Annotated in this window: 48 protein-coding genes, 1 tRNA gene, 1 pseudogene and 1 riboswitch (2 of these 51 only partly in view); of the genes and pseudogenes, 25 read left to right on the top strand and 25 right to left on the bottom strand. The window is 58.5% G+C overall.

Annotation, left to right across the window (positions count from 1 at the left end; genetic code table 11):
* From AVCG78_RS00785 to AVCG78_RS00775, 3 genes are all read left to right on the top strand, one after another.
* Positions 1 to 332 carry the 3' portion of an FKBP-type peptidyl-prolyl cis-trans isomerase gene (locus AVCG78_RS00785; RefSeq protein ID WP_041696160.1) on the top strand. It extends 106 nt beyond the left edge of the window, so the window shows 332 of its 438 coding nt (coding positions 107-438); the start codon falls outside the window, past its left edge; the stop codon is at positions 330 to 332.
* Positions 333 to 480: 148 nt separating this feature from the next.
* Positions 481 to 1,251, top strand: a complete 771-nt coding sequence (locus tag AVCG78_RS00780) for a metallophosphoesterase family protein (protein ID WP_071202704.1) — start codon at positions 481 to 483, stop codon at positions 1,249 to 1,251.
* 1 nt (position 1,252) lies between these two features.
* Positions 1,253 to 2,665, top strand: coding sequence for a bifunctional serine/threonine-protein kinase/universal stress protein (locus AVCG78_RS00775; protein ID WP_071202703.1), 1,413 nt, complete (start codon positions 1,253 to 1,255; stop codon positions 2,663 to 2,665).
* A gap of 17 nt (positions 2,666 to 2,682) precedes the next feature.
* Here the strand turns inward: AVCG78_RS00775 and pdeM are convergent, their stop codons facing one another.
* The 4 genes from pdeM to AVCG78_RS00755 form a co-directional block, all read right to left on the bottom strand.
* Complete coding sequence (pdeM, locus tag AVCG78_RS00770) at positions 2,683 to 3,384, bottom strand: ligase-associated DNA damage response endonuclease PdeM (RefSeq protein ID WP_071202838.1); 702 nt, start codon at positions 3,382 to 3,384, stop codon at positions 2,683 to 2,685.
* Positions 3,385 to 3,442: 58 nt separating this feature from the next.
* On the bottom strand, positions 3,443 to 5,950 hold the full coding sequence (locus tag AVCG78_RS00765; protein WP_071202701.1) for a ligase-associated DNA damage response DEXH box helicase: 2,508 nt from the start codon (positions 5,948 to 5,950) through the stop codon (positions 3,443 to 3,445).
* A gap of 70 nt (positions 5,951 to 6,020) precedes the next feature.
* Positions 6,021 to 6,791, bottom strand: coding sequence for a transporter substrate-binding domain-containing protein (locus AVCG78_RS00760; protein WP_071202699.1), 771 nt, complete (start codon positions 6,789 to 6,791; stop codon positions 6,021 to 6,023).
* Between the two features lie 99 nt (positions 6,792 to 6,890).
* Entirely contained in the window at positions 6,891 to 7,538 is a 648-nt protein-coding gene (locus tag AVCG78_RS00755; protein ID WP_071202697.1) for a YitT family protein, read from the bottom strand.
* Positions 7,539 to 7,800: 262 nt separating this feature from the next.
* On the opposite strand from AVCG78_RS00755, the gene AVCG78_RS00750 reads away from it, so the two are divergent.
* A complete protein-coding gene (locus AVCG78_RS00750; protein WP_174089629.1) occupies positions 7,801 to 9,750 on the top strand; it encodes a sensor domain-containing diguanylate cyclase in 1,950 nt (649 codons plus the stop codon).
* A gap of 86 nt (positions 9,751 to 9,836) precedes the next feature.
* On the opposite strand, the gene AVCG78_RS00745 is transcribed toward AVCG78_RS00750, so the two are convergent.
* The 8 genes from AVCG78_RS00745 to AVCG78_RS00710 form a co-directional block, all read right to left on the bottom strand.
* Entirely contained in the window at positions 9,837 to 11,243 is a 1,407-nt protein-coding gene (locus AVCG78_RS00745) for a histidine-type phosphatase (RefSeq protein ID WP_071202693.1), read from the bottom strand.
* Positions 11,244 to 11,363: 120 nt separating this feature from the next.
* The gene (locus AVCG78_RS00740) at positions 11,364 to 12,641 is read right to left on the bottom strand and encodes an ABC transporter permease (RefSeq protein WP_071202692.1); all 1,278 of its coding nucleotides are present in this window, start codon (positions 12,639 to 12,641) and stop codon (positions 11,364 to 11,366) included.
* On the bottom strand, positions 12,638 to 13,351 hold the full coding sequence (locus tag AVCG78_RS00735; RefSeq protein ID WP_071202690.1) for an ABC transporter ATP-binding protein: 714 nt from the start codon (positions 13,349 to 13,351) through the stop codon (positions 12,638 to 12,640). Before AVCG78_RS00735 ends, AVCG78_RS00740 begins: the two co-directional genes overlap by 4 nt.
* A 6-nt stretch (positions 13,352 to 13,357) precedes the next feature.
* Positions 13,358 to 13,825: a hypothetical protein gene (locus AVCG78_RS00730; protein ID WP_015914859.1), complete on the bottom strand. Its 468-nt coding sequence runs from the start codon at positions 13,823 to 13,825 to the stop codon at positions 13,358 to 13,360.
* Between the two features lie 155 nt (positions 13,826 to 13,980).
* Entirely contained in the window at positions 13,981 to 15,735 is a 1,755-nt protein-coding gene (locus AVCG78_RS00725; RefSeq protein WP_060716358.1) for an alkaline phosphatase, read from the bottom strand.
* Between the two features lie 105 nt (positions 15,736 to 15,840).
* Positions 15,841 to 16,635, bottom strand: coding sequence for a TIGR02186 family protein (locus AVCG78_RS00720; RefSeq protein ID WP_071202835.1), 795 nt, complete (start codon positions 16,633 to 16,635; stop codon positions 15,841 to 15,843).
* Between the two features lie 20 nt (positions 16,636 to 16,655).
* Positions 16,656 to 17,579 (bottom strand): sulfite exporter TauE/SafE family protein, encoded by a 924-nt coding sequence (locus AVCG78_RS00715; protein ID WP_015914856.1) that lies wholly within the window; start codon positions 17,577 to 17,579, stop codon positions 16,656 to 16,658.
* A 268-nt stretch (positions 17,580 to 17,847) separates the two neighbouring features.
* Positions 17,848 to 21,630, bottom strand: a complete 3,783-nt coding sequence (locus tag AVCG78_RS00710) for a peptidoglycan-binding protein (protein ID WP_071202688.1) — start codon at positions 21,628 to 21,630, stop codon at positions 17,848 to 17,850.
* A 453-nt stretch (positions 21,631 to 22,083) separates the two neighbouring features.
* On the opposite strand from AVCG78_RS00710, the gene AVCG78_RS00705 reads away from it, so the two are divergent.
* The 3 genes from AVCG78_RS00705 to AVCG78_RS00695 all read left to right on the top strand — a co-directional run bounded on the left by AVCG78_RS00705 (position 22,084) and on the right by AVCG78_RS00695 (position 27,390).
* A complete protein-coding gene (locus tag AVCG78_RS00705; protein ID WP_071202686.1) occupies positions 22,084 to 23,877 on the top strand; it encodes an acyl-CoA dehydrogenase C-terminal domain-containing protein in 1,794 nt (597 codons plus the stop codon).
* A gap of 75 nt (positions 23,878 to 23,952) precedes the next feature.
* On the top strand, positions 23,953 to 25,161 hold the full coding sequence (locus AVCG78_RS00700; RefSeq protein ID WP_071202684.1) for an acetyl-CoA C-acetyltransferase: 1,209 nt from the start codon (positions 23,953 to 23,955) through the stop codon (positions 25,159 to 25,161).
* Between the two features lie 15 nt (positions 25,162 to 25,176).
* The gene (locus AVCG78_RS00695; RefSeq protein ID WP_015914852.1) at positions 25,177 to 27,390 is read left to right on the top strand and encodes an FAD-dependent oxidoreductase; all 2,214 of its coding nucleotides are present in this window, start codon (positions 25,177 to 25,179) and stop codon (positions 27,388 to 27,390) included.
* Positions 27,391 to 27,452: 62 nt separating this feature from the next.
* Here AVCG78_RS00695 and AVCG78_RS00690 read toward each other — a convergent pair whose 3' ends face one another.
* From AVCG78_RS00690 to AVCG78_RS00675, 4 genes are all read right to left on the bottom strand, one after another.
* Entirely contained in the window at positions 27,453 to 28,004 is a 552-nt protein-coding gene (locus AVCG78_RS00690) for a YagU family protein (RefSeq protein WP_015914851.1), read from the bottom strand.
* A gap of 464 nt (positions 28,005 to 28,468) precedes the next feature.
* Positions 28,469 to 29,431, bottom strand: a complete 963-nt coding sequence (locus tag AVCG78_RS00685; RefSeq protein ID WP_015914850.1) for an alpha/beta hydrolase family protein — start codon at positions 29,429 to 29,431, stop codon at positions 28,469 to 28,471.
* A 99-nt stretch (positions 29,432 to 29,530) separates the two neighbouring features.
* On the bottom strand, positions 29,531 to 30,169 hold the full coding sequence (locus AVCG78_RS00680; protein WP_071202833.1) for a YitT family protein: 639 nt from the start codon (positions 30,167 to 30,169) through the stop codon (positions 29,531 to 29,533).
* A gap of 128 nt (positions 30,170 to 30,297) precedes the next feature.
* A complete protein-coding gene (locus AVCG78_RS00675; protein WP_156582659.1) occupies positions 30,298 to 31,278 on the bottom strand; it encodes a methyltransferase domain-containing protein in 981 nt (326 codons plus the stop codon).
* A gap of 169 nt (positions 31,279 to 31,447) precedes the next feature.
* Here AVCG78_RS00675 and AVCG78_RS00670 point away from each other — a divergent pair, with 169 nt between their 5' ends.
* The 3 genes from AVCG78_RS00670 to AVCG78_RS00660 are packed head-to-tail and all read left to right on the top strand — an operon-like array spanning position 31,448 to position 33,693.
* Positions 31,448 to 31,714 (top strand): DUF6460 domain-containing protein, encoded by a 267-nt coding sequence (locus AVCG78_RS00670; RefSeq protein WP_015914847.1) that lies wholly within the window; start codon positions 31,448 to 31,450, stop codon positions 31,712 to 31,714.
* Between the two features lies 1 nt (position 31,715).
* Positions 31,716 to 32,306 carry a CAP domain-containing protein gene (locus tag AVCG78_RS00665; RefSeq protein WP_234617985.1) on the top strand — a complete coding sequence of 197 codons (591 nt, stop codon included), beginning with the start codon at positions 31,716 to 31,718 and terminating at the stop codon, positions 32,304 to 32,306.
* Positions 32,307 to 32,349: 43 nt separating this feature from the next.
* Complete coding sequence (locus AVCG78_RS00660) at positions 32,350 to 33,693, top strand: MATE family efflux transporter (protein WP_071203040.1); 1,344 nt, start codon at positions 32,350 to 32,352, stop codon at positions 33,691 to 33,693.
* Here the strand turns inward: AVCG78_RS00660 and AVCG78_RS00655 are convergent.
* Entirely contained in the window at positions 33,669 to 34,760 is a 1,092-nt protein-coding gene (locus tag AVCG78_RS00655) for a quinone-dependent dihydroorotate dehydrogenase (protein ID WP_071203042.1), read from the bottom strand. The genes AVCG78_RS00660 and AVCG78_RS00655 overlap by 25 nt on opposite strands.
* Positions 34,757 to 35,104, bottom strand: coding sequence for a DUF952 domain-containing protein (locus tag AVCG78_RS00650; protein WP_071202828.1), 348 nt, complete (start codon positions 35,102 to 35,104; stop codon positions 34,757 to 34,759). The genes AVCG78_RS00655 and AVCG78_RS00650 overlap by 4 nt, the downstream gene beginning before the upstream one ends.
* Positions 35,105 to 35,551: 447 nt before the next feature.
* Here AVCG78_RS00650 and AVCG78_RS00645 point away from each other — a divergent pair, with 447 nt between their 5' ends.
* From AVCG78_RS00645 to AVCG78_RS00635, 3 genes are all read left to right on the top strand, one after another.
* Positions 35,552 to 36,199, top strand: a complete 648-nt coding sequence (locus AVCG78_RS00645) for a response regulator transcription factor (RefSeq protein WP_015914842.1) — start codon at positions 35,552 to 35,554, stop codon at positions 36,197 to 36,199.
* Positions 36,200 to 36,423: 224 nt separating this feature from the next.
* Positions 36,424 to 37,098, top strand: a complete 675-nt coding sequence (locus AVCG78_RS00640) for a S24 family peptidase (RefSeq protein WP_015914841.1) — start codon at positions 36,424 to 36,426, stop codon at positions 37,096 to 37,098.
* A gap of 174 nt (positions 37,099 to 37,272) precedes the next feature.
* Positions 37,273 to 37,686, top strand: coding sequence for a tellurite resistance TerB family protein (locus AVCG78_RS00635; protein WP_015914840.1), 414 nt, complete (start codon positions 37,273 to 37,275; stop codon positions 37,684 to 37,686).
* A gap of 19 nt (positions 37,687 to 37,705) precedes the next feature.
* Here AVCG78_RS00635 and AVCG78_RS00630 read toward each other — a convergent pair whose 3' ends face one another.
* Positions 37,706 to 38,620, bottom strand: a complete 915-nt coding sequence (locus AVCG78_RS00630; protein WP_041696156.1) for a transporter substrate-binding domain-containing protein — start codon at positions 38,618 to 38,620, stop codon at positions 37,706 to 37,708.
* A 188-nt stretch (positions 38,621 to 38,808) separates the two neighbouring features.
* Here AVCG78_RS00630 and AVCG78_RS00625 point away from each other — a divergent pair, with 188 nt between their 5' ends.
* A complete protein-coding gene (locus tag AVCG78_RS00625) occupies positions 38,809 to 40,638 on the top strand; it encodes a glycosyltransferase family 2 protein (protein WP_234665121.1) in 1,830 nt (609 codons plus the stop codon).
* 417 nt (positions 40,639 to 41,055) lie between these two features.
* On the opposite strand, the gene AVCG78_RS00620 is transcribed toward AVCG78_RS00625, so the two are convergent.
* Positions 41,056 to 42,174, bottom strand: coding sequence for a heme-binding protein (locus AVCG78_RS00620; RefSeq protein WP_081355225.1), 1,119 nt, complete (start codon positions 42,172 to 42,174; stop codon positions 41,056 to 41,058).
* 480 nt (positions 42,175 to 42,654) lie between these two features.
* On the opposite strand from AVCG78_RS00620, the gene AVCG78_RS00615 reads away from it, so the two are divergent.
* Together AVCG78_RS00615 and AVCG78_RS27280 are read left to right on the top strand one after the other, a co-directional pair.
* Positions 42,655 to 42,894, top strand: coding sequence for a hypothetical protein (locus tag AVCG78_RS00615; protein WP_015914836.1), 240 nt, complete (start codon positions 42,655 to 42,657; stop codon positions 42,892 to 42,894).
* 20 nt (positions 42,895 to 42,914) lie between these two features.
* Positions 42,915 to 43,222: pseudogene (locus tag AVCG78_RS27280) on the top strand (IS481 family transposase); the annotation flags it as partial.
* Between the two features lie 351 nt (positions 43,223 to 43,573).
* On the opposite strand, the gene AVCG78_RS00610 reads toward AVCG78_RS27280, so the two are convergent.
* Positions 43,574 to 43,647: transfer RNA gene (locus AVCG78_RS00610), tRNA-Gly, on the bottom strand.
* A 55-nt stretch (positions 43,648 to 43,702) separates the two neighbouring features.
* Complete coding sequence (locus AVCG78_RS00605) at positions 43,703 to 44,800, bottom strand: 2'-deoxycytidine 5'-triphosphate deaminase (RefSeq protein ID WP_071202675.1); 1,098 nt, start codon at positions 44,798 to 44,800, stop codon at positions 43,703 to 43,705.
* Between the two features lie 130 nt (positions 44,801 to 44,930).
* Positions 44,931 to 45,009, top strand: a riboswitch (SAM riboswitch).
* Positions 45,010 to 45,059: 50 nt separating this feature from the next.
* Here AVCG78_RS00605 and AVCG78_RS00600 point away from each other — a divergent pair.
* The 5 genes from AVCG78_RS00600 (at position 45,060) to truA (ending at position 49,504) form a co-directional block, all read left to right on the top strand.
* Positions 45,060 to 46,244 (top strand): O-succinylhomoserine sulfhydrylase, encoded by a 1,185-nt coding sequence (locus AVCG78_RS00600; RefSeq protein ID WP_071202673.1) that lies wholly within the window; start codon positions 45,060 to 45,062, stop codon positions 46,242 to 46,244.
* A 403-nt stretch (positions 46,245 to 46,647) separates the two neighbouring features.
* Entirely contained in the window at positions 46,648 to 47,040 is a 393-nt protein-coding gene (apaG, locus tag AVCG78_RS00595) for a Co2+/Mg2+ efflux protein ApaG (protein ID WP_015914814.1), read from the top strand.
* A gap of 85 nt (positions 47,041 to 47,125) precedes the next feature.
* The gene (gene def / locus AVCG78_RS00590; protein ID WP_071202671.1) at positions 47,126 to 47,644 is read left to right on the top strand and encodes a peptide deformylase; all 519 of its coding nucleotides are present in this window, start codon (positions 47,126 to 47,128) and stop codon (positions 47,642 to 47,644) included.
* 118 nt (positions 47,645 to 47,762) lie between these two features.
* Positions 47,763 to 48,725: a methionyl-tRNA formyltransferase gene (gene fmt / locus AVCG78_RS00585; protein ID WP_071202669.1), complete on the top strand. Its 963-nt coding sequence runs from the start codon at positions 47,763 to 47,765 to the stop codon at positions 48,723 to 48,725.
* Positions 48,725 to 49,504: a tRNA pseudouridine(38-40) synthase TruA gene (gene truA / locus AVCG78_RS00580; RefSeq protein ID WP_071202667.1), complete on the top strand. Its 780-nt coding sequence runs from the start codon at positions 48,725 to 48,727 to the stop codon at positions 49,502 to 49,504. Before fmt ends, truA begins: the two co-directional genes overlap by 1 nt.
* A 29-nt stretch (positions 49,505 to 49,533) precedes the next feature.
* On the opposite strand, the gene AVCG78_RS00575 is transcribed toward truA, so the two are convergent.
* Together AVCG78_RS00575 and AVCG78_RS00570 are read right to left on the bottom strand one after the other, a co-directional pair.
* A complete protein-coding gene (locus AVCG78_RS00575; RefSeq protein WP_015914810.1) occupies positions 49,534 to 49,917 on the bottom strand; it encodes a response regulator in 384 nt (127 codons plus the stop codon).
* Positions 49,918 to 50,096: 179 nt separating this feature from the next.
* On the bottom strand, positions 50,097 to 50,879 hold the full coding sequence (locus tag AVCG78_RS00570; RefSeq protein WP_071202665.1) for an SDR family oxidoreductase: 783 nt from the start codon (positions 50,877 to 50,879) through the stop codon (positions 50,097 to 50,099).
* A 210-nt stretch (positions 50,880 to 51,089) separates the two neighbouring features.
* On the opposite strand from AVCG78_RS00570, the gene glgX reads away from it, so the two are divergent.
* Positions 51,090 to 53,177, top strand: a complete 2,088-nt coding sequence (glgX, locus tag AVCG78_RS00565) for a glycogen debranching protein GlgX (protein ID WP_015914808.1) — start codon at positions 51,090 to 51,092, stop codon at positions 53,175 to 53,177.
* Between the two features lie 100 nt (positions 53,178 to 53,277).
* On the opposite strand, the gene AVCG78_RS00560 is transcribed toward glgX, so the two are convergent.
* Positions 53,278 to 53,559, bottom strand: coding sequence for a BON domain-containing protein (locus AVCG78_RS00560; RefSeq protein ID WP_015914807.1), 282 nt, complete (start codon positions 53,557 to 53,559; stop codon positions 53,278 to 53,280).
* Between the two features lie 307 nt (positions 53,560 to 53,866).
* Between AVCG78_RS00560 and AVCG78_RS00555 the strand changes: the two genes are divergently transcribed.
* From AVCG78_RS00555 to AVCG78_RS00545, 3 genes are all read left to right on the top strand, one after another.
* Positions 53,867 to 55,567: a long-chain fatty acid--CoA ligase gene (locus tag AVCG78_RS00555; RefSeq protein ID WP_071202664.1), complete on the top strand. Its 1,701-nt coding sequence runs from the start codon at positions 53,867 to 53,869 to the stop codon at positions 55,565 to 55,567.
* A gap of 179 nt (positions 55,568 to 55,746) precedes the next feature.
* Positions 55,747 to 57,372, top strand: a complete 1,626-nt coding sequence (gene pgi / locus AVCG78_RS00550; protein WP_071202661.1) for a glucose-6-phosphate isomerase — start codon at positions 55,747 to 55,749, stop codon at positions 57,370 to 57,372.
* A gap of 7 nt (positions 57,373 to 57,379) precedes the next feature.
* Positions 57,380 to 57,671: the beginning of an SDR family oxidoreductase gene (locus AVCG78_RS00545; protein ID WP_071202659.1), read on the top strand. The gene runs 440 nt beyond the window's last position; 292 of the gene's 732 nt are visible here — the first part of the coding sequence; the start codon lies at positions 57,380 to 57,382; the stop codon falls past the right edge of the window.

Below are 57,671 nucleotides of genomic sequence, written 5' to 3'. Positions count from 1 at the left end.
AAATTGGCTCTGGCCAGATCATTTCGGGGCTTGAACGGCAGGTGGATGGCATGGAGGTCGGGCGTAGCCAGCGGGTGACGGTGCCTGCGGAAGAGGCCTATGGCGCGCATGATCCGCAGAAAATTCAGCAGGTGGCGCGCGACCTGATCCCCGCCAATGTCAATGTGGCGCCCGGCACAAGGCTTCAAGCCCAGAGTGGCAATGGCACGCCGCTGATTGTCACCGTGACCGATGTGGCTGGCGATGTGGTGACAATCGATGCCAACCACCCACTGGCCGGGCAGGATCTGATTTTCGAGGTCGAATTAATCGATATCGTTCGCGCTGCCTAACCGACTTGCGCACAGCCTCACCAGATCACCCCTCCGCGCATCGCGCTGGAGGGGTTTTTCATGTTCCCCCACCTTCAGTCCAATGGTGCAGCCTCAACAAACTGCTTATGGTTGGCCGTACTGATGATGCGATGCCAGGGGAGGGTCGATGCGCATTGCTCTTTTGTCCGACATCCACGGCAATGCCCAGGCCTTTGACGCGGTCTTGCAGGCGACGGCGCAGGCCGGTGCCGAACGCATCGTCATTCTCGGCGATATCGTCGGCTATGGTGGCGATCCCGTTCGCTGCGTCGACAAGGTCCGCGCTTTGCAGCAGCAAGGTGCCCTGGTGGTGCGGGGCAATCACGACCAGGCGGTAAGCGATCCCGCAATTTCCCTCAATGACACGGCCCGCGCCGCCATTCACTGGACGCGGCAGGTCCTGAGCGAAGAACAGCGGACCTTTCTGGCCAATCTACCGATGATGCTGCGGGATGAAGACCGGCTCTATGTCCATGCCGAAGCCACCTCTCCCTCGGCCTTTCATTATGTAACCGACAGCGACACGGCGGCGCAGCATTTTGCCGCCTGCACGGCGCGGCTCAGTTTTTGCGGCCATGTCCATCGACCGACGCTTTATGCGCTCGCTTCCTATGGTCAGACCACCGATGGCCCTCCACCTCAAGGCAAGATCACCACCTTTGTTCCCCATTCGCAAACGGACATTCCGCTTCTGGCGCAGCGACGCTGGCTCGGCGTGATCGGCTCGGTCGGCCAGCCGCGTGATGGCGATCCGGCGGCGGCCTTTGGCCTGCTCGACACGATAAAGAACACGCTGACCTTCATCAGGGTCAACTATGACATCGACGGCGCGGCAGCGGCCATCCGTGCGGCGGGCTTGACTGAGACGCTTGCCACACGGCTCTATAGGGGACGATGACATGGCCCGCAACCGCCTTGAACCGGGCAGCGTGATCGATGGTTTCACCGTGGTGGAGCAAGCGCATAAGGGCGGCATGGCCCGGCTTTATGCCGTGACCCACCCGGATTATTTTTTCCCGCTGCTGATGAAAGTACCGGAAATGGGCGGCGGCATCGACCCGGCGATGATTGTCGGCTTTGAAATGGAGCAGATGATCCTGCCGCGCATTTCCGGCCCGCATGTGCCTCGTTTTGTTGCCAATGGCGATTTCACCCATCTGCCTTACATGGTGTTTGAACGATTGCCGGGCAAATCGCTTTATCCATTGCTGGACAGCCTGCCGCTCAGCGCAGAAGAAGTGGTAAGGATGGGTGAGCGGATCGCCACGGCGCTTGCCGACCTGCATCGCCAGCATGTGGTTCATCTCGACATCAAGCCCTCGAATATCCTGTTTCGTGACAGTGGCGAGGCAGTGCTGGTGGATTTCGGCCTGGCGCGCCATCTGGATCTGCCGGATCTGGTGAACGAGGAATTTCGCCTGCCCTATGGCACCGCACCCTATATGGCGCCCGAACAGATCCTGGGCATTCGCTCGGATTTTCGCTCCGACCTGTTTGCACTGGGCGTGCTGATGTATTTCTTTTCCACCGGAAAACGCCCCTTTGGCGATCCGCAGCGGCTGAAGGGATTGAAGCGTCGGCTGTGGCGCGATCCGGTGCCGCCAAGAGCGCTTAACCCTTCAATATCTCCCGCATTCCAGGAAGTTATCCTGCGCTGCCTGGAGGTGAACCCGGCAAGGAGGACGCCGACCGCAGCCCAACTGGCGCTGGACCTGAAGGACCTGCCTGCCGTTGCCCTGACGGCGCGGGCTGACAAGCTGAAGCAGGACGGACTGGCGGCGGTTTTGAAACGCCGCTTCAACCCCGACCCGATCGAATTGCTCAAGCCGCAAACCGCCACGGCGGCCCTGGCCAATGCACCGATCATCGTCGTTGCCCTCGATCTTGGCGAAACCTCGACGGAACTGACGGAAGCCATGCGGCTGACGGTGTCGCGCATCATGGCGCGCTCGCCCGGCACGCGGCTTGCTTGCCTGAATATTTTGAAAATCGCCCGGCTCAACCTCGACAACGACCTGGACGACGAGGGCAATAACAAGCATGTCGCCCGCCTTGGCAAGCTGCGGCAATGGGCAGCGCCGTTGAAGGACCAGCCGCAAATTACCTGCCATGTGCTGGAAAGCACCTCACCCGCCAATGCCATCCTGGATTATGCCCGCGACAACAGTGTCGACCATATCGTCATGGGCGCCCGCGCCAATTCACCAAAGCGCGCTCTGCTCGGCAGCGTATCGGCGGAAGTTGCCTCGAAAGCGCCGTGCACGGTCACGGTGGTGCGCGTGCGGGAGATGGCGCATCAAAGTAACCAATAACTTACATTTATAGGTTTTCAGGCGAACAGGCCGTTGAAGCGCACCGAATAGATCCGCTCCCGGCCCAGAAGATGCGCGACCAGCGCCTCCCTTGCGAAAAGCCCTGTGAACGCCTTGTGCTTTAAATCCAGCCCGCCCGTCGTCACCCCGAAAGCCGGCATGATCAGCCGGTCGCCATCGGCGGCAAAACAGGCGCGACGCACGGATTTCTCCCGCCGGCGCACGGTGGCTGATGGATGAAGATGGCCGGCAATCTCGCCTCTGGCGCTTTCACCGATTTGCGGTTCATGGCGAAACACCAATCCGCCATAGGAAATTTCATCGGCCACCATGCCCGCCAGGTTTTCGACCCCATCAGGATCATGGTTGCCGGTAATCCAGATCCATTCGCGGCCTCGTGACATCTGCTCAAGTGTCTGCCGGAAGGGTTCCGGCATCAGGGCAGACCCCAGCCGGTCATGAAACGTATCACCCAGGCTGACGACGATGGCCGGATCGAAACGGGCAATCACCGCTTGCAGTTTTTTCAATGTCGCAACGGTATCGTAGGGCGGCAGAAGCTGGCCACGCCGCGCAAAGGCCGCGCCCTTTTCCAAATGCAGGTCGGAGACGACGAGCAATCGCAATGCTGGCAGATACAGCGTGCCGGACAGGTCACAGATGGCCTCAACACCGCAGATCTCGATCTCGGCGCTGAGGTCCGTCTTCTCCGGGCGCATTATAGAAGCCGTCGTCAATCCAATCATATCTGGCCCGTCATGTCCTGACCATTCCATCTTATCCCATCGCTTCGGCAATGAGATCTTCCGCCGCTTCCGCCAGCACATCTTCCTGGGCTTCGCCGACCACCGTTTCCCGACCGATCTCCAGCATGACCGGCACGGCCAGCGGCGAGACATGGTCCAGTGCCTTGTGAAGAATATGGCCGTTGATTCGCTTTAGCATATCGCCAAGCCGGGCAATGTCCAAAAGACCGTTTGCCGCATCGGCGCGGGTTGCCTGCAACAGGATATGATCAGGCTCATGGGCGCGCAGCACATCATAGATCAGGTCCGCGGAAACCGTCACCTGCCTGCCGGATTTTTCCTTGCCGGGATGGCGCTTTTCAATCAGCCCGGCAATCACCGCGCAGGTGCGGAAGGTTCGCTTCAGCATATAAGAGGAGTCCAACCAGGCCTCCAGATCGTCGCCCAGCATGTCTTCCTCAAACAGGTCAGCTAGCGAAAGCTTGCCCGTGGACACCATCCAGCTGAGATCCTCCAGCCCCCAGATCGCCAGGGCGTAATCTGTCGCCACAAAGCCAAGCGGCTTGGCCCGCCACCGTTCCAGCCGCCGCGTCAGCAGCATGCCCAGCGTCTGATGGGCCAGCCGTCCCTCGAACGGATAAAGCACCATGTAGAAGCGCTTGCCGCGTGGGAAAGTCTCGACCAGCAGGTCGCCTCGCTTCGGCAGCACGGATTTGGCTTTCTGGATGTCCAGCCAGTCACGCACCTGATCCGGCAGGCTGGCGCGGCGGGCAGGATCGTCCAGCATGGCCCGCACCTGATCGGCAAGATAGGTGGAGAGCGGAAATTTTCCGCCCGCATAGGCCGGAATTTTCGGGTCCTGCGAAAAAGCATTGGACACCAGGCATTCGCTTTCGCGCAGACCTTCAAACCGCAAGACCTTGCCGGAAAACAGGAATGTGTCGCCTTGCGCCAATTGCTCGACGAAATACTCCTCCACCTTGCCAAGGGTCATGCCGCCTCGCCCGATGGAGCCGAGATGATTGCGCTTGACGAGCCGGACATTCAGCATCGGCTCTTCGACAATCGTGCCGAGATTGAGCCGATATTGCTGCGCCACCGCCGGATTGGAAATCCGCCAGCGCCCTTCTGACGTCTTGCGAATGCGGGCATAGCGGTCATAGGTCTTCAATGCATAGCCGCCGGTGGCGACGAAATCGACAATCCGCCCGAACGTGTCTCGCGGCAGTGATGCGTAAGGCATGGCCGACGTTACTTCATTGTAAAGTGCCTCCGTGTCGAAGGGTGCGGCACAGGCCATGCCCAACACATGCTGGGCCAGCACATCCAGAGGGCCTTCACCCACCGACTGGGTGTCCTGCGCACCGAGGTAGTTGGCATCCAGCGCCGCCTGGCATTCCATCACCTCGAAGCGGTTGGCGGGAACCAGAATGGCGCGGCTCGGCTCATCCATGCGGTGATTGGCCCGGCCAATCCTCTGCGCTAATCGGCTAGCGCCCTTCGGCGCGCCAACATGGATGACAAGATCGACCTCGCCCCAGTCGATGCCGAGATCCAGCGTCGAGGTGGCGACCACGGCACGCAGCCGGTTGGCCGCCATCGCCTCCTCCACCTTGCGGCGCTGGCCGACATCCAGTGAGCCGTGATGCAGGGCTATCGGCAAGCTGTCATCATTGACCGTCCACAGTTCCTGAAACAGCATTTCCGCCTGGGAGCGGGTGTTGACGAAAATGATCGTCATCGCAAACTGTTTCAGCACCGCATAAATGTCAGGAATGGCATAGCGGGCCGAATGGCCGGACCACGGAATGCGCTCCTGCGTCTTCAAAATGGTAATATTGGGCCTTGCCCCGCCCGCTACCATCACCAGCCCAGCCAAGGCCGGTTCCCCCGGTCTTTGCGCCACCAGCCACCGTTGCAGCTCCGGTGGATCGGCGACGGTGGCGGACAGTCCGATGGTTTGAAGTCCGGGTGCCAAAATCCGCAGCCGGGCCAGTCCCAGCGCCAGAAGATGGCCGCGCTTGGAGGTAACAAGCGAATGCAACTCGTCGAAGATCACATAGCGCAGATCCCGGAAAAAGCGGGACGCTTCGCCATTGGCGATCAGCAAAGCCAGCTGTTCCGGCGTGGTCAGCAGAATATCCGGCGGGTTGAGCTTCTGGCGCGCCCGCTTGGCCTGTGGCGTATCGCCGGTGCGGGTCTCGATGCTGACAGACAGGCCGATTTCCTCGACCGGCTTGACCAGATTACGCTCAATATCGACCGCCAGCGCCTTCAACGGCGAGATGTAAAGCGTATGAATGCCGGTAAAAGCCACGCCCGGTCGCTTTCGCCCGCGCCGGGTCAGATCGACCAGCGACGGCAGAAACCCGGCAAGGGTCTTGCCAGCCCCGGTCGGGGCAATCAGAAGCGTGCTTTCCCCCTGCTCGGCCCGCGCCAGCAGCTCCAACTGATGCGCACGCGGCTGCCATCCCTTCTGCGCAAACCAATGCTCGAAGGATGAGGGCAAAAGGGAAAGCGTGGATTCCGGCTCAGACACGGAGATAAGATAGGCGAAACCGGGCTAAAAAGAAGCCGCTCCTGACCATTTTGCGGTTACAGCAGGAGCTTTACTGCATCGCAGCGTCCAGCTTGGCCTTCCAGTCACCGTTTTCCAGCGCCTTGGCCATGAAGCTATCCACCGCAGCCTTGAAGGCTGGGTCCTTGCGCAGCAAATAGGCGTTTTCAAAATGGGTGAAGGGTTCCTTGACGGCAGAAGGGCAAAGCACGCCGGGATGCAACTTGGATTGCAGGTCCACTTCCACGCCGTCGGTCACCATTACATCCGCCTTATTGGCGGCAATCTGGTCGAAAATCACCTTATTATCGGGAAAAACCTCGATGGGCGCCTTGGTGAAATGCTCATGGGCAAATTTGTCGTTGGTGCCGCCGGGATTGACGATAACGCGCACCGAGGGCTGATCGATCGCCTCCAGCGTCACCAGCCTGTCCTTGTCCTCGCAACGGACGATCGGCCGTTTGCCATCCTTGACATTCGAAAGCGAAAAATCGCCCACCTCGGCCCGGGCCGGATTAACGGTAATGCCGCCCAGCACCATGTCGAATTTTCCGGCCTTGAAATCCTCCAGCATGGTTTTCCAGGTGGTCATCACAAATTCCGGCTTGACGCCGAGGTCTGTGGCCAGCGCCTTGCCCATGGAAATATCGGCCCCGACCAGTTCGCCATCGCCACCCTTGTAGCTGAAGGGTTTATAGTCCCCTGTCGTGCCGATGCGGATCACGCCCGCCTGCTTGATCGTCGCCAGCGTGCCATCCTCGGCATGGGCAAGAGAGGTCGTCAACAGCAGGGCTGTGACCAGAGCGGTGCGGAAAAACGTCATTATCTGTCTCTTTCTTGAGCATCAATCGGGGCGAGGGCCAAATTCAGCCCATTGCCATCTGAGCAGCAATTTTCATTCCAAATGACAAGACGCTCCAGTCTACATGGCGATATAGCGGTCCTTACGGTGATTGATCGCCAGCGTCAGGTTGACGACAACAGCGCCGATGATCGAGCAGGCAATGATGCCGGGCGTCGCCACGAAGAACGAGCCAATCAGCACCATGCCGTCAAAGCAAAGCTGCACAAGTCCGGCCCGCCAGCCGTAGCGATCCTGGAGATACAGCGCCAAGATACCGAAGCCGCCAAGGCTTGCCTGGTGGCGAAACAGCACCAGCATGCCAGTTCCGACCAGCAGCCCGCCGAAGATGGCCGCCACCAGCGGGTCCAACAGGGAAAAGCCGATGAATTTCGGCAGGACGGCGCTCAGCACCGAGGTCAGCAACACCGCGATGAAGGTTTTTGCCGTGAAGGCCAGACCCATCCGCCGGAAAGCGAAATAGTAAAAGGGCAGGTTGATGGCAAAGAAGATCGGGCCAAACCCCACAGCCGACACATAATGCAGCAGAAAGGCGACCCCCGCTGTGCCGCCGGAAAGCAATTTGGCATTGGACAACAAGACGACGCCCAGCGCCGCCAACATGCTGCCCGCCAACAGTCCCTGCACATCGTCCAGCAGGGAATGCTGTTCAGGACTTGAGGCCATGGGCTTGCGGGAATTGCCTGCCTGTTTGTCTGCTGCCGCCATGAATCTGTCCTGCCTTTGCCACCACCTGGGGATGTTCATCCGTAGACCTGCGGGCCGGTGTCCTCAAGCGCCGAGGCGCAACATCGCCACGGTTATCCCCGGTCGCCGGAGACCGCGCCCCAGATAGATGCAGCAATATACATATCTTCGAAATTACAAATTAACGATCATCTTCTACTCTCTGGCCCATGAAACAGGCTCGGCGAGATTTCTTGCTTTTCCTGCAATACATTGACGGGCCATGGAGGAGACGCCGGAACAGATGAACACGACCATGACGCTTATTCTGGTCAATAGTGCCCTTGTCACGCTGTTTTCCATCGTTTCGAGCAGGCTGGCCGGATGGCTGGAACAGCAGAACCATGCCTACAGGCCAATCGGGCTTGGTATTGCCGGCGGCGTCACGGCCATCGTCGCCATGCAATTTCCGATAACGATCGTACCGGGTCTTTTCATGGATCTTCGCAGTAGTGCCATTGCGGTCTGCGCACTGATGGGCGGCCCGGTTTGTGCCATTTTTGCAGCGGGCATTGCTATAACCTGGCGTGTTCTGGAAGGTGGGATCGGCGCTGGAGCCGGAGCTCTGGCTATTTTACTGGCTGCAGGCGCGGGTGTTTGGGCAGGCTGGCGCGATGAACAGGCAATCTTGAGCCTACGGCGTATCGCGACCATGGGTCTTGGTCTCCTCATTCTGCCACAGGTAACGCTCTTGGTCATTCCGTCTGAAACCTGGCCAGCCGTGTTTGCCGTCTTGCCACTGCTTTTGCCAATGCAATGTCTGGCTGCTCTGCTTGCTGCGATTGTGATCAGAAGCGAGACATTGCAACGCGCTCGATTACAGGAGGCAAAACTTTACCGGACCGTTATCGAGAGCATGCCGGAAACCCTGACGGCCAAGGATCGAGATGGCCGCTTCATCCTGACCAATCTCGCCTCGGCCACGGCCCTTGGTCTCAACGACCCCGCGCAGATGATTGGCAAAACCGATGCGGATTTTCATTCCCCCGAGCTTGCAGCCCGCTACCGTGCTGACGAAGAGGCTGTCTTTGCCGAGAGCCAGCCTGTCCATATTGAGCAAAGCTATGAAACGCCCACCGGTGCCAAGGGCTGGTATTCGACCCTGAAATACCCGATCTGCGACCAGCAGACCGGAGAGATCATCGCTCTTGCCACCCATAGCCGTGACATCAGCAAGCAGAAGGAACTGGAGCAGCAATTGGCTGAGAGCCGCCAGCAATTGGCCGATGCCCTGGCCAATATGGCCGATGGGCTTGTGATGTTCGATCGACAGGGAAAGCTGGTCTATTGCAATGAACGCTATCGCTCCATGTTTTCCAAAACCGCAGATATCAGGGTGCCTGGCGCTGATCTGCACGATATCATCGCCGCTTCGCGCGCCCGCGGCGAAGAGACGACACCTCGCGACAGCGATACTATCTTGCCAGAACAAGCCTTCGACAGTCTGCCTGTATTACCGCTGGTGCCGGGCAAGCGCGAGATCACCCTCTGGGACGGACGAAGCCTCGAAGCTCAGACAAGAAGTGTCGGCGGAGGCGGTTCGCTGATCGTCTTTACGGATATTACCAGGGCAAAACAGGCGGAAGGCTTGCTGCGTCACACCAATCGCGCCCTGGAAAAAGCGGCCTTTACCGATGGGCTCACCGGCCTTTACAACCGGCGCGCCTTTGATGTGCAACTCCGGCAAGAATTTGCACGCTCCCACCGCACCGGATCGGGCGTCAGCCTTTTGATGATCGATATCGACCATTTCAAACTGTTTAACGACCGCTACGGACACCAGGCAGGGGACCAATGCCTACGCCAGATCGCCGCGACTTTGCGTTCGGTCGCAAAACGCAGCACCGATATCGCTGCCCGCTATGGCGGCGAGGAAATGGCGCTCATTCTCTCCGATACCGACCTTGCCGGAGGCTCGACTGTGGCGGAATACTATTGCCAGGCAGTTCGCGACCTTCATATTCCCCATGGTGATAGCGAAAAGGGTATCGTTACCGTCAGCATCGGCGTGGCGGCTGTTCCGTCCGACGATATCCACTCCAGTGACGATCTGATAGCAAGCGCCGACGCGGCACTTTACCAGGCAAAACACAGCGGCCGCGACCGGTATGTCATCGCCAGCCATGCTCCCGTCCTGGACATGGGCCAGCAAAACCGCAAACCGGCTTTGGCGATCGGCAATGCCTTAAAATAATCGAGAACGTGTCTCTGCGCTCAAGGAAAATGCGCAGGCGCCATTCTGCACAGTTCCCCGCTTGAACGTCATGACGGCAGTCAGGTTCAGTTTGAACCTGACTGGCTCTCACGCCCACTGGCAGAATAAATTTGTGGCGCGACCGCCGTCATGTCCAGCTTGGGGCGGGCGATGGCGAGGAACCGGTCCAGCGGACAGGCACCGTCAACCTGTTCCTTTTCGCAGCCTGGAAGGGTGATGGTAGCCTGGAGTGGCGGGTTTTTGTCATCCAGAACCGATGCATTGCGGATCTGGTCCAGCGACGGTGCGATGAACTGTATGCGCACGAACACCTTGCCCGTGGCATCGTGCAGGCGCTCGAACGCCATGGTGCCCGTGGGTGGGGTCTCATCATCGAGATAAGGCGGGATATGCCAATGCAGGCCGAGCATGGCGCCAATTTCCGCCTGCTGCGTGTCGGAACCGGTAAACAGCAGATATTTCGCATTTGGCGGACCATCGCTGGGCGCACTATTGTTGGCCAGACCTGTTGCCGGATCGGCGGCAACCGCCAGCAAGAGCTGATTGAGAAGATTGGAACCATCGCGGGCAGCAAGATAAGGAACACGATTGCCGAGATCATATTTGATCTGGCGCAGCTGCGACAGGCGGATAATGTCCGCTTCTGTCGGCGTCTTGCCAAATCCCACCTGATCGGCAGGAAAACCATTGGCATATTGGAGCAGGAAGACCTGCACGACGGTACCTGCATCCTTCAACGGGCCGACCACTTCGACGCTGGCAGGCTTTTCCCCCTTGGCCTGCTTGACCTTGATCGACCAGGGACGGTCGGACAACGTACAGGCCGCAGACGCCTCGGCCTTTTCGCAAAGCGAAGCTGCGCAGCAGTCGAGAATACCGTCGAGTTCCTGCATCAGGCTGGCAGCGCGTGCCCGGGGCTTTTCAAGATCGCCACCCGCTGCCTCCAAAATTGCAGCCTTGGCATTGTCGGGATCGACAGCGCCAAGCTTGGTATCGGAAGGGGCATAGAGCACATCGACGCCATCCGTGGCCTCGGTATTTTTGAAGCCAACTGTCAGGCCGCAGCCGGGAAACAGGGTGGAAAGCATGACATTACCGGTATCGATGGTGCGCTTCACCGAACCATTCGCCCAGCCGAACACCGTGCCGGTCGCAGGGCAGCCGTCTTGCGGCAAAAGCCCCCGGCCCCGGAGCATAGCGCCCTCCCACCGTGCCAATTGCACTGTTGCTTCAGCGCCGTGCGGCGTCAATTGACCATCGGCGGTATCCCATTGCAGCCAGGGCTTGGACGATAGCGGGGCGATTTCCTTGGCGCTGGTTTGCGGGCGCACGCCATGGCGCATCAACGCCACATACTTATCCAGCACCATGCCGCTATCGGCAAAGGCCAGTGGGGTAAAACCCGGTGCGGAAAAGCCCACCATAGCCATGCCAAGCGCTGAGAAAACCAATGTTCGAACCGATATACCCATCGCCATGCTCCCGAAGCACCAGTCTTGAACCGAAAATGGAACAAGGACTGTGGCGGCTCATTTATCTCTGGCGGGTGACCGTTATATGACAGAACATAAAGCAGGCCATGCCGTGCTCCGTCAGGAGCGCAGCGCAGCCACTGGCGATTGGCGATAGGCAAGCCAGGCCGGCAGCGCCGAAAGCAGCCCGGCAAAGACCAGCATGGCGCAGATCTGCCAACCATCCTGGCTTGCGAATTCGACCGGCAGGTTGAAGCCATTGCTGGTCTTGACGGTTTGCGAAATGATCCTTGCCGCCGCATATCCCATAGCCACACCAAACCCGATGCCACCCAGGAACAGGCTGAAAAGCTCGCACCAGACGATCAGGAAGACCGAAGATCTGGGGGCGCCAAAGGCTCTGAGGGCGCCGATCTGCTTGCGGCGTTGGCCGATATGAACGACCGTCACCAGCAAGAGCGCGCCCGCCACCAGCGCCTGCGCGCCGATTGCCACGAAGGACAAAACCAGTTTCGCATCGCCCAGCGTCGCGTAAAGTCTGGTCAGAACCTCGCCGGGGAAAACGCCGAGTGTCCGGTCGTTGCGATAGTCCTGCCGCAGCTTATAGGCGGCGGCAATGGTTTTCGGCTTGACCAGAATGGCCGGTACGCCGGGATCATTGGCTGAAAACTGCTCTGAGAGAGCGGCATTGGGGTCGATATGGCCGTGATGATCATGCTCGTCATGATCCTCATCGTGACTGGCCTCGCCCTTGTCCGCTGCTGCCTCCTCCGCATCATGATCCTCATGCTCTTCACCGAGACCGTGAATATGCCAGACGGCCTGAACCGGAACGAGGATTGCACGATCCCAGGCCGTGCCGGTGGCTTTCAGCCTGCCAACGACATGATAGGCCAGTTCGCCATGGGTATGGCCGCCTTCGGCAGCCGTGCCATGCATCGGCTTGACCGTATCGCCGGTCTTCAGTTTCACATCAGCACCGACCACCGCCTCGCCTTCGCGCGCGAACATCTGTCCTTCGGCAAAGCCCGGCGTGGTCGCAGTGATCAGCCGTGTCGTCGTACCGACAATCGGATAGCCGGAAAAACTATCGCCAAACGCCACAGGTGCTGCCCATTCCACGCGGGGATCGGTCTGCAATGTCGCCAGAACCCCACCCGGCACCAGCGGCAAGGGCGAAGGCTGCAAAAACACTGAGGACAGGACCAACTGGGTTTCTGACCCGGCTGCGCCGATCACCAGATCGAATTTATCGGCAGCCCGGGCACTGCCCAGCCGCAAGGCCCGTTCCTGCAAGGTCACCGTCACACCAAGCGCGGTCGAGAGCGCCACCAGCAGGCAGACAACCAGCGCACCGGCCCAGAGACGGCGCAGATCGGCAAGGATGAAACGGATCATGCGTCACCTTCCCGAGGACCGGTCTGATGCCCAACAAAGTCACCTGTGTCATGGACGATTTCACCGTTTTTCAGCTCGATCCTGCGGGGCAGGCGCTCCACCAGACGGGCATCGTGGGAAACGACGATCAAGGTGCTGCCCTCACTTTTCGCCAGATCCAGAAGAAGATCGGCAACCGCAGCCCCCGCCTCGGCGTCGAGGCTTGCGGTCGGCTCGTCGGCAATGATCACGCCGGGTTTTCTCAACAGCGCCCGGGCCACCGCCACCCGCTGCATTTCGCCACGCGACATGGTTTCAATAGCCTGATCAGGACGCCCAAGGCCGAAACGCTGCATCAAATCGTGGGCGCGCTCGACGCAGGCAGGCGACGCCACTCGCGCCAGCCGGGCTGGCAGCAGGATATTGTCGATGGCCGACAGGCCGGAGAACAAATGAAATTCCTGCATGACAAGACCGATATGCGCCGCGCGGAACCGGTCGCGCGCGCCCTCTGACAGACCCGACAGGTCGGTGCCGTTCCAGCGGGCTTGGCCTTGGCGCAGGCGCTCCAACCCCGTCATCACATTAACAAGCGTGCTTTTGCCCGAACCGGAACCGCCGGTGATCGCCAGTTGAGCCCCGGCGGCAACCTCAAGCCGACCAATGTTTAAAACCGGCTTCGGCAAACCAATATAGCGGACCGCGACATCCTCGAGAGCAAGCGACATCATGGGTGATCACACCGTGCCATAAGTGGCATTTCTCAGCCGCAACAGACTAACGAAACCCGTTTCAGGGTCGGTCCAGGACCCCATTTCCAGGGTTCCAGCCACTTCGATGCGGGTTCCCGGCTGCACGAATGTCTGCTTTCTATCCAGGTAGACCACGACGATATTGTCCGGCCAGTCCGCGTCCGAGGAACAGAACGGGCAGAGCGCCATCGGAATTTCCGTCAGCACGAAAAACGCCGCTTCCGCCTTCAGCGGCGGCGCCATAAAACCGCGCATCGCCACCGGCTTTCCGGCAGCCTGTTTGACCATGTCGGAAAATTCCAGCCCGAGCACGCCAACCTTGCCATAGAGCTGGTCAAAATCGATCAGCTGCGGTGCTGCCTTTGCCGGTTTTGAGAACAGCCCAAGGGCGGCACACCCGAAAAGGGCCAAACTGTCTCGCCGCCGAAAAGCAACCCTGCTGAGATCTTTCATCGTAACGCCTCGGCACTGAACACGGCATCGCACCACGCCATGCACCCTCAAAAATAGAGCATTTCCAGGAAATGCGTAAAAACAAATGGTGGAAGTCTCAATAGAACAGGCTCCGGATGCGATATCCGCACCCGGAGCCGAGTATCATAGCAGGCTTAGTTGGCCTTTGGCGCACCAAGGGCAAAAGCGTCGGCCAATACCTTGTAGACGTCGCTTTCTTCCAAATAGCCCTTGAAGCCTTCCGAACCGGCACCCGTGGCCTGAAGCACGACATCGTCAACAGCGTGGACGGCGGTGTCGGCGGAGCGTGGCAGATTGCCTTCGCGGAAAACCGCACCCGGCACCGACTTATAGGCCTCGTTGGCGACGTATTGCTTCTTCTCGTTCTGGATGGCGGGTTCGAACGGACCGTCCATCTTAGGGCGGAAGGTCTCGTAATAGTCCGGGAAGTTGGACGAAAACACCGCCAGGCGACGCGATACATCGACCTTGTCCGGGAAGCCGTCGCCGTCCTTGTCTTCATAGTTCGGGAAGCCGGCATCGGCATAGACGCCAACCTTTTCGCGCATCTCGGTGCCGGGCTTGTCGTCGTCAATGGTTCCGATGATGGAAACGCCATGGGTGTGGTCGCCGGTGACGACGATCAGCGTATCCGGATGAGTCTTCAGGAATTCGAGGCCAAGCCCAATCGCCTGATCGAATTCGATGGTTTCATACATAGCCCGATCCCAATCCATCGGATGGGACATTTTATCGATGGAAGCGCCTTCGACCATCAGGAAGAAGCCGTCCTGGTTCTTGGAGAGCTGATCAAGAGCAACCTTGGTCATATCGACCAGGCCCGGCTGATCGGGGAATTTGTCGACGGTCCCCTTCTTCAGGAACTTGCGATCCAGAAGCGTATCCATGTTGCCGGTATGAAACAGACCGAGCAGCTTGCCGCTATTGGTGCCAGCAGCAGCGTCCAGTTCGGTCTTTGAGGTCGCCAGCGTATAGCCCGCATTCTTGAACTCGGCGATATAGTCCTTGTCGTCCTTGCGCTTCGAGCCGGGGATGGACTTGGACAGGAAATAGGCCGAACCGCCACCCAGGATGACATCCGGCTTGACGTTGAACATCATGCCGACAATTTCGGCCTTGTCGGCGCGGGCGCGGGTATGGGAGACCACGGCAGCGGGCGTTGCATCTTCGATTTCAGCCGGAGAAACAATACCAATCGACTTTTTGGTGGTGCGGCGCAGCGCCTCGGCAATGGTTTCGACCTTCGGGTCATCAAGGGTGTTCGGGGTGCGGTCGGCATAAACGCCAAGCGCGTTCACGGCGGTCTTGTGGCCGGTCATATAGGCCGACATGGTGTTGGCGCTATCGGTGGCGATGGCATTGGTCGAGGACGTGCCGATAAAGGCCATCCGGTCGAGGCTATCCATGTTGAGGTGGCCGTTAGCCTTGCCTTCGGTCATGCCCTTGGACATGATGCGGGCGCCGGTGCGGTGGGCAACCGACAGACCGTCGCCGAGGAAGAAAATGATATTCTTGGCAACAGGCTTTTGCTGGGTCGCATAGACATCCCAGGTGACGGATTTCTTTTCGTCGCCAGCCGAAACCTCGACCTTGTAGGAGCCTGCCGGAAGCTTGACATCACGCAGGATCAGGGCCGAACCCAGAACCTTGTCTTCCTTGCCTTTTTCTTCGGCGGTGAACTGTGCCTGGCTGCCGAACACGGCCTTGTAGTCCTGGCCGTTAACGGTGATTTTTACGTCTTCCGGCTTGACGACAGATTTCAGCTCGACCTTGAAATCAAAGGGAGAACCGGTGAGGATCGTGGCGCGATCAAGCGGATAGACCGTGGCGGCTTGAGCGCCACCTGCCAGAACCGTCGTGGTAAAAAGAGCTGCGAGAATGGTGCGCATAATGTTTCCCCCAATATGTGCCAGATGATTGCAGGGCGGTCTTAGGGCGCAGAGATGACAGGCAGATGACAACGCCCGATTGCGTGCCGATTGTCTAAATGCCTCTCAATCCTTGCGGAAGACAATGCTGGCCGTCCACCCGGTGATGACAGCCACCAGCACGGCGAAGATACCGTAGGACAAGGGCTGGTTATGGGCAGCATCGGTGATTGCCTGTTCGACACCGGTCTTCACCACGCGCAGGCGCAGATCCTTCTGGGCCAGGAAGACGCCGCTCTTGAACAGATAGGCATGCACGACATGCACGCCATCGGGAATACTGGCGGGCAGCCGCAGGCTGGCCCGAAACAGATTGGTGCTGACGAAACGGATACCCGTATCGCCCTCCTGATAAAGGCCGCTCGTCTGTTGCAGGCGGCGATAGGCAGCCCGGAACTCGCCCATATTGATGTCGCCAACGAAATGGCCAGTCGGCGTCAATGGCAGATAGTCGACGCCAAGCCCCAGATCGTTCAGAACCTCGCGTGGGGCAATCGCCTGCACCGGCCTGGTGCTGGCAACCGAATAGGAGGTCGGCACCCGCTCGAAGGTCAGGGATTGACGGTTGACCCAGATGCCCAGGAACCGCTCCTTGCGCCGCACGGTCGCCGCTTCGCGTGGACCTTCCAGCGTTACCACGACATCATATTGGCCGATGGCCAGCAGCAATTGATCGACATTGTTCAGCGCACCAAACACAGTGAGATCCGCCCCGCGAAAATCCGAGGTAATGGCGATTTCATTGGTGGACGTGCCGATTTCCAGCGTTTCCTTGCCGGTACTATCAGGGGTCAGAAAGGGGATCTGGGCGCTCGCCGCGCCCGCAAACAGGATTGCGCCAGAGAATGCCATCAGCGCCAGAAGCATGAACCGGCCCAGGATCATCGGCCCGTACTCCCCACCACGATCGAATAGGCATCGTCAGGGGTCATCACCAGTTCGATGGCAAGGCGCAGGCCAACGGCCATCACCAGCAGGCCCAGCAGAGCACGCAATTGTTCGCCGCGCAGTTTCTGGCCGACCCGCACCCCATATTGCGCGCCGATCACGCCAGCGATCATCAGCATGAAGGCCAGAACGATATCGACCGAATAATTGGCCTTGGCCTGGGCAATGGTGGTGAAGGCGCTGACGAAGATGATCTGGAACAGCGAGGTGCCGACCACGACATTGGTGGGGATGCGCAACAGATAGATCATCGCCGGCACCAGAATGAAGCCGCCGCCAATACCCATCGGCGTCAGCACGCCGACGAGGAAACCCAGCACCAGAATGGGGATGGCGCTGAGATAGATCTTCGATTTCTTGAAGCGCATCTTGAAGGGCAGCCGATGCACCCAATTATGATGACCGGGGCGGCGCACCGGCGCTGGCTGCTTGCGGGCCGCACGGCGCAGCGCACCGATGCTTTCCCAGAGCATCAGCGTGCCGATGGAGCCCAGCAGCACGACATAGAGGATGGAAATGAACAGGTCGATCTGGCCGAGCTTACGCAGAGCGACAAAGATCCACATGCCGAGCGACGCGCCGAACAACCCGCCAACCAGCAGCACGCCGCCAAGCTTCAAATCCAGCGAGCCACGCCGAAAATGGCTCATGGCGCCGGAAACCGAAGAGGCCACCACCTGATTGGCACCGGTGGCAACGGCAACGACGGGCGGAATATTATAGAAAATCAGCAAGGGGGTAATCAGGAACCCGCCGCCGACACCAAACATGCCCGAGAGAAAGCCAACAGCCGCGCCCATGCCGAGGATGATGAAAATATTCACCGACAGTTCCGCAATCGGCAGGTAAAGTGTCACGGCTGTCCTCGAAATGCGCCCGAAATGCCAAATTCCGCCGTCATGGCCGGAATGCCCATGACGATGCCCGTCAATCCTTACGATATCATTCGTTAAATCCCGGTAGATTTAGGGGAGCTTGCCCCAAAAATCCTCAAGCGTCACGTATTCAAAATCGTGACGCTTGCCCGGCACCCGGCAATAGTGATCACCTAAGTAGGTGTGTTTGGGCGATTGTAGGAGGAATTCGTTCGCCTGCAAGGTTAAACTCCACCACCCCGACCCAGCATCAACCGTTATGGGCCAGCAACGCCTTGACCAGTTCGTTGGAAACCTTGCCGCTTGGCTCCTGGCCCACAGACGTCTGGAAGGCCTTGATAGCGGCAACGGTGCGGGCGCCGAGTTTGCCGTCCGGCTCTCCGGCATTGAAGCCGTTCTTGTTGAGAATGGCCTGGATGTTGCGGACCGCCTTTTCCATATCGACGCTGCCGGTCTTCAGGCTCTTGCCGACCCATTCATCCGGCAGGTTGACCGTGTTGGCATCGGCATTCACAGGCATTGCCTGCCATTGCTGGACGCTCGCCTTGGCACGAGCAAGTGCAGCAGGCTGCATCGATCTTGCCACTTCTTCCTGCTTGGCAGCGGCATCCTTGTCGCCCTGGCTGGCGGCCAGCGCGAACCATTTATAGGAGGCTTCCAGATCCGGCTTCACACCCGTACCGCGCGCATAGAGCACCGCGAGATTAAACTGGCTGTCCGTCACGCCGAGGTCAGCGGCCCTGGCAAACCACTTGGCCGCCGCATCCATATCCGGCTTGCCATCGCCACCGGAGGCGTAGAGCACGGCGAGGTTATGCATGGCGCTGGCATTGCCCGCATCAGCGGCCTGGCTGTAAAGCCCTTTCGCCCGTGTCAGATCACGCTGAACGCCAGTGCCTTTTTCATAAAGCCCGGCAAGGCGATATTGAGCAGGCGCCAGCCCCAGATCGGCGGCGCGCTGGAACCAGACCGCAGCCTGTGAGACATCACCGGGCAGGCCGCGTGCTTCCATATAGCGCGAACCGATTTCGAATAGGGCAGCTGGCTCGCCCGCCTTGGCAGCCGTCACCAGGGAAGCGGGAGACAGATCGGCGGGCACCTCAAACAGCGGCTTGACCGCCTCAGTCTTCGGGGCGGTAAATCCGGCCTGGGCCGCATCCGGCATCGGCGGTTGAGCCGAGAGACCGGCGACCGTCTGGCTGCCATCCATCGGGATGGAGGAAAGGCTGGCCTGTCCTGTCGGTGACGTCACCGGAATGACCGGCGCGGAAGATAGCTCGGCCTCGGTGCTTTCCACCGCGGGCTGGGATTGCGGCGCTTCGGCCTTGATCTCGACCGCCCGAACTGGTTGTTGAGGTGCCTGCTGGATCGAAGGTGCCTCAATGGCCGCAGAGGGTGCCAGTTTGGCAGGTGCCGGTGTGGCAGGCGCTTGCGCGGCCGGAGCCGGAGCATTGCCGCCGCCAAGCGTCTTTACTGCCGAGACGGCAAGGGCCGCCAGCAAAAGCGCGCCGACCGCCATCAGGATCGGGCGACGATATCTGGAAAAGGCCGAGCCGCCAGCGACTTCGTCAGCAAGGGCTGTCCGGCTAGGGCGGCTGGCCCGATCGGTTTCCTGGGCTGCCGCCTGTGCGGCGCGGCGCGCGGCGGCAATGAAATCCATCCGGTCATCCGCTGATGCCGGTTTTACACCTGCCGCACCAAGCGCAGGTTCAGCCGGTGCAGAACCGGCCTGCTGACGCGCCCGGACCTTTTCCAGGATCTTGCGCACATCCGGTTTGCCGGAACCAGGTTCCAGCAATTCATTGGCCTCTTCCGGCGGTAGGATATCAACGGGATCGATGGAAGGCGCATCCTCGATCATCTGACGCGGCTGCGGAGCGGCGGCCTTTGCCGGAGTCGCGGTCTCGGTCTGCGCTTTCTTGATCTTCGGCTTCAGGCGCCGGCTCAAACCGGCGATCAGGCTGGGTTTCGCGGCCTTCCCATCATCGCTCTGCGGACGAGCCTCGGCATGAGCGGGCGCATCGATAGTGTCTTCAGCCTGAAGAAGGTCAACAACCGGTTCCACGTCGGTCTCAACGGACGCGGTCCGCTGCGCAGCCGCAACCGCCTTATCGGCGCGATCTTCCTCACTGTTGGCGGTGGCAGTCCGGCGGTCCATCTGGTCGAGTTTTTCAGCAATCTGCACCAGGGTCTGGTGCAAAGCCTCGACGGTACGGTGGCTGCGTTCCTCCCCGCCCCGGCTGATTTCTTCCAGGTGGCGCAGGTGATCGGCCAGAACGCCCAGTGTTTCGGCAATCTGGTCCTGTCCCGCCACCTGAACGGAGGCCGGGCTTTGGCGGGCATAATTGTCCATCACAGCTTCGGCGGCCTGGCGGGCCGCCTCGACGATATACTCGTCGCTGGTCGCCAGATAATCCTCAAGGGCCGCCATCCGGCCTTCGATACGCTCACCCTGGCCATTGTCCGTCAAGGGCGAGGCGCTGATCAGCGCCGAGAGATGGGCGATCTGCTGTTCCAACCCGGCCATGGCGGAGCCATCACCGGATGGCGAGGCGCTCGTCTCATCCAGACGGGCAGCGATGGAGTAAAGCCGGTCGTCCAGGCTGCGCAGCAGGTTTTCATCCACCGATGATACCGTCGGCTGAGCATCGATCTGATCGATTCGCCTACCGATCACGGCAATCTGCTCGGCCAGCTTGTCGCTCAGCGAAGCATGGTCCAGCGCGTCGATCTTGCGGGAGATATCAGAGAGATAGCCGGTCAGTTCGGGTTGCAGGCTTTCACGCTGCGACATTTCCAGCATACGGGTCAGATCGTCCAGCCGCTCTTCCAACCGCTGGGCGGCCTGCTGGTTGGCCAGATCCTCGATTTTCAGCGACAGCGCTTCGAGACGGCGGTCAAGATCGCCAGCCGGAAACCCAGCGGTCTGCTCGGAAATCAGTTCCAGATGATGGGCAATGGTGGCGATCCGATCTTCCAGACGCTCGATCAGGCGCGGGTCGGTGGCTTGCCCTGCATGACGGCCAGAAACGGAAATGGCACGGGAAATCTCGTCCAGACGGTGATCGAGCTGGCCGAACTGCTCCAGCATCGCCTGGCTGTTGGGCTCCAGATGCTGGCCGATATGCTCAAGCGCCTTGGCAATGGCAACCAGCTTGTCTTCCAGGAGACGCACGGAGCGCACGTCACCGATCGTGCCCAATTGCTGCTTGATCTCATCCAGCCGGTAGGCAAGCTGCAACAGGTCCTGCTGGATGCGCTCAGGCGCAATGGTGTCGAGCCGCGCTTCAAGCGCGCTCCAACGGGTTTCCATGGTCTGCGTGCCGCTATCGCGGGCAAGTCCGTCCATCAACGAGCGCAATTCCTCGAAATCGGCCCGCAATGCTTCGGTTTCGGGCGCGGCGGGATGGCCGATCCGCTCCAGGCTGTCGGCCATGCGCATGAAATCCTCACGCAGGCCAGCGGCTTCACGGCTTTCTTCAGCCATTACCCTGATATCCTGGATATCGGAGCGCAAAGCACCGATTTCACCCGCAAGGCTCTCGCTGATATCCTGGCGCAGGTCGGCGCGCAGGGTAGACAGGGCCTTATAGAAATCCGGCAAGGGCGCAGCGCTACTTCCAGCCATCAGTTGCGGGGCCAATTCCAGCACCTGGGGCGGGCGCACGACTACACTCTCCTCAGGCGCTCGGTATTTGGACTCGTTGTCGCGCAGCGACGCCCGCCCCGGAGCGGGTGGGCGTGCCGCTTCCAACGCCCGTTGCCGGGCGCGGATCTCGGCCAAAGGATCGAGCCGGTCGGCAGGAGCAGAAGAGGTCGCAGCAGGCGGCATCTCTGCCGAAGCCTGCAATGGCTTATCGGAAAAAGCACTGGTTGCCGAGCGAACATCTCTGGAGACGCCGCCGGAGATGCCATTCATCAGACCTTCGATTCGCGCCTCCAGCCCTTCGATCGTGCGGCTCAGGGCATCCAGCGACGAGGCACCGACGGGGCGAGGGTCAGCCTGACGCGTCTCCGCCTGGTGAGGCGGCATCTGGCCGGGAGCTCTATAGCTCTGCGATGGAGACCGCTGTCCGTTCATATTCCAAACTCGCTTCGCGTTTCGGGCCTGCCCCAAGACCTGCTCCCCTCCCCCAAACCCGGGATTGGAGGTTGCAATTCTCATCTTGAGGCGGCGCAAATCATTCCGCAGCAGAATCGGGGAAACGTGGTAAACAACCCGTTAAGAATGGCTGAGATTTTTAACCTTTTCGGTGTGGGCATCTTATCGTGTCGCCAAACGGGAACTCCAGCGTGATATATGCGCGACGATCATCGCCCCTTTCGTCTCCGCTGCACAAATTCCTTGTACATCTTGCCTATCCGTTGGCAGGTCGCATTCTTCAAATTCACATTTTTGCGTATTGACGTTTACGCGCACGTCAATATTTTGTAAGACAGAACATCGCCGGGGAGGACGCCGGCCGCAATCTGGAGGACATTGACCATGCCCGTCTATAAGGCACCTGTCGCCGACACGCTTTTCATTCTGAACACAGTGCTGGGCCTGGAGCGTTACAACAACCTACCCGGTTTCGAAGACGCGACACCCGACATGATCGAGGCGATTGTCGGCGAGGCCGCCAAGCTTGCCGAAGAGCAACTGTTTCCGCTCAATCTGTCCGGCGACCAGGAAGGCTGTACCCGCAATGCGGATGGCTCCGTTGCCGTGCCGAAGGGTTTCAAGGAAGCCTATGACGCCTATTGCGCCGGTGGCTGGAGCGGCCTTGCCGTCCCACCGGAATATGGCGGCCAGGGCCTGCCTTACGTGCTGCATGCCGCCGTTGGGGAATATATGTCGTCGGCCAACATGGCCTTGATGATGTATCCGGGCCTGACCCAAGGGGCGATTGCCGCCATTCTGGCGCATGGCACCGACCAGCAGAAGCAGACCTATCTGCCGAAAATGGTGGAAGGCACCTGGTCCGGCACCATGAACCTGACTGAGCCCCATTGCGGCACGGACCTTGGCCTGCTGCGCACCAAGGCCGTGCCGAATGGCGATGGCACCTATAAAATCTCCGGCCAGAAGATCTTCATCTCGGCTGGCGAGCATGGGATGAGCGAGAATATCATCCATCTGGTTCTCGCCCGTATCGAAGGCGCGCCTGAGGGCACCAAGGGCATTTCGCTGTTCATCGTCCCCAAAGTCATCGTCGGTGAAGACGGCGCACTGGGTGCAAAAAATGGTGTGTCCTGCGGTGCCATCGAGCACAAGATGGGCATTCACGGCAATGCCACCTGCGTGATGAACTATGACGAGGCCACCGGCTACCTGATCGGCGCGGAGAACAAGGGCCTCTCGGCCATGTTCGTGATGATGAACGAGGCGCGTCTGGGCGTCGGCCTGCAAGGCCTGTCGATTGCCGAAGTCGCCTATCAGAACGCCGTGACCTATGCGCGGGAGCGTATTCAGGGCCGCTCGCTGTCTGGCGCAAAGGCGCCGGATAAAAAGGCCGATCCGATCATCGTCCACCCCGATATTCGCCGCGCCCTGATGACCATCAAGGCCTTCAACGAGGCAGGCCGCGCCTTCACGCTCTGGACCGCGCTGAAATCCGACATTGCCCACCGCGCCGGTGATGCGGCTGAAAAGCAGACCGCCGATGACATTCTCGGCCTGATGACGCCAATCCTCAAGGGTGTTTTGACCGACAAGGGCTTTGACCATGCGGTTATGGCCCAGCAGGTCTATGGCGGCCATGGCTATATCGAAGAATGGGGCATGAGCCAGTATGTGCGCGATGCCCGCATTGCGATGATCTATGAAGGGGCCAATGGCATTCAGGCGCTGGATCTGGTCGGCCGCAAGCTGGGCTTGAACGGTGGCCGGGCCGTGATGGCGCTGTTCAACGAAATCGGTGCCTTCTGCGAGGAAAACCGCTCGGACGAAAAGCTGTCCTTCTTCACCAAGCAGTTGAAGAAGGGGCTTAACGACGCGCAAGGTGCGACCATGTGGTTCATGCAAAATGCCATGGCCAAGCCCGACAATGCCGGTGCTGGCTCGACTGATTACATGCATCTCTTCGGTCTGGTCGTGCTGGGCTATATGTGGGCCAAGATGGCCAAGGCCGCCCATGAGGCGCTTGAAAGCGGTGCTAGTGATGCGGATTACTACAACAATAAGCTGTTGACCGGCCGCTTCTTCATGGAAAAGATCATGCCGGAAACCGCCTTGCGCAAGTCGCGCATCGAAGCGGGTGCTGACAGCGTGATGGCGATGGCCGCCGAAGCATTTTGATTGAATTTGGCGTGTCCCCGGAGGGGATAAACCATTGAAAAAATTCAGGAGCTATGCGCTCCGGGGAGAGAGACGATGACTGAAGTCTATGTTTACGACCACGTGCGCACGCCGCGCGGCCGCGGCAAGAAGGATGGCGCACTGCATGAAGTGCCATCCGTGCGCCTTGCCGCCAAGGCGCTGGAAGCCATCCGCGACCGCAACGGTCTCGACACATCCACCGTCGATGACATCATCATGGGTTGCGTCGATCCTGTGATGGATGCTGGCGCGGTGATCCCCAAGGCTGCGGCCTTTGAGGCCGGTTATTCCACCAAGGCTCCGGGCATACAGATCTCGCGTTTCTGCGCGTCTGGTCTTGATGCCATCAATCTCGCCGCAGGCAAGATTGCCACGGGTGCGGATGATATCGTCATTGCCGGTGGCGTGGAGAGCATGTCACGTGTTGGCCTGGGCATGTCGGGCGGCGCGTGGTTCATGGACCCTTCCGTCAACTTCCCGGCTTTTTTCATGCCGCAGGGCGTGTCCGCCGATCTGATCGCCACAAAGTATGGCTTTTCCCGCGATGATGTGGATGCCTATGCGGTGGAAAGCCAGAAACGCTCCGCCCATTCCTGGGAAAAAGGCTATTTCGACAAATCGGTCGTCGCGGTAAAAGATCAGAATGGCCTGACCATTCTGGACCGCGACGAACATATGCGCCCCGGCACTGACATGCAGTCGCTGGCGGGTCTCAACCCTTCCTTCCAGATGCCCGGTGAAATGGGCGGCTTTGAAGCCGTCGGCATTCAGGCGCATCCCGAGATTGAGAAAATCAATTACGTCCACCATGCGGGCAATTCCTCCGGCATCGTCGATGGCTCCGGCGTTGTGCTGCTTGGCTCCAAGACCGGCGGCGAGAGCATGGGCTTGAAACCCCGCGCCCGCATTCGCGCCTTTGCCAATATCGGCTCCGATCCGGCTTTGATGCTGACCGGCCCTGTCGATGTAACGGAAAAGCTTTTGAAGAAAACCGGCATGACGCTGGCCGACATCGATCTGTTCGAGCTGAACGAAGCCTTTGCCGCCGTGGTTCTGCGCTTCATGCAGCATTTTGACGTGTCCCATGATGTCATGAACGTCAATGGCGGCGCGATTGCCATGGGCCACCCGCTGGGTGCTACCGGCGCGATGATCCTCGGCACCGTGCTGGATGAGCTGGAGCGGCGCGACCTGAACACCGCACTGGTGACGCTCTGCATCGGGGCTGGCATGGGCACCGCTACCGTTATTGAACGAGTCTGATCGGGAGGGATGACAATGACCTATAAGAATTTCACCGTTGAGACCGATGCAGACGGCATTGCCCTTGTCACCTGGGACATGCCCGACAAGAGCATGAATGTCTTCACCATGGAAGTGATGGACGAAATCGAAGCGATTGTGGATGCCACCGTCGCGGATGCCGCCGTCAAGGGCGTGGTCTTCACATCAGGCAAATCCGCCTTCTCCGGCGGTGCCGATCTCAGCATGATCCGCGGCATGTTTTCCATGGTGGAGGAAGAGCGCGCCAAGGACCCGGCCAATGCCGTGCAAAAACTGTTCGACTCCGCTGGCCGGATGAGCTGGCTGTGGCGCAAGATCGAGACCAATGGCAAGCCCTGGGTCTCCGCCATCAACGGCACCTGCATGGGCGGCGCGTTTGAGCTGTCGCTCTCCTGCCATGGCCGCGTGGTCTCCAACGGCAAATCGGTGAAGCTGGCGCTGCCGGAAGTCAAGGTTGGCATCTTCCCCGGCGCTGGCGGCACCCAGCGTGTGCCGCGTCTGGCCAATGCCCAGGACGCCCTGCAAATGATGACCACCGGCCAGACCCTGACGCCGCAGCGCGCCAAGGCCATGAACCTCGTGCATCAGGTGGTGGAGCCGGATCAGCTCATTTCGGCTGCAAAGCAGATGATCAAGGATGGCTTGAAGCCGGTTGCTCCCTGGGATGAAAAGGGCTTCAAGGCTCCCGGCGGCGGCATCTGGACACCGGCATCGGCCCAGCTTTGGCCAGCGGCACCGGCTGTGCTGCGCCGTGAAACCTCCGGCAATTATCCGGCCGCTCTGGCGATCCTGAAATGCGTCTATGAGGGCTTGCAGGTGCCGTTCGACACCGGCCTTCGCATCGAACAGCGCTATTTCACCGAAATCGTCCAGACCACCGAAGCCTTCTCGATGATCCGCTCGCTGTTCATCTCGCTTCAGGAGCTTGGCAAGGGCGCGCGCCGCCCGGCAGGCCAGCCGAAAAGCACCCTCAAGAAGGTTGGCGTGGTTGGCGCTGGTTTCATGGGCGCATCGATTGCCTATGTCACTGCCGCCGCCGGTCTGCCCGTAGTGCTGATCGACCGCGACATGGAGGCTGCCAACAAGGGCAGGTCCGTGGCTGAAGGCCTGGTGTCGGGTGCAATCGGCAAGGGCAAGATGAGCAAGGAAGACGGCGAAAAGCTGCTGTCTCTGATCACCCCCAGCGACGATTATTCATCGCTGTCGGATGCTGATCTGGTGATCGAAGCGGTGTTTGAAGACCGCGACGTCAAGAAGGCCGTGATCGAAAAGGTTGAGGCCGTGCTGCCGGAAGGGGCAATTTTTGCCTCCAACACCTCGACCCTGCCGATCACCGGTCTTGCCAAGAACTCCAAGCGTCCTGCTGATTTCATCGGCGTGCATTTCTTCTCGCCGGTCGAAAAGATGATGCTGACGGAAGTCATCCTCGGCAAGGAGACCGGCGACAAGGCGCTGGCGGTGGCTCTCGACTATGTGGCGGCCATCAAGAAGACGCCGATTGTCGTCAATGATACCCGTGGTTTCTTCGTCAATCGCTGCGTACTGCGCTACATGGCGGAAAGCTACGACATGCTGCTGGAAGGCGTGCCGCCGGTGATGATCGAAAATGCCGCGAAATTCGCCGGCATGCCGGTTGGTCCGCTGTCCCTCAACGATGAAGTGGCAATCGATCTGTCCTACAAGATCCTCAAGGCGACCATTGCCGATCTCGGTGAAAAGGCCGTGGACCCGCGCCATATGGAACTGGTGGCCCGCATGGTCGAGAAGGAAGAACGCTTTGGCCGCAAGAATGGCAAGGGCTTTTACGACTACCCCGCCAAGCCTGCCAAAAAGCATGTCTGGCCGGGCCTGAAGGACTTTTATCCGCAGCAAAAGCCGGATGACGTCAACGTCAAGACCCTGCAAGAGCGTTTCCTGGCGACCATCGCCCTGGAAGCGGCCCGCACCATGGAAGAAGGCATCGTGGTTGACCCCCGCGAAGCCGATGTCGGCTCTATCCTTGGCTTCGGCTTTGCCCCCTATACCGGCGGTGCGCTGTCCTACATCGACGGCATGGGCGTGAAGACATTCGTGGCACTCTGCGAACGGTTGGCCAAGGACTACGGCCCGCATTTTGCACCAACGCCGCTGCTCAAGGAGATGGCGCAGAAGGGCGAGACCTTCTACGGGCGGTTTGATCCCTATGGGGCAGCCAAGCAGGCGGCCTGATTGCCAAGCAAAATAGAACGGGGAGGCAGAAATGCCTCCCCGCTTTTATGTGGTCATAGGGTTTAAGCCTTGACCCAATCGCCCTGAATAGGCCTGGCGAAATAGGCAAGAACCGCAATCATGCAAATTTCAATCGAGACCGACCAATAGATATGGCCGAGGATCTCGCTCCAAAGCTCAAAGGCGTTGAGGTTCCACAGCCATCCTGTGGCGCCATTGGCATAAACCGGATTTCGAAAGCCGAGCAACGGGATAAGAAATCCATGCATCACCACGGTGATGATCAATCCATAAAAAGCGCCGTACCAGAGCCTGATCTTCGGCCAATAGGCGGAAGCAAAGACATAGACCAGGGCAAAGGCGAAACTGAACAGCCAGTGATACAGCGTGACAGCTCCAGGCACGGTGACGCCCTGATAGATGTAATCGAGCGAATGCGAATTGAAGCCAAATCCTCCAAGCCATGCATCGATATGAGCCCCCGGAGGTGACACTTCGCCCGGCACGCGCGGCGGCATATTGACCTCAGATCCCCATTTGACCAGTGAACTGATGAAACCACCGACAAGGGTGGTCCAGACAATAACCTGTCGATTGACCTTGTTTTCCAACATTATAAATATCCTTCTGGCGGATACCCCTAAATACCAGGGGCTTTTGCAAAAAATGCAACGGCACGAGCGTCAAATCGTGACTTATCCTCATGAATTACAACAGGAATATGCGTGTATCCATTATGACTGCCGTTGTCTGGATCATGGGAGAAAACACGTCCATCACCCTTGATCCTGATCAAGGCTGGCCTGGATTTCAGTGATGCCGGAGAGTGGAGACTTCGATTTTAAGATGCAAATGGATTTATAGAAGGCGCAAAATGCTGTGGCACTTTAAATTTGTTGGCGTCCCGTGCCCGGCATCGGCTTTGTTCTCTACCAACGCCGATCTTGCAAGCGATGGCGTACAAGGACAAGACCTTCTATGGGCGGTTTAATTTCTATGGAGTTGTGAAGACGGCAGTTTGAAACAAAGTAACTTCAAAAACGGCGCGGACTGAAATGTCAGGAGCGCCACTAACATTCTATAGATGCGCCTTAAAAAATGCGATGACCTGCCTATTAAACTCTTGATGAAATGCAGCCCGATCAAAGCCCTGTCTATCGGTGCAAAGCTCCGGCAGATTTCTAATCAGTTCTGCGGGGCAGATGGTCAAAAATGCAAAATGTTCAGAGTTTGGCACGGTATGAAAGTCAGGTTTGTCAGGCAAATTGCTAGCAACAGTCAGAAGGTTTTCTGGCGACACACCATCTCCGCCATATTGAGAGCCCCACATCTGGATGGGTGCAGTGACATTCTGCACGCTGCTTGGCGCAGAAAAAAAACTGCTGAGTGGATCGGCGATCACAAAAGCTTTGATACGCGGATCATGTTGCAAGGCCTGTTTTGGCAATGAATTCTGGTTTGCGTGATCACAGGATGCTGCATTCTGATCTTGGCACTGCGAAGGCAAGCTTCGAAAATCAGGGTTCGCCCCTGCCAGAACAAGCCCAGTATATCCGCCTCGGGAAAATCCGAAAAAGCCGATAGACTGAGGATCAATCCTGGCCGCATCCGGGGAAGAACCGAGCATGAAGTCGATGACCCGCTTCACGTCTACCGGGCGACTGATCAAAGCCTTGAGATTATGCTGTCTCTCTTTATTTGCAGCGGTATCGTCAGGGTGATTGATCGCCACAACGACAAATCCTGCGTCCGCCAATGCCTCTGCTGTGTCATGATGGCTGAGATTGGTGCCGCCAAAGCCATGGGAAATCACAATCAGTGGTCGATTTTCTCCCTCAACCGGACAGTCTCGAACTCCCGGAAGAATAAAGGGGCCAGCCTTGATCTCTCCATCTGGCTTTGCACAGGGCGACCACTCCACAGCTTTCAGCAGGGGGCCTTGCGCATCGGCAGGAATGTCGAAGGACTTCAATCCCGCACTATTCGCCTGCCCAGCGGTCAAAATAAGCACCGCAGCAAGGAGACACCTTCCAACCTTCATGGCACCCCTCCAGCGAGACCTACAACCCTGGACTGGTAGTCACGACATTTAAAGGTTGAGGTCAAGACGGAAGGCGGAAGACCGCATCGTGATTTTTAATCACCGCAACGCAATATACCGATCCGACCGATGGTTGATCAGCACGAACACATTCAGCACCACTGCCCCGATAATCGAGCAGCCAACCACCCACGGGCTGACCACGGTAAATGCGAGGGCCATGACCACGACATCAAAGGCCAATTGCACCAATCCCGCCTGGATGCCGAAACGGTCCTGGACGAAGACCGCGAGGATGCCGATGCCGCCGAGGCTGGCGCGGTGGCGGTAGAGAGCCAGCAGGCCGAAGCCGAGCAGGAGACCCGCGAGGATAGCGCCCCAGACTGGGTTGATGCTCTCGATGACGATGAAACGGCTTTCGATTTCGACGAGAAACGAGGTCAGCGCCACGGCCACGAAGGTTTTGAGGGTAAAGTCCCAGCCGACCCGTTTGATGGAGAGAATGTAGAAAGGCATGTTGAGCAGGAAGAACACCAGACCGAAGCTCCAGCCCGTCCAGTAATGGATGACGAAGGCAAGACCCGCCATGCCGCTGGTGACGAGACCAATCTTGGCAATCAGATAGAGGCCGAGCGCCGAAATCATTGTTCCGCAGATAATGCCCTGGATATCCTCGGCCCGGTTGTGACGGGTGGGATTATCGTTCCAGATGCCGAACAGATTGCTCATCAATGCCATCACCATTCTCCATCTGGACAGGCGGATTTTCCGCAGCTTTATCTATCAGGATGCCTGAAATCCGGCAGGTTTCAAGCGGGTTGCGTCAGCAAGACTGACCTATCGGCAAGATCGCAATATTCGGTCTTTCAGCCCGTCTTGGCCGCAACAAACAGAATGCCTTGAATGGGTTTTCCGCCATCCATGCGAATGACCTCCTGCTGGCTTTCGAGCAGGGTAAAGCCTTTGGCTTCCAGTTCGCAGACCACATAGGCCTCGCTATGCTGGTAGCGCAGCGATTGCGCCAGGCTGAAGCTCTCCTCACCCAGCTGTTTTTCGACGGAAAAGGCGAAATAGCCGCCCCGTTCCAGAAGATCCGCAGCAAGCGAAAAGACGCCGGACAATGCGCCGAGATACATCAGCACATCGGCTGCCGTGACCAGATCCGCCCGCCCTCTTCCCTCGCCCTTTGCGGGACCAAACAGACCGCAGGCGTCCGCATCAAGCGACAAATCCGCGATCGCCAGATCATCGTAGATCTGTTTTTCCCGTGCCTTGGTCAGCATGGCCGAGGATAGATCGTAGCCCTCAAGGTGATCGACCCATGGCCGCAGTTCCATGCCCAGCAAGCCGGTGCCACAGCCGAAATCCACAGTGCGGCGATAGCGTCGGTCCGCACCACCAATCCGTGAAATCATCGCCGCCAGCTTTTTCGGCACCCGGTAGTCCAGCTTGTCCACGAGGGCTGTGTCGAAGCGGTCGGCATAATCGTCAAACAGCGCTGCCACATAGCGGCTCGGCGGCTTTTCCGGCATGGCTTGCGCACCGATCAGCACCAGTTTCAGCCCAGCGGCAAAAATATCCTCGGGGTCGAGTGTCAGCACCTGCCGATAGGCATCCGCTGCCGTCTCGATCAAGCCCGCTTTGGCCCGGTATTCCCCCAAGAGAAACCACCCCGCCACCCAGTTCGGGGCGAGTTCCAGCGCCTGTTCCATCAGCTCTGCGGCAGCGGCGTGATCGCCGCTTTCCGAGAGCATACGGGCATAATCAGCGCGGCGGTCAGCGGTGATATCGCCGGAAGAGCGTTGTCCAGGAGAGAGAGGGCCAAAGGCGGGCTGGATGCCGTGCATGGATGTCGAACGATCCTCAAAATATGATTTCGGAGCAATGGAGCAAGCCTTGAAAAACGCAAGCGGAATCTTGTCACCACCAACAACAGCCCTCATCGCGCTTGCACCGCCATAATCCAATGCTTATGTGGGCCTATGCTCAACGGAGCGGGAAACAGGAGACTAGGCCATGACCGATGGCGTGAACAGATTTCTGGGCGATTCGATTGGCCGAACGATCATCAAACTGCTCGTCGTTTCGGTGATCGTCGGCTTTGTCATGCGGATATTCGGCATTTACCCCTATGACATTATTGAGGGTATCCGGCATTTCATCCTGGATGTCTGGCACAAGGGGTTTGCGGCACTCGGCCAGTTCGGAGACTATCTGTTGCTGGGCGCCAGTATCGTCATTCCGGTTTTCATCCTGATCCGGCTTCTCAATCTGCGGAAATAACATGCGATCCAAATCCCTCTTGATGCCCCAGGCCGTCTCAACGCCAAAGGCTGGCCGCCGCGAGCTTTTGGCGCTGGGCGGCCTTGGGCTTGCAGCCCTGCTGAGCGGTTGCGCCACGCCTGCGCTCAAGCCTTCCGCCCCGTCAGATGTTGAGGACGAGACCGCTGCCTTTCTGCCGATGGTCAACGCATTACGCCAGAAGAACGGCAAGCCGGTGCTGGTTAGCGATCCGCAGGCCGCCAAGGCCGCGATGTTCCAGGCCAATCGCATGGCCCAGGCTGAGAAAATGGCACATCTGATTGGTGTAGGCGACAGTTTCGGGGCGCGGATGCGCTCAGGCAATGTCCAGCTTCCCGCCGCTGAAAATGTCGCGATGTTGCAGCAGACGGCAGATGCCGCCATGCAGGCCTGGATCAACTCGTCCCATCATCTGGAAAATATGCTCGGCCCCTATCACGGGCTGGGTGTGGCCGTGGCGCGCATACCGTCACGCGGTAACAAGCCCTATTGGGCCATGGTTCTGTCCGGCACGCCACGTCCGGAGAGCGAAATGGGACCGCCGCCAACTGGCATTCGCTTGAGAATCGGGTGATAAAGGGCTTCGGCGGGCCGTTCCTCGCCTGCTGGAGCCTTTCATGACCATCGCCAATCCCCCCGACCGCGCTTTTCGTGTGACCCATCGCGGCGTGCTGGCCATCGCCCTTCCGATGACCATTGGCTACATCACCACACCGCTTCTGGGCATTACCGATACCGCCGTCATTGGCCGAACCGGCGAAGCGGCAGCACTTGCGGGCCTGGCAATTGGTGCCGTGCTGTTCGATCTGGTGTTTGCCAGCCTCAATTTCCTGCGCGCCTCCACCACCGCGCTGGTGGCCCAAGCGCATGGCCGTCAGGATGCACGCGATCAGGTGGCGGTGTTCTGTCGCTCCATGATCCTGTCGCTGGGCATTGGGCTGCTGTTGCTGCTGCTGTCTCCCCTACTGCTGAAGGCCGGGCTGGCGCTGATGGGGCCGCAGGGGCGGGTGGCTGAAGTGACGTCGATCTATTTTTCCACCCGCATCCTGGCCGGGCCGTTAACGCTCGCCAACTTCACCATCATGGGCTTTATCCTGGGGCGCGGCAAAGGCGCGCTGGCGCTTGGCCTGCAAATTGCGCTGAACGGCGTCAATATTCTGCTTTCAATCTACCTTGGTCTGCACCTTGGCTGGGGCGTGTCCGGCGTCGCCTGGGGTGCTGTGGCCGGGGAAGCCACCGCCACGCTGGCGGGGTTGGCGATCATTCTAGCGCGCACCGACAGGACGCTGTTTCCGTCTCTGGCCGAATTGCTGGATCGCAACAAGCTCGCCCAATTGTTCGCGCTTAACCGCGACATCCTGATCCGCAGCTTCGTCTTGCTGGCGGCCTTCACGCTATTGACCCGGATCGGCACCGGCTTTGGCGCCGTAACCCTTGCCGCCAATGCGTTGCTGATGAATTTCTTTATGATTGCCTCCTTCTATCTGGATGGCATTGCCAATGCTGCCGAGCAGATTGTCGGTCGAGCCGTCGGCGCCCGCTACCGCCCCGCTTTCGACCAGGCCGTCAGGCTCACCAGCCTCTGGTCCTTCGGACTGGCGCTCACCAGCCTGCTGTTTTTCCTGGGCGCAGGTGGGGCGATCATTGACATGATGACGACGGCTGAAGAGGTTCGCCGCGTGGCACGCGAGTTTCTGCCCTGGGCCGCCATGACCGCCATGACCGGGGCGCTGGCCTTCCAGATGGATGGGGTCTTCATCGGGGCCGCCTGGTCTAGCGATATGCGCAATATGATGCTGGCGGCCTTTGCCGGTTATCTGGTCGCGCTGGCGCTGTTCGTGCCGCTGCTAGGCAATCACGGACTATGGCTGGCGCTCAACCTGTTTCTGGCGTTTCGCGGCCTTTTCCTGGCGCTGCGGCTCAAAAGCCGCAGCGATCAGACCTTCAGCGCCCGCCAGTAATCAACCCTGCTGTCACGCAGCTGCGCAATCGAGGCAATGCCATCGCGGTCCAGCACCTGTGACAGGCCCTTGACGATGGCGGCGGGCAGTCCCGGCCCTTCATACACCATGCAGGAATAGAGCTGCACCAGATCGGCACCGGCCTTGATTTTCTCCAGCGCCGTCTGCGCCGAGGAAACACCACCGACGCCAATGATCGGCAGGGCCGGTCCAACCCGGTGGCGCATACGGGCCAGCACCGCCGTCGATTTCTCGAACAAGGGCTTGCCCGACAATCCGCCCGCCTCGCCCGCCTGCCTTGTATCCGTCAGGCCATCGCGCGACAGCGTGGTGTTAGAGACGATCAACCCGTCCAGATCGCGGCCCAGAACCACTTCGGCAATGTCATCCATGCCTTCCTCGGTCAGATCAGGGGCGATCTTCAGGAAGACCGGCACCCGGCGGCCCGCCTTGGCCGCCTCATCGGCGCGGGCGGCCAGCACCGCGTCCAGCAGATGGCCGAGACTGTCCTTTGCCTGCAAATCGCGCAGGCCCGGCGTGTTGGGCGAGGAAATATTGGCGGTGAAATAGCTGGCCAGCGGATAAAAGCGCCGAATGCCCGTGACATAATCGGCAATCCGGTCCTCGGCATCCTTATTGGCGCCAATATTGATGCCGACCACGCCCGGCCTCCCTGATCGCGCCTTCAGCCTGGCAAAGGCCGCCTCATGCCCTTCATTATTAAAACCGAGACGATTGATAACGGCCTCATCGCGAACCAACCGGAAAATCCGAGGCTTGGGATTACCGCCCTGCGGCTTTGGCGTCAGCGTTCCCACTTCGGCAAAGCCGAAGCCGAGACCCAGCAATTCGTCCGGCACTTCGGCATTCTTGTCATAGCCAGCCGCCATGCCGAGTGGGTTGGGAAAATGCAGACCAGCAACAGTCTGCGCTAACCGGGGATCGTCCGGCAAGTGGCATTTCGGCATCAGGCTGGTTTTTAGCCCGGCAATCGACAGGCCATGGGCGGTTTCGGCGTCGAACAAAAACAGGCCCGGGCGGGCGAAGCGCTTGAACGGATCAATCATGCCATGTCCTCCGGAAACTGGTGCAGGCCGTCTTTTCCAAGCGGCAGCGGTTTTTCCCACAAAACAGCGGAGAGCGGCAAGGGCGCATAAAGATGCGGAAACAGCGCGCCGCCGCGTGAGGGTTCAAAGATCAGGGCCGCTCCCAGTGCCTCCCCATCGACCGCGACCAGCAACAGGTCTTGTTGTCCGGCAAAATGCAACCTTGCGGTGTCCTTCGCCTGGATCGCAGTGGAAAAATGGATGAAACCGTCCTGGAGATCGATTGGCGCACCGGCAAACACACCATCGGCACGGGCCTTTTGCCAGAGGGCGTCTGGCACGATCTTGTAGATTGCATTTGCCATGATGTCATCCTTATCGCGATCTTGGGACACGAGCGTTGCGCCGGTTTGCCCCAACAGCAACGACTTGTCCACGCCAGACAGCATCAGACGGCGGAAATGAACCGAATTCGTCCCCTATGGCGCTGGCCATCACATAGCCCTGGAGTGACTGGCATCAATATATCAAAGCACACTCCAGGCATGATCATTTTCGTAACCGCCATTTTCGGCTTGATGTATTGTTCACCTAAAGCAATCTATGGTATTATTTAATTCCTGACCCAACCCTATGAATAGAATGCTATCTTGCATCCCTTCAGCACAGGATTAGAGCCGGGAATTGGGCGATCGGACGCCGGCCTCGGTGTTCCCGCTTGCACAAACAGCAGAACAAACGTTAAACTAACATCCCGACGCGACAGACGCGAGCGGTGCTGCACAACGAAAGCTCTTGGGAGGGGGCAGACGATGGCTGAGCAAACAATCATTATCGCGGACGATCATCCCTTGTTTCGCGGCGCGCTTCGGCAAGCCGTGAGCGGCATGGATGGCAGGCAGGACATTGTCGAAGCTGGCGATTTCGAGGCGGCCCGACTGGCGGCGGATCAGCATCCGGATGCCGATGTCCTGCTGCTTGATCTGGCCATGCCAGGCGTCAGCGGCTTTTCCGGCCTGATGGCCTTGCGTGCGGAGTTTTCCAGCCTGCCGATCATTATCTGTTCGGCCACCGACGATTGCGCCACGATCCGCCGCTCGCTGGAGCTTGGCGCTTCCGGTTTCATTTCCAAATCCTCTGGCATCGATGACATTCGCTCCGCGATCCAGACCGTGCTGAACGGCGATATCTTCACGCCTTCATCCTATGTCGAGGATCAGGAACAGGACCCTGAGCTGGCCGATATCATGGCACGGCTGCGCACACTGACCCCTCAGCAGAACCGGGTGCTCGGCATGTTGTGCGAAGGCTTGCTGAACAAGCAGATCGCCTATGAACTCAGCGTTTCGGAAGCCACGATCAAGGCGCATGTCTCCGCCATTCTGCTCAAGCTCAAGGTCGATAGCCGAACCCAGGCGGTCATCCAACTGGGGCGGCTCAATATGGCCATGGTCGCTTGAGGGCAGGACTGGCTTTCATCTTCCTCGCCTGATGCCGATCTGCCCGCTCTCCTCAGTCCGCATCGTCGTGGCATGAGGCGAGTTGGGCTTTGTGCGCAGAAACAGGAACAATCGAGGATTTTATTCCTCCAAGATCTTTACTCTCGACCGCATTTGGCCGATATATGGCGAGGTGGGTCGAAGCCGTTTGTCGACGGCTGATAAATGCCGGGGTTTGGCGGGATATGCTTTCACACGAGACAATCTGGAATGCGATTGACCGGCTTGCCGAGCAGTATCATCTGACGCCGTCCGGGCTGGCACGAAAGGCCGGCCTTGATCCAACCTCGTTCAACAAGTCCAAGCGGGTCGGGCCGGATGGACGCATGCGCTGGCCATCGACCGAATCCATCGCTAAGGTGCTGGAAGCGACAGGTGCGCGGATCGATCAATTCGTCACGCTGATCAGCAATGACAACCATCAGGTCAATGCCGTTCACGAGACATTGCCGGATGGCAATTTTCCGCCGCAGATCGGCACTATACCGCTGCTTGGCTTGGCCCAGGCGGGCTCGGGCGGTTTTTTTGACGATGGCGGTTTTCCAGCCGGACAAGGCTGGGATCTGGTGGATTTACCGACCTCCGCCAAGCCAGGCGTCTATGCCCTGGAAATTCAGGGCGACAGTATGAAGCCACTTTATCGCGATGGCGATATTCTGATCGTTGAGCCAGGTGCGCCTGTGCGCCGGGGCGACCGGGTCGTCGTCAAAACCTGCGATGGCGAGGTCATGGCCAAGGTACTGGGCCGCCAGACGGCGCGGACCGTTGATCTCATTTCGATCAATCCCGACCATCCGAACCGGGTATTGGATATGCAGGACGTCGAATGGATCGCCCGAATCATCTGGGTCAGCCAGTAGGAATTATTTGCCATTCATCGATTTTTTGCAGGGGCCTGCTGAGGCAGAATGCCAGCCTCTTGAAACGGCAGATGGCAATCGCCATTCTTCAAGGCGAACCGGTCTTCGGCCATATCCAGATGGCCCATAAGATAAGCCCAAGACGATAAAGCAAATGACAGGAACAGAATTTCCATGACCCCCCAGGTGACCCTTCAGGATGCCCTGATTTTCGCAATGGTGATGACCTCGGCCGTCGACAATGCCATGGATGACCGGGAACTTGAGCGGATCGGCAATCTGGTCTCCAGCACGCCGGTCTTTGAAGGCTTCGATAAAAGCACCGTATTGGATGTGGCCAGACGCTGCGGTGCCATGCTGGCTGGGCCGGAAGGACTGGACATCACCCTGGAAACCATCCGCGACGCGCTGCCGGAACGGCTTTACGATACGGCCTATGCGCTGGCCGTCGAAGTCGCCGCTGTCGATCATACCGTCCTGCCAGAGGAAATCCGCCTGCTGCAATTGCTGCGGGATCGTCTTGGCCTGGACAAGCTGACCTGCGCGGCCATCGAGCGCAGCGCCATTGCGCGCTATCGCAAGCCATAAAACACCTGCTTGAGATATTTCAGTAAAATCCCTCGGCAAAATACCGGCGGGACAATTCGTCCAGCCTGCCCTTGCGCGACAGGGAGACCAGCGCATAGTCAAAGGCGGCGGCCAGAAAGCCGTCTTCCTTGCGCACCATGATGGTCATGCCTTCGCCGAGAAACTGCTGCGATAGAAAAGGGCCTCCCAGGAAAGCGCAGCATTGGGCGGATGAGGCACTGGCCAGCCAAAACGAGAGCTGCAATCCATCGGCGAAGGCCGCCTGGATTTTTTTCTGTTTCAGCGCATCCATCAAGGCGGCCTGATCGGCAAAACCCACCGGCGTGATCGCCGGGAAAAATGCTTTCAGCATGGCCTCCTGCGCCGTGCCCGTGACGATACCAACCGGCTTTCCGGCCAATGCCGCAGGCGTATCGGCCTTGCCGAGATTGTCACGCGGCACAACGAAACGGGCCGGCAACATCAGATAAGGTCTGGAAAAGGCAAAATCCCGCCGCAACCCTGCCGTCACCGCCATGCCCGCCACCGCAGCATCGCCATGCTTGCTCAGCAACGCGATTTCCATATCGGAAAAGGGCACGGCCTGAACCTCGCATTTCGCCTCGACATCCAGTTCGCGGCAGATCTCTCGCACCAGGTCAATATTATAGCCGGTCAAATGGCCGGTCTGATCGAGAAAACTGAAGGGTGGAAAATCCACCGTTGTGAGAAACCGCAACCGCAGCAGCACCGATAGATCCGGCTTCGGCAACCGCGCCCGCGCATCGAACAGGACCGGCACCGATTGCTGGGACGGAAGCGCCTGTGCCTGAACAGGCAAGGGTGCGAGACCTAGGGATAGAAAAGGCAGCACACCACAGGTCAAAGCAGCCAATACAGTGATTGCCTTCATGCGCCCCTTGGTTTTCAGGGATGTAACTTTCAACCGGCTCATTATCATCGCTTTCGGGCAGGCAAATGGGGTGTGAGGTACGGTTATTGTTTAGCAAAGGAATCGCGGCGAGGAAACGCGCCGCGCCATTTTCACATATATCCTCTTTTTCATTTTCCCTTTCCGCGCCTGAACCGCCCCTGCTGCGATCCTCCGTCGATCTGGTCGACCGGTTCGGCGAGGAAGTGCTCGTGCTGAAGCAGCTTGGGCTTCCAAAGCCGCTACTGTCGCGTCTCATTCAGCAGGCGCTTGCCCATGGCACATCGATAGAGCAGGAATTTCTGGCCACTGGCGACATGGAGGCGCAGGACTATTACGCCGCCCTCGCCCGGCATCTCGACCTGCCCTTTCTGCCTGTGCTTCCGGTGGAGCAAGTTCTCTATTCCGACCACATGGACAGCCAATTGCGTAAGCCGGGCCTATTGCGGCTGCATGACAAAGTCCGCGCGCCGATCACCGTCATCGTTCCCGAGGCACGGCAATTCCATGTCTTGAAGGAGCGGCTCGCGCATGCTCCGGATTTGCGAGCATCGCTTGCCATCACCACGCCGAGAGCCCTTTCTGGCGCTATCTGGCAGGCTGGCGCCCGACACCGCGTGGAAAAAGCCACGGCACATCTGTTCGATACGGCACCACTGTCCTCGGCGCGCATGGTCTTGACGGGCAAACAAGGTTTCTGGCTAGGATCTCTGCTGACGGCGACACTCGCCGCCTGCTCCACCTTTGGCTATGACGCGCTGGCGGTGATGCATATTCTGACATCGCTGCTTTATCTTTGCATGCTCGCCTTTCGAGCCGCGACCCTGGCCTATCGAATCGGAGCGAGCGATCCCCCGCCCGCCTTGCCCGCCTCGGTGGAGCTTCCAGTCTATACCGTTCTTGTGGCGCTTTATCGGGAAAGCAGCATGATCCCGCAATTGATAGACGGGCTGCGGCGGCTGGACTGGCCGGTTTCCAGGCTGGATATCAAGCTTGTCTGCGAAGCCGACGACCTGGACACGCTGGGCGCGCTGGCGGAGGCAAACATCCCGGCCCATATCGAGATCGTCCCAACCCCGCCGATTGGGCCGCGGACCAAGCCGAAGGCACTCAGCTATGCGCTGTCAGGCGCCCGTGGCGATTTTCTGGTGCTGTATGACGCCGAGGATCGCCCGCACCCCGCCCAACTCAAGGAGGCCTATGCCCATTTCCTGTCCCGCCCACCTGAAGTGGCCTGCCTGCAAGCGCCGCTGATCATCGCCAATGGTGATGAAAGCTGGATTAGTGCCTTGTTTGCGCTCGAATACGCGGCTTTGTTTCGAGGCACCCTGCCAATGCTTGCCTATCATGGCATGCCCTTGCCGCTCGGCGGGACGTCCAACCATTTCCGTATCGAGGCCTTGAAGGATGTCGGTGCCTGGGACCCCTATAATGTTACAGAGGATGCCGATCTCGGGCTGAGACTGTTCCGGGCCGGCTACCGCTGTGAAACGATCACCCGGCAAACCCTTGAAGATGCACCCGTCAGCAGCCGCATCTGGATGGGCCAGCGCAGCCGATGGTTCAAGGGCTGGCTACAGACATGGCTGATCGTCATGCGCGAACCACGCGTCGCCTGCAAGGAAATGGGGGGATCGGCCTTTGCCGTCTTTCATCTGATGATTGGCGGCATGCTGCTATCATCGCTGAGCCATCCCGCCCTTCTGCTATTCCTGACCATGACCGTCTATAGCATGGCCAACCCGCCCGCCGATGGCATTCCCCTGCGCGACCTGACGGTGTTCTGGATCGACCTGGTCAATATTCTCGGCAGCTACCTGATTTTCCTGGCACTCGGCCGTGCCGCCATGACCGAATTCGAACGCCGCCGCATCGGCAAACGCTACCTGTTCATTCCGCTCTATTGGCTGATGACGTCCATCGCCGCCTGGCGGGCGATGATCGAGTTGAAAACCAAGCCATTTTTCTGGAACAAGACCCCGCATGTACCGAGAGGCAACGAACGAAACCGAAAAGCACAGCCGAACAAGGGTATTGTTTAGAGCATCGGACCGAAGGTTAAAAACCGGTTTTCGGATGAATCCGATGCGTAAACAAAAACGTATACGAAGAGTGATGGAAGATGGCCCTTCGTATTCCGTTTGAAAACATCTCAAGCCGTGCAAGCATTTGCGATATTTGCAATGTATTCAAGGCGAGGATGCGTGAGCATCTTCGATGCCTTGGCTTATACCAAGAGTCATAGTCAATCACTTTTGGTATCGGCTGCCGCGACAACGTATCGCGCCAGCCGACCCGGTTAAAGCCATTCATCGAAGACTGCGCGATGGCCGCTTCGCCAGAGTGGCATTGTGGCAGAGTGGCATTGTGAGAAATGCACGCTCGGTCTGGGCAGCTATGGCATCGGATCATGCGCCGCCGGTTGCTCGCCGATCATTGACGCAACGAAAACAGAGCACTTATTTTTTGCCCACCAGCACGCCGCTGCCCGGCACCTTGGTCAGTGTATTTGTGGTGATGTGCGGAAAGGTGATCTCGGTCGGCGCGTCACCAGGTTTCAGGACGATCGGGATCTTTAGCATGATGGTCTGAGAATATTGCAGCTGATCGAACTGGCCGTTACCGGTATCTTCGATCCAGTAGGTCGCGTAATATTGCGTCACATCAGCGCGTTCCTGTTCGTAGTTGATGTTGGCGACGGCACCACCACCTTGATCCGAATTGACGTCGAGTTGAACGAATTGCTTAATCGGCAGGGAGACGGCCAGCGCATCGATTAGCGGCTGATTGGGGTTCTGCGCATAGACCGGGTTGAGGTTCTGCACCGACTGGCGTGTGTAGACGCCGGTATCGATATTCCCGGCAGGCCGCACCTGCGGCGGCGGTCCAATCTTCGGGGAGCCCTGCTGTACCGGGCTCGCATCGACAGTACCGCAGGCGAGCACAGAATTACCGTGCGGCACGGAAATCTGTTTGAAGATGTTGTAAGGCAACTCGGGTGGCACCGTGCCGAATGTCTGCAGGCCCGCCGCTGACCCGTCGCCGTCGCCGTAAGGCCCGAGTTGCTGCGCCTCCGGCGTAAGAAAACCCCAAATGCCGTTTTCGAAATGCACAAGCATGTCCTTGTTCGGGCCGTCCGAAATATAAACCCGCTGCTCATAGAGCAGAGCGTGGGAGATCTGGCTGCCTGTCCCCCCACGATTCGGCGCCGTGCCGTGAATCGCCGAGAACGTTATTTCCTCATAATAAGACATGCTCTTCAGGATATAACCGAACGGCGATTGAGTAGGATCACTGGGATCGGCAGTGGGTGACTGTGGCAGCGTCATCAGATTGTAGGAGAACGGATTTTCCGGTCCGCCACGGCCGGAGGCGCCAATATTTTGGTTGGTCCAGGTGCCGATGAGATATTCGAGCGCGCCAACCGACTTGGTTTCGGCGGGTGGGTTGGCCTGGGCTGGCTCGTTGATCAACGGCAGGCTGAGCGTCGGCGGCACGACTGGCTGTAGCGGATCGACGAACTGCCCCTGCTGCCCGCCACCGATGCGCCCTGTCGTAGTTTCTACCGTGGCTTCCATCAAACAATCCTTATGGTTGAATATTATAAATAACTCTCCCATTAGTCGTATTGATCGAAACAGAACGTGTCAACGACACCAACACGCATTAATTGCTCTGACTCAATTGAATTCCATCAAAAGTTGTGGTGAGGTTTATCCAGATGGTCATGCTCAGGCCGAGCTGCAACGGTCCAGACCGTCTGGAAAACCATCATAATTCACTCCTGCAAGGCAAGCACAACCTGTTGGTATTGCACAGCTGCTCGTCATATCAAGGGTCATTGAAAATGGCAGTTGGCATTGCCTTTGCAAGCATCTCAAGCCGCGCCAAGCATTTGAGATATTTGCAATGCCTTCAAGGCGAGGATGCGGGGGCATGTCAGAGACTTCGTATAAGAAGCGTATAAACGCGAATTCGATCCTTCCACGCCCGAAAAAAGCGACATTGACTCCTCTCAAAAAATAGAACATAAAAAGAACAAACGAGAGGTCATTAATATGTCTGAAGCCGAAAAGATCATCGTCGTTCAGTTTAAAAAGAATCGTGCTGGCATCGTACCGGGCGATATGCGTCCAGCATCAAGCGTCGCTTCTGCGGAGAAAATAGCTGGCGCAATGGCCGATCGCTACATTGGCGTTGCCGCATATGCTGTCACTATTGATGAAGAAAACGGAAGCATGACGAACCCCCGCTTGCTCGTATCGCACGGACAGATCTCGGATCTTATGCCCGACTGACGTAATCGCGTCTAAAAGAAATGGCACGTTGTGTCATTAATGGCATGCCAGTCTGGCAGTCGGCCCGCAACTTTGGTGTCTGTACCAAGATCGTCCGGCGCTGAACGGATCACTTCCGGCAGGGCGACAGCGAGGCCATGGCGGATCGCTCGTCCAGGCCGCATGCAAGCCCCAGGATGACGGATCAGGCGCTGACAAGCCGCATCATCACGCTGCGCCGCCAACGCCTGACCGGAGCAAGCACATCGCCATCGAAACGGGCGTGTCACCGGCAACGGTCAGCCGCGTCATGAAGCGTGCCGAGCCCTCACGCACCAGAAATATCGACAGCGGCTCTCACCCTATATGGCGCAAAAAGGTTCGCTGTCGCGCTTTATATCTGCTGTATAATTTTCTCTTTAAGCCGGTTCCGGTTTAAGGAATTATGCAGTAGCTCCCCTGCAAACGTGTAGGCGATGGAAACGCGAGCGGGTGTAGTTTCCGAAACAGTCGATGCCACCGGCTCTATAGAGAGCCGCCCAAAATCTGGCAACACACGCCACATCAAAGATGACAAAACGCTACGCCAGAGGCGACGGATTGGAAATGAGTCGAAAAGTGTCCGTTGCCCGCGCCGAACAGCGCAAGTGGCACGGACTGACACGAGTGACACAATTATTCTGTAAGTTATTGATTTTACTGGAGCGGGTGAAGGGAATCGAACCCTCGTATTCAGCTTGGGAAGCTGCTGCTCTACCATTGAGCTACACCCGCCTGATGCCCGAGAGTTCCTACACTTGGGCGTTGATGTCAAGCATGAAAGCGCAGATCAGGCTGCGCGAAAATGCTTGGAGAGCTTCAGTCCCTGGGCTTGGTAATTGGAGCCGAGGCCTGTGCCGTAGAGACCCTGAGGATGCTCGAGCATATGTTCATAGACCAGGCGACCGATGATCTGGCCGTGTTCCAGGATATAGGGCACTTCGTGGCTGCGCACTTCCAGCACAGCGCGGCTGCCGGTACCGCCAGCCCCGGCATGGCCGAAGCCCGGATCGAAAAAGCCGGCGTAATGAACGCGGAACTCCCCGACCAGCGGGTCGTACGGAGTCATTTCCGCCGCATAGAGCGGCGGTACATGGACGGCCTCGCGTGAGACGAGAATGTAGAACTCGTCGGGATCGAGGATTAATTCGTCCCGGCCACGGCTGTAGAGCGGTTCCCAGAAGTCCAGCACGTCATGGGCAGCCTTACGGTCGACGTCGATCACCGCCGTATGATGCTTGCCGCGATAGCCGACCAGCCCGTCCGGTCCTGTCCCCTTCAGGTCGATGGACAGCGCGATGCCGCCACCCGAGACATTGGGCGTCTCGCTGGCCACCAGCGTTTCGGCCTTGTGCAGATCCAGAAGTTCGCTGTCGCTCAGCAACGCATGACCGATCCGGAAGCGGATCTGCGACAGGCGAGAGCCGCGCCGCACGATAATCGGAAACGTCCGCGGACTGATTTCCAAATAAAGCTGGCCCTTGTAGCCTGCCGGAATCTTGTCGAATTCCTGCGCGTAATCGACCATCACCCGCGTAAAGATGTCGAGGCGGCCGGTCGAGCTTTTCGGATTGGTGGAGGCCGATAGATCCGCCGGCAAATCCAGGCTCTCCATCAGCGGCACGATATAGACACAGCCGGTTTCAAGGACAGCGCCATGCTCCAGATCGATCTCATGCAGGGTCAACCGTTGCAGCTTGTCCGCCACCGTGCTGTTGGGGCCCGGCATAAAGCTGGCGCGCACCCTGAGCGCTTTGGAGCCCAACCTCAGATCAAGACTCGCCGGCTGGATCTGGTCGTGATCGAGCATGGTTTCGCTCAAAAGCGAGGCCGAGCCGAACAATTCGCCTATGGCGCGATCCGCCAATATGCCCGCATTCCGTGTCATTATATCTTCCTTGCAGCGCCGACGCCGAACAAAGCGCGCAACATGCCGCAGCCCCGTCAAACACCGGCATATAGTATATGACAAAACCAAACTCCGGGAATTGACGCAAGCAAAAGAACGGCGTAAGCAAATCTTATCCCGTGGTGATTTGGCCGGTCGGCTTGCAGCCACGTTAAACAATTGGCTAAAAAGATCGGACACGTGCAAACCGGTCCGTATTTCGCGACCGGTTTTTTTGTGTTCGAAAGGCTCATACAGCATGGCAAACAACTGGCGCCCAGCAACCAAACTCGTTCATGGCGGCACGCTGCGTTCACCTTATGGCGAAACATCAGAAGCCATCTATCTCACTCAGGGCTTCGTCTATGACAGCTCGGAAGCGGCAGAAGCCCGTTTCAAGGGCGAGACCGAAGGCTATATTTACGCCCGCTACGGCAGCCCGACCAATGACATGTTCGAAAAGCGCATGTGCCTGCTGGAAGGTGCCGAAGATGCCCGCGCTATGGCTTCCGGCATGGCCGCCGTCGCGGCCTCCATTCTCTGCCAGGTTCAGGCTGGCGATCATATTGTCGCCGCCCGCGCCCTGTTCGGCTCCTGCCGCTGGGTGATCGAGACCTTGGCGCCCAAATATGGCGTGGATTTCACCCTGGTCGATGGCCGCGACCTGAAGAATTGGGAAGACGCTATCCGCCCGAATACCAAGGTGTTTTTCCTGGAAAGTCCCACCAATCCTACCCTGGAAGTGGTGGATATTGCCGGCGTCGCCAAGCTCGCCAACCAGGTCGGCGCGACCGTGGTGGTCGACAATGTTTTCGCCACCCCGCTCTTTCAAAATCCGCTGGAACTTGGCGCCCATGTCGTTGTCTATTCGGCAACCAAGCATATCGACGGCCAGGGGCGCTGCCTGGGCGGCATCGTGCTGTCGTCCAAGCAATGGATTGAGGAAAAACTCCAGGATTACTTCCGCCATACCGGTCCGGCCATGTCCCCCTTCAACGCCTGGACCCTATTGAAAGGCGTGGAAACCCTGCCGCTGCGCGTCAAGCAGCAGACGGAAAATGCCGGTCGTATCGCCGATTTTCTGGCTGACAATAACAAGGTTGCCCGCGTTATCTATCCAGGCCGCGCCGACCATCCGCAGGCCGACATCGTCGCCAAGCAGATGAAGGGCGGCTCCACCCTGGTGGCTTTTGAAATGAAGGGCGGTAAGGCGGCGGCTTTTGCCCTGCAAAACGCCCTACAAGTGGTGAAGATCTCCAACAATCTCGGCGACGCCAAGAGCCTGATCACGCACCCGGCCACCACTACCCACAAGAACCTGACGGACGAGGCCCGTGCGACGCTTGGCATGTCCGGCGGCACATTGCGCCTGTCCTGCGGCATTGAAGATGCCGAAGACCTGGTGGAGGACTTCGCTCAGGCGCTGGATGCCGTTTCCGCCTGATGGCCGTACATGCCAAGGCCGGAGAGGCTTGAGGCGCTCTCAAGCCGTAAAATTTCAGGAGGCGTGACGCGCCTCCTGAACCGCATGAAGGTGCAGCATATATAAAATGCGACCGCGTCCTTTTTATATTCTATAGAACGCGCGGCGTTGTAGCCCCATCTGAAACACCCATATCCTTCATGGAGAAACCTGATATAGTGGCGCCAGTCTTCGCTGAAGTGTGCCGCCAGGGGTTTCTAAAACTCTAAAAAATTTTTGAATACCCTTATTTTTTACTGGAAATTAAGTCTATTAATGGTCTTTATTGTTGCAGGATTATTCCATGCGACGACATTGCCGCAAACCTTAACCTTATCGGCTTTTGCTAATGTATGCTTACCAAAGCGTCAAGAAGTCTCCTTTCATGTATCGCGCGCTGACACGGGATATAGAGGTCACAGTCGAGCCATTTTACCTGGCGGAACAGTCCGACCCGGAAGACAGTCGCTATGTCTGGGGCTACAGGGTGGTCATTGTCAATCAGTCGAATGTGGCCGTGCGGCTGATCAATCGTTACTGGCATATTACGGATCAGAATGGCCAGGTGGACGAGGTTAGCGGTCCGGGCGTGATCGGCGAACAGCCACGCCTGGCTCCGGGTGAAAGTTTTGAATATTCGTCAGGCTGTCCATTGGACACGCCATCCGGTATCATGTTCGGCCGCTACGAAATGGAAACTGACGATGCCGAAACATTCGACGTCGCCATTCCCGCCTTTTCTCTGGACACCCCGGATCTTCGCCGCGTCCTGAACTGATCAACCACGCGCTCCAGTCAAAGGCATGGCTTTTACCGCATTTTTTTGATTTCCTTGAAAACCGGGATGGTTTATGGGGAGATTCATGACGACAAAGCCGATTATCATTTTGCCTGACCCGCTGCTGCGCGAGGTCTCCCAACCCATTGAGCGGATCGATGCCGACCTTGAGCGGCTGATCGATGACATGCTCGAGACCATGTATGATGCGCCCGGTATCGGCCTCGCTGCCGTTCAGATTGCCGTGCCTCGTCGCCTTCTGGTCATCGATGTCTCGAAGGAAGGTGAAGACAAGCAACCGCTGGTCTTTATCAACCCGGAAATCATTGGCAGTTCGCAGGCCCGCTCCACCTATGAGGAAGGCTGCCTTTCCATTCCCGATTACTATGCGGAGGTGGAGCGCCCGGCAGCCGTCACGGTAAAATCACTGGATCGCCACGGCAAGGAACAGTTGATCGAGGCCGATGGCCTGCTTGCTACTTGTCTGCAACATGAAATCGACCACCTAAACGGCACGCTGTTCATCGACCATATTTCGCGGCTGAAACGTGAAATGGTGATCAAGAAATTCTCCAAGGCGGCGAAGTCAAAGGTGACGGTCTAGGGTCAGCGGGGCTCACCCTGAAACTAGCAGGTTGCAGGCCCTGTTGTTCTTGCTCGTGTTTTGGGAAAATCCGGTTCCACGTCCTCCCCGATAACCTCTAGAAGATCGGTCTTGATCCATGGCTCTTCGCATGATTTTCATGGGCACTCCGGAGTTTTCGGTGCCGATCCTGAACACGCTCCACGACGCCGGCCATCAGATTGTTGCGGTCTATAGCCAGCCGCCACGCCCGGCAGGGCGCCGGGGGCTGGATCTGACCAAATCTCCCGTCCATCAGCAGGCCGAAAAGCTCGGACTGCCGGTGCTGACGCCGCTAAATTTCAAGGTGCAGGACGATCGCGATGCCTTCGCCGCCCATCAGGCCGATGTCGCAGTGGTCGTCGCCTACGGCCTGTTGCTGCCGGAAGCCATCCTGACCGGCACGCGGCTGGGCTGTTATAACGGCCACGCCTCGCTGCTGCCCCGCTGGCGGGGTGCAGCGCCGATCCAGCGCGCCATCATGGCTGGAGATACGCAAACCGGCATGATGGTGATGAAGATGGACAAGGGACTGGACACCGGCCCGGTGGCCCTGACACGCCACCTGACCATTACCCCCGACATGACCGCCGGTGAACTACATGACGCCCTGAGCCAGATCGGTGCCGAGGCAATGGTTGAGGCCATGGCCAAACTGGAGGCAGGCGACCTGCCGCTGACAGCCCAGCCAGAACACGGTGTCGTCTACGCCGCCAAGATCGACAAGGCCGAAACCCGCATCGACTTTTCAAAGCCAGCCACGCAGGTTCACAACGGCATTCGCGGCCTGTCGCCCTTTCCAGGCGCCTGGTTCGAGGCGGACATCAACGGCAAGCCGGAACGTATCAAGGTTCTGGGCAGCCAGATGGCAGAGGTCACGGACACCGCAAACGTGCCGGGCACCGTGCTGGACGACGCCCTGACCATCGCCTGTGGCACGGGCGCGGTCCGCCTTGTCCGGCTGCAAAAGGCCGGTGGCAAACCGCTGGATGCAGCGGAATTCCTGCGCGGCACGCCCATAGGTGCAGGCACTGTATTTGCCTCGGCAAAGGCCAGAACCTGATGCCACGCTACAAGCTGACCGTGGAATATGACGGCACACCCTATGTCGGCTGGCAACGGCAGGACAATGGTCCCTCCGTGCAGGGCGCGCTCGAAGCGGCAGTGCTTGGCCTGACCGGGGAAACGGTGGCGATCCGGGGTGCGGGCCGCACCGATTCCGGCGTCCATGCCAGCGGCCAGGTGGCGCATGTCGATCTTTCGCGTCAATGGTTGCCATACAAGCTGCGCAACGCGCTGAACGCGCATCTGGCGCAGGCTGGGGAAGCAGTCTCAATACTGGCTGCAGAAGCTATCCCTGATGCCTTCGATGCGCGATTTTCCGCCCTGAAGCGGCATTATCTTTATCGGATCATATCACGCCCGTCCCGGCTGGCGCTGGAGGCCAATCGCGCCTGGTGGGTATCGAAACCGCTGGACCACGAAGCCATGCATGCGGCGGCGCAAATGCTGGTTGGCAATCACGATTTCACCACCTTCCGCTCGGTTCATTGTCAGGCCATCAGCCCGGTGCGCACGCTGGACCGGCTGGATGTCAGCTGCAACGGCGATCTCATCGAGATCCGCGCCTCCGCCCAGAGTTTTCTGCACAACCAGATTAGATCTTTTGCTGGCACCTTGAAAATGGCGGGAGAAGGCAAGATGACGCCGGAGGATGTTCGCGCCGCCCTGGAGGCCCGCGACCGCAAGGCCTGCGGCCCGGTGGCACCGCCGCAGGGCCTGTATTTTTTGCAGGTAGACTATCCGACCGATGGCAATTGGCGGCCCTATTCGAAAACCTGACCTATGATCTTGTATCGGGAAAACCGATGTTAATAGCTGGTTGCCCTCAATGCAGACCACGGGCGCTCTCGCACCAGTTGGACCATCACATTCACATAATCCGCCGGTTTGGCGATAATCCGGTCGGCGGGAATGCCGCAGGCCACGATTTCCTGAAGCGGCGAACCCGACACGACCCGGTAGGGAATGCCGGAGCGACATAGTCTTTCCACCACCGGCGTTATCTTTCCGTCCAACACCTGGAAGTCCAGGATGGCGGCGGTGATCCTGTTGGCTTCGAGGCAGATAAGCGCATCGCTGACCGTTTCCGTGGTCACGACATTGGCCCCCGCATGGGCAACGCAATCGGCCGCATCCATCGAAATGAATGCATCGTCTTCCACAATCAGGATCGTTTCAGGCTCTGGCTTCATGACATTGTCTCCTTGTCTGAGCCGCTAACGCGCCAAAGCGGTCTTTGTTCAACTTTGGGCCAAAAAGAGTAAGTCATACTTAACAAATAATTAAAATATGCAAAACTTAACGACAGTTAAAACAATTGCATCATTAAACTCCCCTTTTACTATTTCGACCAAAATAGATCAGTTGAATTCTATCGTATCAGACTTTGCGCCCCATCGATCCAGACGGGTGTACCACTGATATGGCGAGCCGCATCGGAAGCCAGAAAGCCGATCAGATCGGCCACTTCCTGGGCGGTACCCGGCGTACCATGGGTCAGCGGAATGGCTTGGCGCGGCGATGGCTGCGGGATGTCGAGCCTTTCAGTGGCCCGCTTGTTTGTATTGTCATCAATTGCCGTTTCAATCGCACCTGGGCAAACCGCATTGATACGAATGCGGTCGGGCCCCAATTCCACCGCCAATTGCTGCACCATGGCCAATTGTCCAGCCTTGGTGGCACTATAAGCTGTGGCGCCAGGAGAGGTGAAGGTGCGCGTGCCGTTGATAGAAGAGACAACGACAATACTGCCACCGCCATTGCGGCGCAGATGCGGCACTGTCAGATGCACCGTCAAATAGGTGCCACGCAGATTGATGGCCATCGTCTGGTCCCATTCCTGCGGCTGCAATTCATCGATTGGTGCCCAAACACCATTGACCCCGGCATTGGCCACCACGATGTCGAGCCGGCTACCCCATGCGATCAATGTTTCGACCCCTGCCCGCATGGAAGAGCTGTCAGCGACATCTGCGACAAGCACAATGGCCTCGCCATTCGCGTGTTGGATGTCTTCGGCAACCCGTTCCAACTCATGCTTGGTTCGCCCCAGCAACCCGACGGCGCAGCCATCCTGGGCAAGTCGCAGGGCAGCTGCTCGCCCAATGCCGGAACCCGCGCCGGTGACCAGCGCCACACGTTTACTGTCGTCCATTTTATTCTGATGCATGCAACCCTCTGTGTCATTGCGCGGCACTTGGCAGCCTCATTCACTGACCGCACCGGCAAGCCGACAGGCGTCACCGAAATGACCAATGGAAATGACGAACAGATAAAGCCGGTAAATGTTCCTGGAGGCGGCAAGGAACAAAGCCATGGCGAGGGAATTACTGTTGCACCGCAGCGACAAGCCCTGAGAGCGACCATGGACATCCAAACGACCAACTTCAAAATTCTTCCCGGCGAGTGGCAACGGCTGGGTGCCCGCTACACGGGCGAAGGGGTTAATTTTGCCCTGTTTTCCGCCCACGCCGATCGCGTCGAGCTGTGCCTCTACGATCCCAGCGGCAGCATTGAGATCGCCCGGATGGATCTGCCTGATTACACCAATGAAATCTGGCACGGGTTTGTACCGGGCCTGAAGCCGGGCGCCCTCTACGGCTTCCGTGTCCATGGACCGTTCGAGCCCGAGAACGGCCATCGCTTCAATCATAACAAGCTGCTGCTCGATCCTTATGCCCGCGAACTGGTGGGCGATATCCGGTGGTCGCCCGAAGTGTTCGGCTATCATTTCGACGATCCTGACAAGGATCTGTCCTTCAACGATCTCGACAGCGCGGCTTTCATGCCCAAATGCCGGGTCGTGGATCCCAATCAGATCGATTGGGGCAATGATCGCCGTCCTCAGGTCTCCTGGGCCGATACGATTGTCTATGAAACCCATGTCAAGGGCTTCACACAGCTCAATCCCGCCATTCCGCAGGAACTGCGCGGCACGTTCGAAGGCCTCGGTCACAAGGCGGCGGTTGATTATATCAAGAGCCTTGGCATTACCTCTGTCGAACTGCTGCCCATCCACGCCTTCCCGGATGATGGCCCGTTGCTGGACAAGGGCCTGAAAAATTACTGGGGTTATAATACCATCGGCTTTTTTGCCCCTGCGCACCGTTATTACGGCGCAAACGGCATCCAGGGCTTCCGCGACATGGTTCGCGCTTTCCATGATGGCGGCATCGAGGTCATTCTCGACGTGGTCTACAATCACACGGCGGAAGGCAATGAACTTGGCTCGACCCTATCCTTCAAGGGCATCGACAACTTTTCCTACTACCGCACCCTGCCGGATAATCACCGTTATTACATCAATGATACCGGCACCGGCAACACGGTGAACACCTCCCATCCGCGGGTTCTGCAGATGGTGATGGACTCGCTGCGCTACTGGGCCGATGACATGCATGTCGATGGCTTCCGTTTCGATCTCGGCACCATCCTGGGCCGCGAGCCCGAAGGCTTCGATGAGCGCGGCGGCTTTTTCGACGCGGTTACCCAGGACCCGACCCTTGCCGGCGTCAAGCTGATCGGCGAGCCGTGGGACATCGGTCCAGGGGGTTATCAGGTTGGCGGCTTTCCACCGGGCTGGGCGGAGTGGAATGACAAATACCGTGACAGCTGCCGCGAATATTGGCTGAACGGTGACAATTGCGCTCCGGATTTCGCGGCGCGTCTGCTGGGCTCCGGCGATCTTTACGACCAGCGCGGCCGTCGCCCCTGGGCCAGCGTCAATTTCATCACCGCCCATGACGGCTTCACGCTGAACGACCTCGTCTCCTACGATGGCAAGCATAACGAAGACAATGGCGAGGATAATAACGACGGTCACAACGACAATCGCAGCCATAATTATGGTCACGAGGGTCCGACGGATGACGAAGGCACCAATGCGGTGCGCGAGCGCCAGAAGCGCAATTTCCTGGCCACTCTGCTGTTTTCCCACGGCACGCCGATGCTGCTGGCCGGTGACGAGTTCGGGCGTTCGCAGATGGGCAATAACAATGGCTATTGCCAGGATAGCGAAATCAGCTGGCTGCATTGGGAAAATCTGCCCGACAGCGCCGATGCCCTGCGTGATTTCACCAAGCGGGTCATCTCACTGCGCAAGGAGCAGCCGTTGCTGCGGCGGGAGAACTGGCGCGATGGCATGATGATTGATTGGTACAGTGTCAGCGGCGGCCGTCAAACATCGGAAAACTGGGAAAACAGCAATGCGCTGATCACACGCCTACATCGTGAAGACCTCCAGGCCGAAGAGGGCATCTGGTCGGATATCATGATGCTGTTCAACCCGCTCGATGAAGACACCACCTTCACCATTCCCAAGGAGAGCGGTGGGGAACGGGTACTCGAACTGATCACCGGCGATCCGGAGCGCCAAGGCGAGAAGGTCAAGCAAGGCGAAACATTCAAACTGCTGCCGCGTAGCATGGCGCTTTTGCGGACGATTCAAACCTGATCTGCGATAGCGCATCACAACTGAAATGATAAAGGCCCGGGGTTTTCCCGGGCCTTTATATTTATGGAGTGGTGCCACACGCCACGTATGGAGATCCCCATCAATGGATCGTGCGCTCGACAATCTCCAGGTCGACGGAAACCTTGAAAACACCGGGAACTGAAAGAGCGACTTCAACGGCTCGGTCGACCTCGCTCTCGGAATAGACAAGGCCTCGCAAACAAATTTCATTGCCGATCGATATCACCTCGATATCAGAGGCATCGATACCGTCGGAACCGGCAAGCTGAGAGGCCACTGCCGTTTCCAACTCCGCCAGAGGCGGATTTTCCTCAACGATACCAGGGGTCTCCCCGAAAGTTTTAGCCGGTTTGAAGACCATGACACTTTCCTCCTTGTTTGCGTGAAGTCTCATAAGAGCTAACGCATCACCGGGAGGTTGGTTCAATGCGAAACTGATCGCCATGTGGTTGTTGTCGAAGGCGCCAGTGCGTGAGCATCTTCGATGCCCTGGAACAAAATGATTCCAAATTATTTTCGCTAGGGATTAATTGACGTTTACGTCAAAGTTATTATAACGTTGGACTTGCATTCCTGGAGCTCAACGCTCCATATTTGGAGTGCGTGGTCGGGCGCACTGTCATCACCTTGAGGAGGGAGGGGCAGGAAGTCGAAAAAGGGAGTGAGGAATGAATACTCTGTCCAGGCCTGAAAGCAATTTTGCGTCGCGCCGAATCTGGCTTGCATCCTATCCTGCCTCGGTGCCTGCGGAACTGCCGCCCCTTGATCACGAATCGCTGCCTGAACTGTTCGATGAAAACTGCGTGACCTATGCCTCCCGCAAGGCCTTCACCAGCATGGGCCGCTCCATGACCTTCCAGGAGCTTGGCGAGCAGGCGACGAAAATTGCCGCCTGGCTGCAAGCGGAAGGGTTCAGCAAAGGCGACCGGATCGCCGTGATGATGCCCAATGTCTTGCAAAACCCGGTTATTGTGTTTGGCATCCTCAAGGCTGGAATGATCGTCGTCAATGTCAATCCGCTCTATACTCCGCGCGAACTGGCGCATCAGCTGAAGGATTCCGGCGCGGTTGCCATTTTCGTGCTGGAGAATTTTGCCCACACGGTCCAGGCGGTGATGGACAAGGTGTCGCTACGCCGCGTGGTCGTTACCAGCATGGGCGACATGCTTGGCCTGAAGGGCCATCTGGTGAATTTCATCGTTCGCAAGGTGAAGAAGCTCGTGCCAGCCTGGTCGATTGCCAATTCCCGAAGCTTCGCATCGGTGCTCGCGGCAGGTGGAAAAGCCCGACTGCGGCCTGAAACCCTTTCGCGCAACGATATCGCCTTTCTGCAATATACAGGCGGTACGACAGGCGTGTCCAAGGGGGCGGTGCTGACCCACGGCAACCTGATCGCCAATACCATGCAGATGTCGCTGTGGTTGGGGTCCGCTTTCGATACGCGCCCAAGACCGGAAACGCTGACCTTCATCTGCGCTTTGCCGCTCTATCATATCTTTGCGCTGACCGTGAACGCCCTGATGGGCATTGCCTGCGGCGGCCACAACATTCTGATCGCCAATCCGCGTGACATTCCAGGCTTTGCCAAGGAACTGTCCCAGTATGATTTCAATGTCATCATCGGCTTGAATACGCTGTTCAATGCTCTGATGAACAATGAGGCCTTCCGCAAGCTGGACTTTTCCCATCTGCAACTGACCTTTGCCGGTGGCATGTCGGTGCAGCGGCCGATTGCCGAACGGTGGCATCAGATTACCGGCTGCCCGATCACCGAGGGTTACGGCCTGTCTGAAACATCGCCGGTGGCAACCGCCAATCGCATGAACGACAAGGACTTCAGCGGCTGCATCGGCATGCCGATTTCCTCCACCGATGTCGACATCCGTGATGAACAGGGTGAAAGCCTGGCTTTGGGAGAGGTCGGGGAAATCTGCATTCGCGGACCGCAGGTGATGGCCGGCTACTGGCAACGACCGGAAGAAACGGCGCGGGCGATGAGTGAGGACGGGTTTTTCCGCACCGGTGACATGGGCTTCATGGACGCGCGCGGCTATACCAAGATTGTCGACCGCAAGAAGGATATGATCCTGGTCTCCGGCTTCAATGTCTATCCCAACGAGATCGAGGAAGTCGCGGTCATGCATCCCGGCGTGCTGGAGGCCGCGGCTATCGGTGTGCCGGACCCGCATTCCGGTGAAGCCGTCAAACTGTTTGTGGTGCGCAAAGACCCAAGCTTGACGGAGCAGCAGGTTAAGGACCATTGCGCCACAAACCTGACCAATTACAAGCGTCCCCGCCATGTGGCCTTTCTTGAAGAGTTGCCGAAATCCAACGTCGGCAAGATTCTGCGCAAGGATCTGAGACCTTAAAGACACCGGGCAGACAGGGACGAGATGGGGCATTCTGCCCCCTCGTCGGTCCTTTCTGCCTTGCGGGGAAGAGAGGGCCGCCACCCCTTAAGCCTGCCGGATTATTTTTCTCCCTAAAACATTCCTGTTTTGGGAATTATGCAGTAGGTTCCCGTCCGTGATTGGATTGGAGTATGCGAATGCACGCTATCGTCGAACAGCTGAAGTCCACCGTCGCGGCCACCGCCGCCACTGATATTCGCGGCGCTTTTGCAAGCGATCCCAACCGTTTCGAGCGGTTTTCCAGTCGCTTTGACGACCTGCTGATGGATTACTCCAAATGCGCCGTCAATGACGAGATCATGGCCCTGCTGGAAAAGCTCTGCACGCAAGGTGGCGTGGCTGAAAAGCGCGAAGCGATGTTTAACGGTGAGGCCATCAACTTTACCGAAGGCCGCGCCGTCTTGCATACGGCACTGCGCAACCGCGCCAACACGCCTGTCGTGGTCGATGGCAAGAATGTCATGCCCGATGTCAATGCCGTGTTGCACGCCATGTCGGCTTTCGCGGAAGGCCTGCGGCAGGGTACGATCACCGGCTCGACCGGCCTCCAGATCACCGACGTGGTCAATATCGGCATTGGTGGGTCCGATCTCGGCCCCGCCATGGCAACGCTGGCGCTGGCACCGTTTCACGACGGCCCGCGCCTGCATTTCGTCTCCAATGTCGATGGCGCCCATATCGCCGATACGCTGAAACTGCTGGAGCCGGAAACCACGCTGTTCATCGTCGCCTCCAAGACCTTCACCACCATTGAGACCATGACCAATGCCGCAACGGCGCGGGCCTTCATTGCCTCAGCGCTGGGTGAAAATGCCGTCGGCGATCACTTTGCCGCCGTTTCGACCGCGCTTGAAAAAGTCGCGGCCTTCGGCATCGGTTCCGATCGGGTGTTCGGCTTCTGGGATTGGGTCGGTGGACGTTATTCCATCTGGTCGGCCATCGGCCTGCCGCTGATGATTGCCGTCGGGGCCGATAATTTCGTGGAATTCCTGGCCGGTGCTCATGCCATGGATATGCATTTCCGCACCGCGCCTTTCCGGGAAAACCTGCCGATGCTGTTGGGCGCTATCGGCTATCACCATCGCAACGTCCTGGATTACCCAACCCGCGCCATCCTGCCCTACGATCAGCGCCTGTCACGCTTCCCTGCCTATCTCCAGCAGCTTGACATGGAATCGAACGGCAAGGGCGTGACCATCGATGGCAGCCCGGTCAAGGGCAATTCCGGTCCCGTGGTCTGGGGCGAACCCGGCACCAATGGCCAGCACGCTTTCTACCAGCTGATCCACCAGGGTACGAGCGTGATCCCAGCCGAGTTTATGATCGCTGCCAAGGGCTTCGAGCCGGAATTGCGCCATCAGCACGACTTGCTGATCGCCAATTGCCTGGCCCAATCGGCAGCCCTGATGAAGGGACGCACGCTGGATGAGGCCAAGGGCCAGCTGCTGAAATCCGGTATGGACCAGGCCAAGGCCGATCATATCGCCCCGCACCGGGTCTTTACCGGCAACCGTCCGTCGATCACATTCGTCTATGAACAATTGACCCCTTTTGCGCTCGGACGGCTGATCGCGCTTTACGAACACCGGGTGTTTGTCGAAGGCGTGCTGTTCGGCATCAATTCCTTCGATCAATGGGGCGTGGAACTGGGCAAGGAACTGGCAACCGGCCTGCTGCCGGTGGTGCAGGGCAAGGCCGGGACCGATGGGCAGGATGCGTCGACGGCAGGACTGGTCGCTGCCTTGAGCAATTTGGCGTCCTGAGGCTGGCATGAGCCGGGGCAGGCTGGCGATCATCACTGGGGCCGCGCGTGGCATTGGCGCTGCGGTTGCCAGACGGCTAGCCTACGACGGCGCCATTGTCATCATCAGTGATGTCGATGGCAATGGCGCTCAAACCCTGGCTGAGGAGATTTGTGCTTCGGGCGGCAAGGCTCTGGCGCTTGCCGCCGACATTGCCGATCCCGGGACCTTTCCGCGCCTGTTCGACAAAGCCGAGGTGGTGGCTGGCCGCGCCGATATTCTGGTGAACAATGCCGGTATCATGGTGCGTCAGCCGATGG

This window comes from Gillisella vitis (assembly GCF_021559775.1).
GTDB classification, from domain to species: domain Bacteria; phylum Pseudomonadota; class Alphaproteobacteria; order Rhizobiales; family Rhizobiaceae; genus Allorhizobium; species Allorhizobium ampelinum.
This window is presented reverse-complemented; position numbering and strand designations above follow the sequence as displayed.

Coding starts and splice junctions, on each gene's coding strand:
- AVCG78_RS00780 (WP_071202704.1), top strand. CDS start 481: ATGCGCATTGCTCTTTTGTCCGACATCCACGGCAATGCCCAGGCCTTT.
- AVCG78_RS00775 (WP_071202703.1), top strand. CDS start 1,253: ATGGCCCGCAACCGCCTTGAACCGGGCAGCGTGATCGATGGTTTCACC.
- pdeM (WP_071202838.1), bottom strand. CDS start 3,384: ATGCGCCCGGAGAAGACGGACCTCAGCGCCGAGATCGAGATCTGCGGT.
- AVCG78_RS00760 (WP_071202699.1), bottom strand. CDS start 6,791: ATGACGTTTTTCCGCACCGCTCTGGTCACAGCCCTGCTGTTGACGACC.
- AVCG78_RS00755 (WP_071202697.1), bottom strand. CDS start 7,538: ATGGCGGCAGCAGACAAACAGGCAGGCAATTCCCGCAAGCCCATGGCC.
- AVCG78_RS00750 (WP_174089629.1), top strand. CDS start 7,801: ATGAACACGACCATGACGCTTATTCTGGTCAATAGTGCCCTTGTCACG.
- AVCG78_RS00745 (WP_071202693.1), bottom strand. CDS start 11,243: ATGGGTATATCGGTTCGAACATTGGTTTTCTCAGCGCTTGGCATGGCT.
- AVCG78_RS00740 (WP_071202692.1), bottom strand. CDS start 12,641: ATGATCCGTTTCATCCTTGCCGATCTGCGCCGTCTCTGGGCCGGTGCG.
- AVCG78_RS00735 (WP_071202690.1), bottom strand. CDS start 13,351: ATGATGTCGCTTGCTCTCGAGGATGTCGCGGTCCGCTATATTGGTTTG.
- AVCG78_RS00730 (WP_015914859.1), bottom strand. CDS start 13,825: ATGAAAGATCTCAGCAGGGTTGCTTTTCGGCGGCGAGACAGTTTGGCC.
- AVCG78_RS00725 (WP_060716358.1), bottom strand. CDS start 15,735: ATGCGCACCATTCTCGCAGCTCTTTTTACCACGACGGTTCTGGCAGGT.
- AVCG78_RS00710 (WP_071202688.1), bottom strand. CDS start 21,630: ATGCCGCCTCACCAGGCGGAGACGCGTCAGGCTGACCCTCGCCCCGTC.
- AVCG78_RS00705 (WP_071202686.1), top strand. CDS start 22,084: ATGCCCGTCTATAAGGCACCTGTCGCCGACACGCTTTTCATTCTGAAC.
- AVCG78_RS00700 (WP_071202684.1), top strand. CDS start 23,953: ATGACTGAAGTCTATGTTTACGACCACGTGCGCACGCCGCGCGGCCGC.
- AVCG78_RS00695 (WP_015914852.1), top strand. CDS start 25,177: ATGACCTATAAGAATTTCACCGTTGAGACCGATGCAGACGGCATTGCC.
- AVCG78_RS00690 (WP_015914851.1), bottom strand. CDS start 28,004: ATGTTGGAAAACAAGGTCAATCGACAGGTTATTGTCTGGACCACCCTT.
- AVCG78_RS00685 (WP_015914850.1), bottom strand. CDS start 29,431: ATGAAGGTTGGAAGGTGTCTCCTTGCTGCGGTGCTTATTTTGACCGCT.
- AVCG78_RS00680 (WP_071202833.1), bottom strand. CDS start 30,169: ATGGCATTGATGAGCAATCTGTTCGGCATCTGGAACGATAATCCCACC.
- AVCG78_RS00675 (WP_156582659.1), bottom strand. CDS start 31,278: ATGCACGGCATCCAGCCCGCCTTTGGCCCTCTCTCTCCTGGACAACGC.
- AVCG78_RS00670 (WP_015914847.1), top strand. CDS start 31,448: ATGACCGATGGCGTGAACAGATTTCTGGGCGATTCGATTGGCCGAACG.
- AVCG78_RS00665 (WP_234617985.1), top strand. CDS start 31,716: ATGCGATCCAAATCCCTCTTGATGCCCCAGGCCGTCTCAACGCCAAAG.
- AVCG78_RS00660 (WP_071203040.1), top strand. CDS start 32,350: ATGACCATCGCCAATCCCCCCGACCGCGCTTTTCGTGTGACCCATCGC.
- AVCG78_RS00655 (WP_071203042.1), bottom strand. CDS start 34,760: ATGATTGATCCGTTCAAGCGCTTCGCCCGCCCGGGCCTGTTTTTGTTC.
- AVCG78_RS00650 (WP_071202828.1), bottom strand. CDS start 35,104: ATGGCAAATGCAATCTACAAGATCGTGCCAGACGCCCTCTGGCAAAAG.
- AVCG78_RS00645 (WP_015914842.1), top strand. CDS start 35,552: ATGGCTGAGCAAACAATCATTATCGCGGACGATCATCCCTTGTTTCGC.
- AVCG78_RS00640 (WP_015914841.1), top strand. CDS start 36,424: ATGCTTTCACACGAGACAATCTGGAATGCGATTGACCGGCTTGCCGAG.
- AVCG78_RS00635 (WP_015914840.1), top strand. CDS start 37,273: ATGACCCCCCAGGTGACCCTTCAGGATGCCCTGATTTTCGCAATGGTG.
- AVCG78_RS00630 (WP_041696156.1), bottom strand. CDS start 38,620: ATGAGCCGGTTGAAAGTTACATCCCTGAAAACCAAGGGGCGCATGAAG.
- AVCG78_RS00620 (WP_081355225.1), bottom strand. CDS start 42,174: ATGGAAGCCACGGTAGAAACTACGACAGGGCGCATCGGTGGCGGGCAG.
- AVCG78_RS00615 (WP_015914836.1), top strand. CDS start 42,655: ATGTCTGAAGCCGAAAAGATCATCGTCGTTCAGTTTAAAAAGAATCGT.
- AVCG78_RS00605 (WP_071202675.1), bottom strand. CDS start 44,800: ATGACACGGAATGCGGGCATATTGGCGGATCGCGCCATAGGCGAATTG.
- AVCG78_RS00600 (WP_071202673.1), top strand. CDS start 45,060: ATGGCAAACAACTGGCGCCCAGCAACCAAACTCGTTCATGGCGGCACG.
- apaG (WP_015914814.1), top strand. CDS start 46,648: ATGTATCGCGCGCTGACACGGGATATAGAGGTCACAGTCGAGCCATTT.
- def (WP_071202671.1), top strand. CDS start 47,126: ATGACGACAAAGCCGATTATCATTTTGCCTGACCCGCTGCTGCGCGAG.
- fmt (WP_071202669.1), top strand. CDS start 47,763: ATGGCTCTTCGCATGATTTTCATGGGCACTCCGGAGTTTTCGGTGCCG.
- truA (WP_071202667.1), top strand. CDS start 48,725: ATGCCACGCTACAAGCTGACCGTGGAATATGACGGCACACCCTATGTC.
- AVCG78_RS00575 (WP_015914810.1), bottom strand. CDS start 49,917: ATGAAGCCAGAGCCTGAAACGATCCTGATTGTGGAAGACGATGCATTC.
- AVCG78_RS00570 (WP_071202665.1), bottom strand. CDS start 50,879: ATGGACGACAGTAAACGTGTGGCGCTGGTCACCGGCGCGGGTTCCGGC.
- glgX (WP_015914808.1), top strand. CDS start 51,090: ATGGACATCCAAACGACCAACTTCAAAATTCTTCCCGGCGAGTGGCAA.
- AVCG78_RS00560 (WP_015914807.1), bottom strand. CDS start 53,559: ATGGTCTTCAAACCGGCTAAAACTTTCGGGGAGACCCCTGGTATCGTT.
- AVCG78_RS00555 (WP_071202664.1), top strand. CDS start 53,867: ATGAATACTCTGTCCAGGCCTGAAAGCAATTTTGCGTCGCGCCGAATC.
- pgi (WP_071202661.1), top strand. CDS start 55,747: ATGCACGCTATCGTCGAACAGCTGAAGTCCACCGTCGCGGCCACCGCC.